General features: G+C 73.1%; 45 protein-coding genes and 1 tRNA gene (1 of these 46 running past the window's edge). 19 read left to right on the plus strand and 27 right to left on the minus strand.

All coding sequences use genetic code 11. From position 1 onward, the window contains the following. Nucleotides 1-50 carry the final stretch of a GNAT family N-acetyltransferase gene (locus tag ACFRAV_RS03490; RefSeq protein ID WP_382551262.1) on the plus strand. It extends 445 nt beyond the left edge of the window, so 50 of the gene's 495 nt are visible here — the last part of the coding sequence; its start codon lies beyond the left edge, outside the window; its stop codon occupies nucleotides 48-50. Here ACFRAV_RS03490 and ACFRAV_RS03495 read toward each other — a convergent pair. The 4 genes from ACFRAV_RS03495 to ACFRAV_RS03510 all read right to left on the minus strand — a co-directional run bounded on the left by ACFRAV_RS03495 (nucleotide 47) and on the right by ACFRAV_RS03510 (nucleotide 4,022). Further along, entirely contained in the window at nucleotides 47-1,219 is a 1,173-nt protein-coding gene (locus ACFRAV_RS03495; protein WP_382551408.1) for a serine hydrolase domain-containing protein, read from the minus strand. The two genes, ACFRAV_RS03490 and ACFRAV_RS03495, sit on opposite strands and share 4 nt — an antisense overlap. A 168-nt stretch (nucleotides 1,220-1,387) precedes the next feature. Further along, nucleotides 1,388-2,161: an energy-coupling factor ABC transporter ATP-binding protein gene (locus ACFRAV_RS03500; protein WP_382551264.1), complete on the minus strand. Its 774-nt coding sequence runs from the start codon at nucleotides 2,159-2,161 to the stop codon at nucleotides 1,388-1,390. Continuing rightward, nucleotides 2,149-2,910 (minus strand): cobalt ECF transporter T component CbiQ, encoded by a 762-nt coding sequence (cbiQ, locus tag ACFRAV_RS03505; RefSeq protein WP_382551266.1) that lies wholly within the window; start codon nucleotides 2,908-2,910, stop codon nucleotides 2,149-2,151. Before cbiQ ends, ACFRAV_RS03500 begins: the two co-directional genes overlap by 13 nt. A gap of 5 nt (nucleotides 2,911-2,915) precedes the next feature. Further along, nucleotides 2,916-4,022, minus strand: coding sequence for an energy-coupling factor ABC transporter permease (locus ACFRAV_RS03510; RefSeq protein ID WP_382551268.1), 1,107 nt, complete (start codon nucleotides 4,020-4,022; stop codon nucleotides 2,916-2,918). A gap of 90 nt (nucleotides 4,023-4,112) precedes the next feature. Between ACFRAV_RS03510 and ACFRAV_RS03515 the strand changes: the two genes are divergently transcribed. Next, nucleotides 4,113-4,880, plus strand: coding sequence for an SsgA family sporulation/cell division regulator (locus ACFRAV_RS03515; protein WP_382551270.1), 768 nt, complete (start codon nucleotides 4,113-4,115; stop codon nucleotides 4,878-4,880). Between the two features lie 44 nt (nucleotides 4,881-4,924). Here the strand turns inward: ACFRAV_RS03515 and ACFRAV_RS03520 are convergent, their stop codons facing one another. The 4 genes from ACFRAV_RS03520 to ACFRAV_RS03535 all read right to left on the minus strand — a co-directional run bounded on the left by ACFRAV_RS03520 (nucleotide 4,925) and on the right by ACFRAV_RS03535 (nucleotide 9,923). Beyond that, a complete protein-coding gene (locus tag ACFRAV_RS03520) occupies nucleotides 4,925-6,652 on the minus strand; it encodes a penicillin-binding transpeptidase domain-containing protein (RefSeq protein WP_382551272.1) in 1,728 nt (575 codons plus the stop codon). 293 nt (nucleotides 6,653-6,945) lie between these two features. Then, nucleotides 6,946-8,568 (minus strand): penicillin-binding transpeptidase domain-containing protein, encoded by a 1,623-nt coding sequence (locus ACFRAV_RS03525; RefSeq protein WP_382551274.1) that lies wholly within the window; start codon nucleotides 8,566-8,568, stop codon nucleotides 6,946-6,948. A gap of 136 nt (nucleotides 8,569-8,704) precedes the next feature. Further along, entirely contained in the window at nucleotides 8,705-9,583 is an 879-nt protein-coding gene (locus tag ACFRAV_RS03530) for a TatD family hydrolase (protein ID WP_382551276.1), read from the minus strand. 31 nt (nucleotides 9,584-9,614) lie between these two features. Continuing rightward, nucleotides 9,615-9,923 (minus strand): hypothetical protein, encoded by a 309-nt coding sequence (locus ACFRAV_RS03535; protein WP_382551278.1) that lies wholly within the window; start codon nucleotides 9,921-9,923, stop codon nucleotides 9,615-9,617. A 151-nt stretch (nucleotides 9,924-10,074) separates the two neighbouring features. Here ACFRAV_RS03535 and ACFRAV_RS03540 point away from each other — a divergent pair, with 151 nt between their 5' ends. Next, nucleotides 10,075-10,683, plus strand: coding sequence for a Uma2 family endonuclease (locus ACFRAV_RS03540; protein ID WP_382551279.1), 609 nt, complete (start codon nucleotides 10,075-10,077; stop codon nucleotides 10,681-10,683). A gap of 4 nt (nucleotides 10,684-10,687) precedes the next feature. On the opposite strand, the gene ACFRAV_RS03545 is transcribed toward ACFRAV_RS03540, so the two are convergent. The 3 genes from ACFRAV_RS03545 to ACFRAV_RS03555 form a co-directional block, all read right to left on the minus strand. Next, entirely contained in the window at nucleotides 10,688-11,596 is a 909-nt protein-coding gene (locus ACFRAV_RS03545; RefSeq protein WP_382551280.1) for a 4-(cytidine 5'-diphospho)-2-C-methyl-D-erythritol kinase, read from the minus strand. Next, the gene (gene rsmA, locus ACFRAV_RS03550; protein WP_382551282.1) at nucleotides 11,593-12,498 is read right to left on the minus strand and encodes a 16S rRNA (adenine(1518)-N(6)/adenine(1519)-N(6))-dimethyltransferase RsmA; all 906 of its coding nucleotides are present in this window, start codon (nucleotides 12,496-12,498) and stop codon (nucleotides 11,593-11,595) included. The genes ACFRAV_RS03545 and rsmA overlap by 4 nt, the downstream gene beginning before the upstream one ends. Before the next feature lie 85 nt (nucleotides 12,499-12,583). Beyond that, nucleotides 12,584-14,287, minus strand: coding sequence for a dolichyl-phosphate-mannose--protein mannosyltransferase (locus ACFRAV_RS03555; RefSeq protein WP_382551284.1), 1,704 nt, complete (start codon nucleotides 14,285-14,287; stop codon nucleotides 12,584-12,586). A gap of 81 nt (nucleotides 14,288-14,368) precedes the next feature. Between ACFRAV_RS03555 and rsmI the strand changes: the two genes are divergently transcribed. The 5 genes from rsmI to ACFRAV_RS03580 all read left to right on the plus strand — a co-directional run bounded on the left by rsmI (nucleotide 14,369) and on the right by ACFRAV_RS03580 (nucleotide 22,379). After that, nucleotides 14,369-15,271: a 16S rRNA (cytidine(1402)-2'-O)-methyltransferase gene (rsmI, locus tag ACFRAV_RS03560; RefSeq protein ID WP_382551410.1), complete on the plus strand. Its 903-nt coding sequence runs from the start codon at nucleotides 14,369-14,371 to the stop codon at nucleotides 15,269-15,271. Nucleotides 15,272-15,753: 482 nt separating this feature from the next. After that, nucleotides 15,754-17,559: an ABC-F family ATP-binding cassette domain-containing protein gene (locus ACFRAV_RS03565; protein ID WP_382551286.1), complete on the plus strand. Its 1,806-nt coding sequence runs from the start codon at nucleotides 15,754-15,756 to the stop codon at nucleotides 17,557-17,559. 228 nt (nucleotides 17,560-17,787) lie between these two features. Next, a complete protein-coding gene (locus ACFRAV_RS03570; protein WP_382551287.1) occupies nucleotides 17,788-19,671 on the plus strand; it encodes a PQQ-binding-like beta-propeller repeat protein in 1,884 nt (627 codons plus the stop codon). A gap of 129 nt (nucleotides 19,672-19,800) precedes the next feature. After that, on the plus strand, nucleotides 19,801-21,534 hold the full coding sequence (locus tag ACFRAV_RS03575) for a PQQ-binding-like beta-propeller repeat protein (RefSeq protein ID WP_382551289.1): 1,734 nt from the start codon (nucleotides 19,801-19,803) through the stop codon (nucleotides 21,532-21,534). A 179-nt stretch (nucleotides 21,535-21,713) separates the two neighbouring features. Further along, nucleotides 21,714-22,379, plus strand: a complete 666-nt coding sequence (locus ACFRAV_RS03580; RefSeq protein ID WP_351113409.1) for a response regulator transcription factor — start codon at nucleotides 21,714-21,716, stop codon at nucleotides 22,377-22,379. Nucleotides 22,380-22,471: 92 nt separating this feature from the next. On the opposite strand, the gene ACFRAV_RS03585 is transcribed toward ACFRAV_RS03580, so the two are convergent. Both ACFRAV_RS03585 and ACFRAV_RS03590 read right to left on the minus strand, forming a co-directional pair. Further along, entirely contained in the window at nucleotides 22,472-22,789 is a 318-nt protein-coding gene (locus tag ACFRAV_RS03585) for a hypothetical protein (protein ID WP_382551291.1), read from the minus strand. Between the two features lie 27 nt (nucleotides 22,790-22,816). After that, the gene (locus ACFRAV_RS03590; RefSeq protein ID WP_382551293.1) at nucleotides 22,817-24,493 is read right to left on the minus strand and encodes a sodium:solute symporter family protein; all 1,677 of its coding nucleotides are present in this window, start codon (nucleotides 24,491-24,493) and stop codon (nucleotides 22,817-22,819) included. Between the two features lie 218 nt (nucleotides 24,494-24,711). On the opposite strand from ACFRAV_RS03590, the gene galT reads away from it, so the two are divergent. From galT to galK, 3 genes are all read left to right on the plus strand, one after another. Then, nucleotides 24,712-25,773 carry a galactose-1-phosphate uridylyltransferase gene (gene galT, locus ACFRAV_RS03595; RefSeq protein ID WP_382551295.1) on the plus strand — a complete coding sequence of 354 codons (1,062 nt, stop codon included), beginning with the start codon at nucleotides 24,712-24,714 and terminating at the stop codon, nucleotides 25,771-25,773. Between the two features lie 8 nt (nucleotides 25,774-25,781). Further along, a complete protein-coding gene (galE, locus tag ACFRAV_RS03600; protein WP_382551412.1) occupies nucleotides 25,782-26,792 on the plus strand; it encodes a UDP-glucose 4-epimerase GalE in 1,011 nt (336 codons plus the stop codon). Nucleotides 26,793-26,871: 79 nt separating this feature from the next. After that, nucleotides 26,872-28,065, plus strand: a complete 1,194-nt coding sequence (galK, locus tag ACFRAV_RS03605; protein WP_382551297.1) for a galactokinase — start codon at nucleotides 26,872-26,874, stop codon at nucleotides 28,063-28,065. Between the two features lie 106 nt (nucleotides 28,066-28,171). Here the strand turns inward: galK and ACFRAV_RS03610 are convergent, their stop codons facing one another. Then, entirely contained in the window at nucleotides 28,172-28,822 is a 651-nt protein-coding gene (locus tag ACFRAV_RS03610) for a TetR/AcrR family transcriptional regulator C-terminal domain-containing protein (RefSeq protein ID WP_382551298.1), read from the minus strand. Nucleotides 28,823-28,896: 74 nt separating this feature from the next. Here ACFRAV_RS03610 and ACFRAV_RS03615 point away from each other — a divergent pair, with 74 nt between their 5' ends. Next, entirely contained in the window at nucleotides 28,897-30,306 is a 1,410-nt protein-coding gene (locus ACFRAV_RS03615; RefSeq protein ID WP_382551300.1) for an FAD-dependent oxidoreductase, read from the plus strand. A gap of 190 nt (nucleotides 30,307-30,496) precedes the next feature. Here ACFRAV_RS03615 and ppc read toward each other — a convergent pair whose 3' ends face one another. Beyond that, nucleotides 30,497-33,229 (minus strand): phosphoenolpyruvate carboxylase, encoded by a 2,733-nt coding sequence (gene ppc / locus ACFRAV_RS03620; RefSeq protein ID WP_382551302.1) that lies wholly within the window; start codon nucleotides 33,227-33,229, stop codon nucleotides 30,497-30,499. A gap of 308 nt (nucleotides 33,230-33,537) precedes the next feature. Between ppc and ACFRAV_RS03625 the strand changes: the two genes are divergently transcribed. Continuing rightward, complete coding sequence (locus ACFRAV_RS03625; RefSeq protein ID WP_382551304.1) at nucleotides 33,538-34,554, plus strand: acyl-CoA desaturase; 1,017 nt, start codon at nucleotides 33,538-33,540, stop codon at nucleotides 34,552-34,554. A 7-nt stretch (nucleotides 34,555-34,561) separates the two neighbouring features. Next, nucleotides 34,562-35,257: a TetR family transcriptional regulator gene (locus ACFRAV_RS03630; protein ID WP_382551305.1), complete on the plus strand. Its 696-nt coding sequence runs from the start codon at nucleotides 34,562-34,564 to the stop codon at nucleotides 35,255-35,257. 70 nt (nucleotides 35,258-35,327) lie between these two features. Here the strand turns inward: ACFRAV_RS03630 and ACFRAV_RS03635 are convergent, their stop codons facing one another. Further along, nucleotides 35,328-36,131, minus strand: a complete 804-nt coding sequence (locus ACFRAV_RS03635; RefSeq protein ID WP_382551306.1) for a trans-aconitate 2-methyltransferase — start codon at nucleotides 36,129-36,131, stop codon at nucleotides 35,328-35,330. Between the two features lie 101 nt (nucleotides 36,132-36,232). Between ACFRAV_RS03635 and ACFRAV_RS03640 the strand changes: the two genes are divergently transcribed. Next, nucleotides 36,233-36,730, plus strand: coding sequence for a MarR family winged helix-turn-helix transcriptional regulator (locus tag ACFRAV_RS03640; RefSeq protein WP_382551308.1), 498 nt, complete (start codon nucleotides 36,233-36,235; stop codon nucleotides 36,728-36,730). Here ACFRAV_RS03640 and ACFRAV_RS03645 read toward each other — a convergent pair. From ACFRAV_RS03645 to ACFRAV_RS03675, 7 genes are all read right to left on the minus strand, one after another. Further along, nucleotides 36,689-37,546 (minus strand): LuxR C-terminal-related transcriptional regulator, encoded by an 858-nt coding sequence (locus ACFRAV_RS03645; protein WP_382551310.1) that lies wholly within the window; start codon nucleotides 37,544-37,546, stop codon nucleotides 36,689-36,691. The genes ACFRAV_RS03640 and ACFRAV_RS03645 overlap by 42 nt on opposite strands. 400 nt (nucleotides 37,547-37,946) lie before the next feature. Next, nucleotides 37,947-38,543, minus strand: a complete 597-nt coding sequence (gene pth / locus ACFRAV_RS03650; RefSeq protein ID WP_382551311.1) for an aminoacyl-tRNA hydrolase — start codon at nucleotides 38,541-38,543, stop codon at nucleotides 37,947-37,949. 147 nt (nucleotides 38,544-38,690) lie between these two features. Beyond that, the gene (locus tag ACFRAV_RS03655; RefSeq protein ID WP_382551312.1) at nucleotides 38,691-39,305 is read right to left on the minus strand and encodes a 50S ribosomal protein L25/general stress protein Ctc; all 615 of its coding nucleotides are present in this window, start codon (nucleotides 39,303-39,305) and stop codon (nucleotides 38,691-38,693) included. 223 nt (nucleotides 39,306-39,528) lie between these two features. Then, on the minus strand, nucleotides 39,529-40,503 hold the full coding sequence (locus ACFRAV_RS03660) for a ribose-phosphate diphosphokinase (RefSeq protein ID WP_108951652.1): 975 nt from the start codon (nucleotides 40,501-40,503) through the stop codon (nucleotides 39,529-39,531). Between the two features lie 139 nt (nucleotides 40,504-40,642). Beyond that, on the minus strand, nucleotides 40,643-42,085 hold the full coding sequence (gene glmU / locus ACFRAV_RS03665; protein ID WP_382551314.1) for a bifunctional UDP-N-acetylglucosamine diphosphorylase/glucosamine-1-phosphate N-acetyltransferase GlmU: 1,443 nt from the start codon (nucleotides 42,083-42,085) through the stop codon (nucleotides 40,643-40,645). A 130-nt stretch (nucleotides 42,086-42,215) separates the two neighbouring features. Next, nucleotides 42,216-42,288: transfer RNA gene (locus ACFRAV_RS03670), tRNA-Gln, on the minus strand. Between the two features lie 14 nt (nucleotides 42,289-42,302). Next, a complete protein-coding gene (locus ACFRAV_RS03675; protein WP_382551316.1) occupies nucleotides 42,303-43,148 on the minus strand; it encodes a helix-turn-helix domain-containing protein in 846 nt (281 codons plus the stop codon). Between the two features lie 156 nt (nucleotides 43,149-43,304). Between ACFRAV_RS03675 and ACFRAV_RS03680 the strand changes: the two genes are divergently transcribed. After that, the gene (locus ACFRAV_RS03680; RefSeq protein WP_382551318.1) at nucleotides 43,305-44,678 is read left to right on the plus strand and encodes a sensor histidine kinase; all 1,374 of its coding nucleotides are present in this window, start codon (nucleotides 43,305-43,307) and stop codon (nucleotides 44,676-44,678) included. A gap of 423 nt (nucleotides 44,679-45,101) precedes the next feature. Here the strand turns inward: ACFRAV_RS03680 and ACFRAV_RS03685 are convergent, their stop codons facing one another. Then, a complete protein-coding gene (locus ACFRAV_RS03685; protein ID WP_382551320.1) occupies nucleotides 45,102-47,690 on the minus strand; it encodes an ABC transporter permease in 2,589 nt (862 codons plus the stop codon). Next, nucleotides 47,687-48,475 carry an ABC transporter ATP-binding protein gene (locus ACFRAV_RS03690; RefSeq protein ID WP_351113431.1) on the minus strand — a complete coding sequence of 263 codons (789 nt, stop codon included), beginning with the start codon at nucleotides 48,473-48,475 and terminating at the stop codon, nucleotides 47,687-47,689. Before ACFRAV_RS03690 ends, ACFRAV_RS03685 begins: the two co-directional genes overlap by 4 nt. 416 nt (nucleotides 48,476-48,891) lie before the next feature. Here ACFRAV_RS03690 and ACFRAV_RS03695 point away from each other — a divergent pair, with 416 nt between their 5' ends. The 3 genes from ACFRAV_RS03695 (at nucleotide 48,892) to ACFRAV_RS03705 (ending at nucleotide 53,173) form a co-directional block, all read left to right on the plus strand. Then, the gene (locus tag ACFRAV_RS03695; RefSeq protein WP_382551323.1) at nucleotides 48,892-50,475 is read left to right on the plus strand and encodes an MFS transporter; all 1,584 of its coding nucleotides are present in this window, start codon (nucleotides 48,892-48,894) and stop codon (nucleotides 50,473-50,475) included. Between the two features lie 143 nt (nucleotides 50,476-50,618). Beyond that, nucleotides 50,619-51,581, plus strand: coding sequence for a DUF485 domain-containing protein (locus tag ACFRAV_RS03700; RefSeq protein ID WP_382551325.1), 963 nt, complete (start codon nucleotides 50,619-50,621; stop codon nucleotides 51,579-51,581). 20 nt (nucleotides 51,582-51,601) lie between these two features. Beyond that, nucleotides 51,602-53,173, plus strand: coding sequence for a cation acetate symporter (locus tag ACFRAV_RS03705; protein WP_382551414.1), 1,572 nt, complete (start codon nucleotides 51,602-51,604; stop codon nucleotides 53,171-53,173). Nucleotides 53,174-53,392: 219 nt separating this feature from the next. On the opposite strand, the gene ACFRAV_RS03710 is transcribed toward ACFRAV_RS03705, so the two are convergent. Then, the gene (locus tag ACFRAV_RS03710; protein ID WP_382551327.1) at nucleotides 53,393-55,849 is read right to left on the minus strand and encodes an SUKH-4 family immunity protein; all 2,457 of its coding nucleotides are present in this window, start codon (nucleotides 55,847-55,849) and stop codon (nucleotides 53,393-53,395) included. Nucleotides 55,850-55,856: 7 nt separating this feature from the next. Then, nucleotides 55,857-56,879, minus strand: a complete 1,023-nt coding sequence (locus ACFRAV_RS03715; protein WP_382551329.1) for an SMI1/KNR4 family protein — start codon at nucleotides 56,877-56,879, stop codon at nucleotides 55,857-55,859. Between the last annotated feature and the right edge of the window lie 195 nt (nucleotides 56,880-57,074).

The raw sequence follows: 57,074 nt of genomic DNA on the forward strand, positions 1-57,074 counted from the left end.
ACCCCGTGCACGGCCTGGTCGGCGTGCACGTGATGCACCTGGCTCTCTAGGCGGCAGCCAGCGACTCCCGGACCGCGCGCACCAGCGCCTGGGCGCGCGGGTCGGCGGTGACCGACTTCAGGAAGCCGTTGGTGACGTAGCCGAAGGCGATCCCGCTCTCCGGGTCGGCGAACCCGAGGGCACCGCCCCGGCCGGGGTGGCCGAAGGAGCCGGGGGCGAGCAGCGGCGAGGCCGGGCTGTGCAGCATGTACCCCGCGCCGAAGCGGGTGTTGACGATCAGCACCTTGTCGGCGCCCACCGAGTGCTCGGTGCGGGCGAGTTCGAGGGTCTGCGGGGTGAACAGCGGCGCGCGTCCGTCGAGTTCGCCGGACAGCGCGGCGTAGAAGCGGGACAGCCCCTCCGCGGTGGCGACGCCGCCCGACGCGGGGGACTCGCCGGCCCGGTACGCCGGGTCGTTCTCGTCCACCGAGGGGGAGACCGCGCCGAACGCCCGCCGGGTGAGCGACCGCGGGTCCGCGTACGCCTGGGACACCTCCCGCTTGGGCCGGGCCTTGATCCCGGCCCCGCCGCCCGTCTCCGGCGCCGGGAGCGGCCCGCAGCGTCCGGCCCGGGGCGCCTCGGCCTCCGGGAGGCCGATCCACAGGTCGGCGCCCGAGGGCCCGGTGACCTCCGCGGCCAGCCAGGCGCCCAGCGACACCCCGGTCACCTGCCGCACCAGCCCGCCGAGCAGCCATCCGTAGGTCTGCGCGTGGTAGCCGTGCGCGGTTCCCGGCTCCCAGGCGGGGGCCTGCGCGGCGATCGCCGCCGCGGTGCGGTCCGGGTCCAGGGACTCGGCGGGGGTCAGCGGGCGGTCCACGGCCGGCACCCCGGCCCGGTGGGCCAGCAGGTGCCGGACGGTCACCCGCTCCTTGCCCGCCGCCTTGAACGCGGGCCAGTACGAGGCCACCGGCTCGTCCAGGCCGAGCAGTCCGCGCTGGTGGAGCAGCAGCACGACGGACGCGGCCACGCCCTTCGTGGCGGACCGCACGATCTGTGCCGTTCCCTGTTCCCAGCCGGCGCCCCCGTCGACGTCCCGGGTGCCGCCCCACAGGTCCACGACCTTGCGGCCGTGCAGGTGGACGGCGACCGCCGCGCCGCGCTCGCCGCGGTGGGTGAAGTTCCGCTCGAACGCTTCGCGGACCGGGGCGAACCGGTCGCTCACCGTGCCGTCGACGTCCACCTGGTCCACCGTTCCCTCACTTTTCCGCGACGCCCCTGCAGGCCCTGTACACCTCAGGTGCCCGCACTTTTGTGGCGCGCTGCGCCCACGGGCGCAACAAGCGTGCCACGGCCCCGATTCCGCGCCGCCGCGTGGCGGCGGTCACAGCGGGTGCGCCGGCCGCCCGCCTCAGCGGGGCGAAGGTGAGAACCCGTACGGCAGCTCCAGCCGGTTCGCCCGCAGCAGCGCCTCGTCGGCCAGCAGCTTCGGCGTCGGCCCGTCCGCCACGATCGTGCCGCCGGACAGGACCAGCGAGCGCGGGCAGAGCTCCATCGCGTACGGCAGGTCGTGGGTGACCATCAGGACGGTGACGTCCAGCGAGGTCAGGATCTCGGCGAGCTCGCGCCGGGAGGCGGGGTCGAGGTTGGAGGACGGCTCGTCGAGGACGAGGATCTCCGGCTCCATCGCCAGCACCGTGGCCACCGCGACCCGCCGCCGCTGCCCGAACGACAGGTGGTGCGGGGGCCGGCCGGCGTGCTCGGCCATGCCGACCCGCTCCAGCGCCCGGGTCACCCGGGCCTCCAGCTCCGCGCCGCGCAGCCCGGCGTTGGCCGGGCCGAAGGCGACGTCCTCGCGGACGGTGGGCATGAAGAGCTGGTCGTCGGGGTCCTGGAAGACGATGCCGACCCGCTGCCGGATCTCCGCCATGTGGGCCCGGTCCACCGGCAGACCGGCCACCCGCACACTGCCCGCCCCGGCCGTGAGGATGCCGTTGAGGTGCAGCACCAGGGTGGTCTTCCCGGCGCCGTTGGGGCCCAGCAGCGCGACGCGCTCGCCGCGCTCCAGCGCGAAGTCGACGCCGAACAGGGCCTGGTGGCCGTCCGGGTAGGCGAAGGCGAGGCCGGAGACCTCCAGGGAGTACGTCACGTCGTCCGTCGTCACAGGGTCTGTCACAGGGTCCATCCCAGCAGACACATGGCGAGCGCCGTCACCGGGAGGGTCAGTGCGGACGACCACTGGACCCGGGTCGCCGCAGACCCGTCGAGCACCGGCATCGCTCCGGTGTAGCCGCGGCTCATCATGGCGAGGTGGACCCGCTCGCCGCGCTCGTAGGTGCGGATGAACAGCGCGCCCGCCGTCCGTGCCAGCACGCCCCAGGCACGCGGCCCGCGCGCCTGGAAGCCGCGGGACTCGCGGGCGATCCGCATCCGCGCCAGCTCGTCGGCGATGACGTCGCCGTAGCGGAGCATGAACGAGGCGATCTGCACCAGCAGAGGCGGCATCCGCAGCCGTTGCAGTCCGAGCAGCAGGTCGCGCAGCTCGGTGGTGGCGGCCAGCAGGACGGAGGCGGCGACGCCCAGCGTCCCCTTGGCCAGGATGTTCCACGCGCCCCACAGCCCCGAGACGCTGAGCTGCACGCCCAGCACCTCGGTCTGCTCGCCCCGCGCCACGAACGGCAGGAGCAGGGCGAACGCCACGAACGGGACCTCCACGGCCATCCGCCGCAGCGCGAAGCCGGCCGGCACACGCGCGGCCCGGGCCACCGCCGCGAGCAGCAGCGCGTACCCGGCGAACGCCCACACCGCCTCGCGGGGCGTGGAGACCACGACCACCACGAAGGCGAGGACGGCGACCAGCTTGGTGTGCGCGGGCAGCCGGTGCACCGGCGAGGCGCCGGGCAGGTGCAGCCGGTGCGAGTGTCCGGAGCCCACGCCGGTCAGACCTTCTCGTGGTCGCGGTCGGCGGCGTCCTCGCGGCCGGAGTTCTCGCGGCGGCGCACCACCACGAAGACGCCGGTGCCCGCGGCCGCGGTCACGCCCACGCCGATGACGCCGGCCAGGCCGCCGGACAGCCGGGCGTCGTCCACGCCGCTGACGCCGTAGTCGGCCAGCGGTCCGTCGGCGACGGCGTGCTCCTCGGCCCCCTTGTCGATGCCCTTGTCGGCGGCGACCTTCTCCAGGCCGTCGGGGGAGGCGGAGGCGTAGAAGCTGACGAACCCGGCCAGCACCAGCGAGGCCGCCAGGCCGCCGAGCCACACCGCGCGCGAGGAGCGCGGCGCGGACGCCGGCACGGTGGTCGCGGCGGGGGCGGGCGCGTCGACCAGCTCGCCGTTCACCATGAGCTTCAGCGGGCGGTGCAGCCCGCGCGCGCCGTGCACCAGGTCGGGGCGGACGGCGATCACGGCGCCGACGGTCAGGGCGGTGATGACGCCCTCGCCGATGCCGATGAGCACGTGCACCCCGCCCATCGCGGCGGCGACGGAGCCGATCGGCACGTCGGTGGTGCCGCCGATCGCGTACAGCAGGGTGAAGAACAGCGCGGCCGCCGGCACCGACACCAGCGCGGCCGCGAAGGCCGAGGCGGTGACGGTGGAACGCCCGGCGGGCAGCACCCGCAGCAGGGTGCGGAAGACCAGGTGGGCCACGACCACGGTGATCAGGGCCATGCAGGTGATGTTCGTGCCCAGCGCGGTGAGACCGCCGTCGGCGAAGAGGATGGCCTGGAGCAGCAGCACCACGGAGACGCACAGGACGCCGGTGAACGGGCCCACCAGGATCGCGGCGAGCGCACCGCCCAGCAGGTGCCCACTGGTCCCGGCGGCGACCGGGAAGTTCAGCATCTGCACCGCGAAGATGAACGCGGCGGTCAGGCCGGCGAGCGGCGCGGTGCGCTCCGCTCCCATGGCGGCCGGGCCCGCGGGACCGGTCACGGAGCCCGCGAGTTCGCGGCGGGCGCCGCGCAGCGACACGGCGACGGCCGCGGCGGCTATCGCGCCGGTGGCGACGGAGGTGGGGGCGTCGAGGAATCCATCAGGAACATGCACTGTTCGATGGTGCCGCTAGTTGCAACTTCTTCGCAAGAAGGGGACCGGCCCCGAAGGGTGAGAAAGTGGAAAAACTGGGACATTGTGTGAGTGTCCGCGATCGAACAGTACACACGAGCGCACGTCCTGACCGCGACGCAGGAGGACGTGGGCGGCCGGGTCCCCGCGATGCTGCGGCATGAGCCCGGGGCGTCCGAGGTGACGATCCGCCTGGCGGCCCCCACGCCGCGGGAGTGGCGAGTGGACCGCGCGTTGCTGGAACGGGGCGTGTGCAGCCCGGCCCGCGGCGCGGAGGCGGAAGGGGGCAGGGTGTGGCCCTGCGGCCGCGCCGCCACGGTGGTGGAACTTCCGGGTGAGCAGGGCGTGGTGGTGGCCCAGTTCGACACCACGGCGCTGCTGCGCTTCCTCGGCCGCATCCACGCCGCGGCCACCGGCGCGCCGACCCCCGCCCCGACGGGAGCCACGTTCCCCGCCTCCACCGGGCCGACGCCGCTCGCACCGGCCGCGGCGGCCGCGCCGGCCGCCGCGATTGCCTCCGCCGCCCCAGCTACCGCCGCTCCGGCATCCACGGCCGCCCCGGCTCGCGCTGCCGGGGCTTCCACGGCCGCTCCGGCTCCCGCCGCGCAGGCTTCCACGGCCGCCCAAGCCTCGCCGGCCTGCGCCGCCGCCTCCGCGACGGCGCCGCGTGCGACCGCACCCCCCGCGACCGCACCGCCCGCCGCGGGAGCGCGGGCCGCCCGGAAGGGGGCGCGTGTCACCCGGTCGGGCGGGCCGGCCAAGGCCACGCCGGTGACCACCCCGCCCCCGTCGGGTGTGACGGTGCGGGGTGCGGGTGCGGCGCCCACCCGGCCGAGCTGACCGGAGGGGAGGGGCCGCCCGACGTGCGGTGCCCGGCGCGGGCGTCAGCCCGTGGCGCCGAGGAGGGCGGCGACGATCGGTCCCGCGTTCTCACCGCCGTGGCCGCTCTCACGCACCACCGCGGCCGCCGCGTAGTCACCCCGGTACGCGGTGAACCACCCGTTCGGCTTGTCCTGGCCGTCGACCTCCGCCGTGCCGGTCTTGGCGCCGTAGGAGGGGCCGAGCCCGGCCATCGCCTCCGCCGCCGTGCCCGCCTGCGCGGTGTACCGCATCAGCTCCCGGAGCTGGCCCAGCGCCGCGGAGCTCATGCTCCGCGAGGCCTTGGCCAGGGCGCGGTCGTCCACCGTGGGCGGCACCAGGTACGGCTGGTGGAACGAGCCGGCCGACACGGTCGCCGAGACCGAGGCCATGTTGAGCGGGTTCATCCGCACGCCGCCCTGGCCTATCAGCGACGCGGCCTTGGGCGCGGCGGACTGCACCGGGACCCCGCCGTCGAAGGTGGAGACGCCCACCGACCAGTTGTTCAGCCCCAGGCCGAAGACCTGCTGGGCCTCCCGCGTCAGCGCGTCGTCGGACAGCTCCTTCGCCTGGCTGATGAAGGCGGTGTTGCAGGAGCGCGCGAAGCTCGCCTTGAAGGTGGCGTTCTTCATCGCGAACTTGTCGTCGTTCTGGAACTTCCATCCGCCGTACGAGGAGTACTTGGGGCAGGGATGCTCCCGGTCGTTGGACGCCAGGCCCTTCTCCAGCAGCAGCGCCGAGGAGATCACCTTCATGGTGGAGCCGGGGGCCAGCGAGCCCTGGAAGGCCGTGTTGAGGCCCGGTTCGGCGTTGGCGGCGGCGAGTATCTCGCCGGTGGAGGCGCGCAGCAGCACCACCGAGGACAGCGGCTTGGCGGCGACCTTCTCCTCCGCCAGCTTCTGCAGCCCCGGGTGGAGGGTGGTCCGCACCTCGCCCGGCGTGGCCTCGGCCAGCCGCAGCAGCTCCCGGCCCTCGGCCTTCTTCGCGTCCTTCCCGCTCTTGGCGTCCTTCTTCCCGCCCGGCGGGGTGTCGCCGTTCTTCCCGGCGGCCTCCGCCACCTCCGCCGGCACGGCGCGCAGGGCGATCGCACCGGTGCCGCCGGACTTCTTGCCGTACTTCTCCGCGAGGCTCTTCAGCATCGGCGCGACCGACGGGTAGGCGTCGGCGGTCAGTTCTCCGCCGTCGCGGTCGAGCGCCTTGACCGGCGCGGTGCCCGCCTCCCCGGTGAGCAGCCGCTCGTCGTCCTTGAGGTCCGGGTGGAGGACGGAGGGGCGCCACCGGACGACCGGCTCGCCGTCCGCCGCGCGGCGGACCACCGTGAGGGTGCTGTCGTAGGCCAGCGGCTTGCTCAGCTTCTCGTGGACGACGGTGGCCTTCACCGCGAAGGTGAGGCCCTCGCCCTTGGGCCGGCCGGCGGTGAAGGCGGCTTCGGTGATCCGGGCCTGTTCCGTCCATCCGGCCAGGTGGACGCGGGCGGCCGCCGGGTCGGAGGTGGCCTCGGCGGCCCGGGCGACGTCGCCCTGCTGCCAGGCGGCCAGGAACGTCTCCGCCGCGGCCGAGACGTCGGCGGCGGTCAGCGGCTCCTTGCGCCGGTCCTCCGCGGTCTGCACCGAACCCGCGGCGGAGGCGCCGTCGCCGAACATGACGTAACCGCCGGTGCCCAGGCCCGCCAAGGCCGCGGCGACCACCAGGCCGGTCAGGGCGGGCCGGCGGCCGAGGCCCCGGCGCTCGGGGACGCGCCTTCTCTTGCCCACGGTCTTCTCCTCCGGAGATGGATTCCTGTCCTGGCCGGAGGAGCCGGCCGGAGCGGTTCTGGAGCGGTTGCGGTGCGCGGAACGTGCGGCGTGCGGTGCCCATGCTCTCAGCGAGGACGGACATCGCGGGAGTGGGGCGGCGAATTGCCCTCCCGCGTGACCTCGCCCTCCTCCGGGCGGGCCCGTCGAGCGCAGGTCAGGACGTGTCCACAGGGGAGCGGGGTGACGGTGGTCACCCCGCTGCCTCCCCCGGTCACACCGCTGCGTCCCGGTCACCCCGCCGCGCCCGGTGGTCACCCCGCCGCGCGCAGCACCGCCGCCACGACCGGGCCCGCCGCCTCGCCGCCGCGCCCGCCCTGCTGCGCCACGGCCGCCGCGGCGACGTCGCCCCGGTACCCGGTGAACCAGCTGTTGGGGAGCTCCTGTCCGTCGACCTCCGCCGAACCGGTCTTCGCGCCGATGTCGCCTCCCAGACCGGCCATGGCCGCGCGCCCCGAGCCCTGGGTGGCGGTCAGGTACATCATCTGCCGCAGCTGCGCGGAGACCGCCGGGGCCAGCCCGCGGGCGGTGGCGAACTTCCGTCCGTCGGCCTTGGCCGGGACGAGGAAGGGCTGCTTGAACACGCCGGTCTTCGCGGTGGCGGTGATCGAGGCGACGTTCAGCGGGCTGAGCTGCACCTGGCCCTGGCCGATCGCGTTGGCCGCCCGGTCGGGGCCGCCGGAGGGCGGGACGCTGCCGTCGAAGGAGACGATGCCGGTCTTCCAGTCGTCGCGGCCGAGGCCGAACCGCTCCTGGGCGACGCCGGTGAGGGACTCGTCGTCCACCTCGTCGATCAGCTTGACGAAGGCGGTGTTGCAGGACCGGGCGAAGCTGTCGGCCAGGTTCGCGCCCTCGTTCTCGGTCACCCCGGGGGCGTTGTGGAAGGTCTGGCTCTGCCAGGTCGCCCCGGGCGGGCAGGGCGCGGGGCGGTTCATGGCGGTGACGCCCTTCTCGATCAGCATCGCCGCGGTGACGATCTTCATCGTGGAGCCCGGCGCCAGCCGGCCCTGGAACGCGGCGTTGAAGCCGTCCGAGCGGTGGTTGGCCACCGCCAGCACCTCGCCGGTGCTGGGCTTCAGCGCGACCACGGAGGATTCGGGGTACTTCCCCACCGCCTTCTCCGCCGCCGCCTGGACGTCGGCCGACAGGGTGGTGCGGATCGTGCCGGCCTTGCCCTTCGCCAAGGTCACCAGCGTGGTGTCGGGGGTGTCCGGTTCCGTGTGCCGGATCACCAGCTCCAGCGAGGGGCTGCCGCCCGCCGCCTCGCCGTAACGTTCCCGCAGCTCGTCCAGGACCGGGCCGAGCGAGGGGTGCTTCTCGGCGTCGAGCACCTTGCCGTCGCGGTCCACGAGTTCCACCGCCGGGACGTCGGACGGCCCGGCCACCAGGGTGTCGCCGGCCTTCAGCTGCGGGTGGACGACCGTCGGCTCCCAGTCGACCAGCGGCTTGGCCGTGGTGCGCCCGCGTACCACGGTCAGCTCGCTGTCCCAGGCGAGCGGCTCGCTCTTCCCGTCCACGCTCACGGTCGCCTTCACCGAGAACGGCACGGTCGTGCCCCGCGCCTTCCCGGGCGTGATCCGGACCTTGCCCACCCCGCCCTCCTCGGCCATGCCGGTCAGCAGGGCGCCCGCCGACGCCTCGTCGTCGGTGACGGCGGCCGCGGCGCTTCCGTCGCCCTTCTCCCAGGCGGCGAAGAACGCGGACGAGGCCTCCTCGACGTCCTCCGCCTCCAGCGGGTCGTCCGGGCTCGCCGCCATCACGCCGATCCCGTCGCCGCCGCCGAAGGCGGACAGGATGTTGTACGCCCCGTATCCGGCCCCGCCCAGCAGCACGGCGCACGCCGTGCCCACCACGGCGACCTTCGCTCCCCTGCGCATTCGCGTCCCCTCCCCAGGTGCCCACGCGATCGTTGGCATGTACATAGACGTCTGGGGTTGGTGGGACGGTTGCCCTCCGAGGCCGAGAATTTGAGCAGTCGCTCAGTTTCCGGCTGCTCCCGGCCCGGTGTGGGCCTCAGTAGCCGAAGGCGCGTGCGGTGTTGGCGGCGATCGCCTCGCAGAGCGCGTCCTCGGGCATGTCCCGCACCTGCGCCATCGCCCGGACGGTGACCGGGATCAGGTAGGGCGCGTTGGGCCGGCCCCGCCACGGCGCCGGGGTCAGGAACGGCGCGTCGGTCTCGACCAGCAGCAGCTCCACGGGGGCGACGGCGACCGCCTCCCGCAGGTTCTGCGCGTTCTTGAAGGTGACGTTGCCGGCGAAGGACATGTAGTAGCCCTCGCGGGCACAGATCTCCGCCATCTCCGCGTCGCCCGAATAGCAGTGGAAGACGGTCCGCTCGGGGGCGCCCTCCTCCTTCAGTACCCGCAGCACGTCCTCGTGGGCGTCCCGGTCGTGGATGACCAGCGCCTTGCCGTGCCGCTTCGCGATCTCGATGTGGGCGCGGAACGACCGCTCCTGCGCCGCGCGGCCCTCGTCGCCGGTGCGGAAGTAGTCCAGACCGGTCTCACCGACGCCCTTGACCTGCTCCAGCGCGGCCAGCGCGTCGATCTCGGCGAGCTGCTCGTCCAGCGCGGCCTCCCCGCCGGGCACCCGGGCGCCCTGCCGGGACCAGCCGTCCGGGTCGCCCAGGACGATTCGGGGAGCCTCGTTGGGGTGCAGGGCGACGGCCGCGTGGATGTCCGCGTGGGCGGCGGCGGTCTCGGCGGCCCATCGCGAGCCCTTCAGGTCGCACCCGACCTGCACCAGCGTGCTCACCCCGACGGCGGCCGCGGCGGCCAGCGCCTCCTCGACGGTGCCGGACTGCATGTCCAGGTGGGTGTGCGAGTCGGCGACCGGAACCCGCAGCGGCTCGGGCGACGGCGGGGCTTCGGCGGCGTTGTTCTTCGAAGGCATGCGTCCGATCCTACGAACGCCCGGGGCGCGTCTACGCGGTCGCCCGCTGCCACCAGTGCCGGTGGTGCCCGGGTGCCTGGTGCGACCCCTGGAGCAGCTCGTCGAACTCGTGCACCGCGCCGGGCCGCATGATCCGCACGACATGGCTGCCGCAGTGCAGGCACGTCGGCCGGGACAACGGCGACGGCACCGTCTGCCCGCCGGTCCGGTAGGTCACGTACGTGCCCCCGTCGGGGCGGACGTAGTGCTCGATCTCGTAGTCCTGTTCCCACCCGTGGCCGCAGCGCATACAGGCGAAGGCATACGCCTCGTGGACCTGGTCGGGGCTGTGCGTCGTCATGGCGAACTCCTTCCGACGCCTTCCCTCACCAGGTTAGGACTGCCGGACGGTTCTCACACGGCGTCACACGGACCGGAGCGTCGTCACTCGTTGTGATGACGCGATCGTGATCCGGCGGCTACCGTGGAGGTCAGGTAGCAGCATCCCGTCCATGGGAGGAATCATGACCGCCGCCAAGCCCGTGGAGCAGTCGGCCCCGTGGCCGGTGCCGCCGCAGAACGGCTACACCGTGGACGACCTGTTCACGCTGCCGGATCTCCCGCCGCGCACCGAGCTGATCGACGGGAGTCTGGTCTTCGTGAGTCCGCAACGACGATTCCACGGAAACGTGGTCGACCTGTTGGTCCAGGGACTGCGCAGCACGCTGCCTGAGGAACTTCGGGTGAGTCGGGAAATGACGATCGTCCTGGACAGGCGCAACGGACCGGAGCCGGACGTGAGTGTCATCCGCGCCACCGCGATCACAGGGCCCGACCAGACCCACTACGAGGCCGCCGACGTGCTGCTGGCCGTCGAGGTCGTCTCCCCGGACTCCGAGTCCCGTGACCGGACGACCAAGCCGCAGAAGTACGCCGCCGCGGGCATCCCGCACTTCTGGCGGGTCGAACGCAACGGGGACACCGCCCACCCCGTGGTGCACACCTACGTCCTCGACCCGCTCACCAAGGCGTACGTGCACACCGGCATGCACCGTGACCAGCTCAAGGTGACGGAGCCGTACGACATCACCGTCGACCTGACGGCGGCCGACCGGCTCTGAGCCGTCAGAGGACCGTCGCTCCCGGCGCGGGAGCCGTCGCCACGCGGACGGTGCGGCAGGTGCCGGAGGCGGCGAGGGCGTCGGCGATCCGGGCGGCCGAGGCGGCGTCGCGGGCCAGGTAGGCGGTGGTGGGGCCGGAGCCGGACACCAGGGCGGCGGCCGCACCGGCCTCGCGCCCCGCCTGAAGGGTGCGGGCCAGCTCCGGGAAGAGGGACAGCGCGGCCGGCTGAAGGTCGTTGACGACCGCCCCGGCCAGCGCGTCCACGTCGCCCTTGGCGAGGGCCGCCAGCAGGGGCTCGCTCGCCACCGGCTCGGGGACGGCGACGCTCTCGGTGAGGCCGTCGAACTCGCGGAACACGGCCGGCGTCGACAGACCCCGGGTCGCCATCGCGAACACCCAGTGGAAGTCGCCGCCCACCTCCAGCGGCGTCAGCAGCTCACCGCGGCCGACACCCAGCGCGGCCCCGCCCACCAGGGAGAACGGCACGTCGCTGCCGAGCTCCGCGCAGATCTCCAGCAGCTCCTCGCGGGAGGCTCCGGCCTCCCACAGCGCGTCGCAGGCCAGCAGCGCGCCCGCGCCGTCCGCGCTGCCGCCGGCCATGCCGCCGGCCACCGGGATGTCCTTGTCGATGTGGACGTGCACCGCCGCGTCCCGGCCGGTGCGCCCGCGGCGCGCGGCCAGCGCGGCGGCCGCGCGGGCCGCCAGGTTGGTGGCGTCCAGCGGCACCTGGTCCGCGTCGGGCCCCGAGCAGGTGACGCGGAGCTCGTCGGCGGGGGTGACCGTCACCCGGTCGTACAGGCCGACGGCGAGGAAGACGTTGGCCAGCGGGTGGAACCCGTCCGGCCGTGCCGCGCCCACCGCGAGCTGGACGTTGACCTTGGCGGGCACGCGGACGGTGACGCTCCTGCTCATGCCTGAGGGCCCCTCTGCCCGGCGGTGTCACCGGCCGCGGCGCCGCGGTTCTCGGCGATGCGCGCGAACTCGTGCACGGTGAGGGCCTCGCCGCGGGCCTGCGGCGACACCCCGGCGGCGACCAGCGCGGCCTCCGCCGCGGCGGCCGAGCCGGCCCATCCGGCCAGCGCCGCCCGCAGCGTCTTGCGGCGCTGCGCGAACGCGGCGTCGACGACCGCGAACACCTCCTGACGGGTCGCGGAGGTGGCGATCGGCTCGGTGCGGCGGACCAGCGAGACCAGGCCGCTGTCCACGTTGGGGGCGGGCCAGAACACGTTCCGCCCGATCGAACCGGCGCGCTTCACCTCCGCGTACCAGTTGGCCTTCACCGACGGCACGCCGTAGACCTTGTTGCCCGGGCCCGCGGCCAGCCGGTCGGCGACCTCGGCCTGCACCATCACCAGCGTGCGCTCGATGCTCGGGAACGTCTCCAGCATGTGCAGCAGCACCGGCACCGCCACGTTGTACGGCAGGTTCGCCACCAGCGCCGTCGGCGCCGGACCGGGCAGCTCGCCCACCTGCATCGCGTCGCGGTGCACCAGCGCGAACCGCTCGGCGCGCTCCGGCATCCGCGCGGAGATCGTCGCGGGCAGCGCGGAGGCCAGCACGTCGTCGATCTCCACGGCGGTGACCCGGTCGGCCACCTCCAGCAGGGCCAGCGTCAGCGAGCCCAGGCCGGGGCCGACCTCCACCACGGTGTCCTCGGGGCGGACCTCGGCGGTGCGGACGATACGGCGCACGGTGTTGGCGTCGATCACGAAGTTCTGGCCGCGCTGCTTGGTGGGGCGGACCCCGAGGGCGGCGGCGAGTTCGCGTACGTCGGCGGGACCGAGAAGGGCGTCGGCGGGAGTGGGGCTGGTCACGGCAACCAGCGTACGTTGCCCCGGCCGCCCCTCCCGCCGCAGCCGCCCTGGACGGGCGCCCCCGGACGGGGCGCCGTCACACCCGTCACACCCAGGTGTCCAGCCACATCCGGGTCTGCCACTCCTCCAGCGGGATCGCCTCGCCGGTGAGGATCGGCAGGAAGTGCACGAAGTTCCACAGCACCAGCAGCACCAGCAGCCCCAGCGCGGAGATGCCCGCCACCCGCCGCGTCTCCCCGGCGTCCGGCCGCCCCAGCAGCGCCCCCGCCGTCATCGCCAGCGCCAGGCACAGGAACGGCACGAAGACCACCGCGTAGAACAGGAAGATCGTGCGCTCCTGGTACATGAACCACGGCAGGTAGCCCGCCGCGACGCCGCACAGGATGCCGCCGGCCCGCCAGTCGCGGCGCAGCGCCCAGCGCCACAGCACGTACAGCAGTGCCAGGCAGCCCGCCCACCACAGCATCGGCGTGCCGATGGCCAGCACCTCGCGGGAGCACTTGTCCACCACGTCGACCGGGCAGCCGTCCTGGCCGGGGCCGGGCGACTCGTAGAAGTAGGAGACCGGGCGGCCCATCACCAGCCACGACCACGGGTTGGACTCGTAGGTGTGCGGCGAGGTCAGCTCCACGTGGAACTTCCACACCTGCGTCTCGTAGTGCCACAGGCTCGGCACCCAGTCCAGGAAGCCCCAGGTGCCGCCCTTGCCCTCGGTCAGCGCCCAGTTCCGGTAGTAGCCGCCGGTGCCGTCGTTGGGGGAGAGGATCCAGCCCGTCCACGACGCCAGGTAGGTGACGACCGCGACCGGCACCGTCGTGAGGAACGCCGGGAGCACGTCCCGCTGGAGCACCGCCAGGTGCGGGTGCCGGGCCCCGGCCGTGCGGCGCGCGCCCACGTCCCACAGCACGGTCAGCAGACCGAACGCCGCGAGCACCGGCAGACCGCTCCACTTGGTGCCGATCGCCAGGCCCATCATCAGACCGGCCGCCCACCGCCAGGGCCGCGCCCCGAGCCGCAGCGTCCGCGCGATCTCCGCGTCGGGGCGCACCCAGCCGTTCGGGTCGGCCGGCAGCGCCGCCGCCAGCCGGGCCCGCGCCCGGTCCCGGTCGACCACCAGGCAGCCGAACGCGGCCACCACGAAGAACATCAGCACGCCGTCCAGCAGCGCGGTCCGGCTCATCACGAAGTGCAGGCCGTCCACCGCCAGCAGCAGACCGGCCAGGCACCCCAGGAACGTCGAGCGGAACATCCGGCGGCCGATCCGGCACACCAGCAGCACCGACAGGGTGCCGAGCACCGCCGTCATGAACCGCCAGCCGAACGGGTTCAGCCCCCACATCAGCTCGCCCAGCCCGATGACGTACTTGCCGACCGGTGGATGCACCACGTACGCCGCGTCGGTGGGCAGCGGCACGTCCCCGAACCGCTCGATGATCTGCTTGTCGACGTCCTTGGGCCAGCTCAGCTCGAAGCCCCGGTGGACCAGCGCCCACGCGTCCTTCGCGTAGTACGTCTCGTCGAACATCACCGCCCGGGGGCTGCCGAGGTCCCGGAAGCGCAGCAGGCCGGCGACCAGGGTCACCAGCAGCGGCCCCACCCACCCGTTCCAGCGGGCCAGGACGTCGCCCAGGGCGGGCGGGATCCGCAGCGTCTCCCACAGGCGCGGGCCGGGCGACATGAACGGGGGCACCAGCCGGCTGCGGACGTCGTCCGGAGGCGGCGCCGCCGCCTCCTTCTCGAGCAGCGGCGGGGCCGGCCGGGGATCCGTGTCGGTCGGGGTACTGGTCACCGCGCCATCGTAGGGAACAGGGCGGTGCGTGGGGCAGTGTTGGACGGCTGCGACGATGGAATGGTGACCGATACGTCTTCCGTGCCGCCTTCCTCCGCCGCCTCCGACGCCCCGCGCGCCGCGTCCCCCGCCCCCGGGAGCGGTGTGCTCGTGCTCGCCGGGACGCCCATCGGGGACGTGGCGGACGCCCCGCCGCGCCTCGCCCAGGAGCTCGCCACGGCGGACGTCGTCGCCGCCGAGGACACCCGCCGGCTGCGCCGCCTCACCCAGGCGCTCGGGGTGCGCACCGAGGGGCGGGTCGTCTCCTACTTCGAGGGCAACGAGAGTGCCCGCACGCCCGAACTGGTGGAGGCGCTGCGGGGCGGGGCGCGGGTGCTGCTGGTGACCGACGCGGGCATGCCGTCGGTCTCCGACCCCGGGTACCGGCTGGTCGCCGCGGCCGTCGAGCACGACATCAAGGTCACCGCGGTGCCGGGACCGTCGGCGGTGCTGACCGCGCTGGCGCTGTCCGGGCTGCCGGTGGACCGGTTCTGCTTCGAGGGGTTCCTGCCGCGCAAGGCGGGCGAGCGGCTGGGGCGGCTGCGGGAGGTCGCCGGGGAGCGGCGCACCCTCGTCTACTTCGAGGCGCCGCACCGGCTGGACGACACGCTGGAGGCGATGGCCGAGGTGTTCGGCGCGGACCGGCGGGCCGCGGTCTGCCGGGAGCTCACCAAGACGTACGAGGAGGTCCGGCGCGGCGGGCTCGGGGAGCTGGCGGCCTGGGCGAAGGAGGGCGTGCGGGGCGAGATCACCGTGGTCGTCGAGGGCGCTCCCGAGCCGGCGCCGGGGGACGTCGACGCCGAGGAGCTGGTCCGGCGGGTGCGGGTGCGGGAGGAGGCGGGGGAGCGGCGCAAGGAGGCGATCGCGGCGGTCGCGGCGGAGGCGGGTCTCCCGAAGCGGGACGTCTTCGACGCGGTCGTCGCCGCGAAGCACTCCTCCCAGTGACCCGGTGAGGCTCCGCGCACGGGACCTGAGCCGCGCCGCCCTCCGGGCCCGCTGTGCACGTGAGCCCCACTTTCGCGGGGCGCGGGCCGAGGTGACGAGGGCGAACCGTCCCGTGCGTACGGCACCGCCGCTCGGGCCAGGTGGGGCGAACCGCTCGCCGGCGGATGCGCCGCCCCTGCGCCCGCCCTCCCCCAAGCTCTCGGCTTCGCTCGAGCAGGGGGTACCCCCATCGCCCCCTGGGCGGCCCAGCCGCCCGCAGGGGTGCGGGCAGGCCCGTTCACCCTGCGGGCAATCGTGCCGCTGGGGCGGCACGGGTGGGCGCAGGGCGGTGCCGTGCGCCCGGGGCGGTGCGTCCATGTGACGTCGGACCCCCGCGCCCTCGCGCGTACGCACGGCCCTGGCGGAACCCCCGAGGCGGCGGAGCGGGCCCCCCGCGCGGGCTAACCTGGGGCGCTGAGCTCGTTCCCCTCGGTTGGAGAGAAATGGCCGTCAACCTGGTCAATGTCGAGAACGTCCGCAAGGTGTACGGCACCCGTACCCTCCTGGACGGCATCTCCCTCGGCGTGTCCGAGGGCGACCGCATCGGCGTCGTCGGCCGCAACGGCGACGGCAAGACCACCCTGATCCGCATGCTCGCGCAGCTGGAGGAGACGGACTCCGGCCGCGTCACCCACGTCGGTGGCCTCCGCATGGGCGTCCTGACGCAGCACGACTCCCTCGACCCCACCGCGACCGTCCGCCACGAGGTGATCGGCGACCTCGCCGACCACGAGTGGGCGGGCAACGCGAAGATCCGTGACGTGCTCACCGGCCTCTTCGGCGGCCTGGACCTGCCCGGTTTCCCGCAGGGCCTGGACACCGTCATCGGCCCCCTCTCCGGCGGTGAGCGCCGCCGCATCGCGCTCGCCCAGCTGCTGATCGCCGAGCAGGACCTGATCGTGCTGGACGAGCCCACCAACCACCTCGACGTCGAGGGCATCGCCTGGCTCGCCGCCCACCTGGCCGCCCGCCGCTCCGCCCTCGTCTGCGTCACCCACGACCGCTGGTTCCTCGACCAGGTCTGCACCCGCATGTGGGACGTGCAGCGCGGCGACGTCCACGAGTACGAGGGCGGCTACTCCGACTACGTGTTCGCCCGTGCCGAGCGTGAGCGGATCGCGCAGACCGAGGAGGTCAAGCGGCAGAACCTGGTCCGCAAGGAGCTCGCCTGGCTGCGCCGCGGCGCCCCCGCCCGCACCTCCAAGCCCCGCTTCCGCGTCGAGGCCGCCAACGAGCTGATCGCCGACGTCCCGCCGCCCCGCGACACCAGCGAGCTGATGAAGTTCGCCTCCTCGCGCCTGGGCAAGACGGTCTTCGACCTTGAGGACGTCACCGTCCAGGCGGGTCCCAAGACGCTGCTGGAGCACGTGACCTGGCAGCTCGGCCCCGGCGACCGGATCGGCCTGGTCGGCGTCAACGGCGCCGGCAAGACCTCGCTGCTGCGCGCCATGGCCGAGGCCGCCCGTACCGAGGGCGACGCGCAGCCCGCCGCCGGCCGGATCAAGGTCGGCAGGACGGTCAAGCTCGCCTACCTCTCCCAGGAGGTCGCCGAGCTCGACCCGAACTGGCGGGTCCTGGAGGCCGTGCAGAAGGTGCGCGAGCGCGTCGACCTCGGCAAGGGCCGCGAGATGACCGCGGGCCAGCTCTGCGAGACCTTCGGTTTCACCAAGGAGAAGCAGTGGACGCCGGTCGGCGACCTCTCCGGCGGTGAGCGCCGCCGGCTCCAGCTGCTGCGGCTGCTGATGGACGAGCCCAACGTCCTCTTCCTCGACGAGCCCACCAACGACCTCGACATCGAGACCCTCACCCAGCTCGAGGACGTCCTCGACGGGTGGCCCGGCTCGATGATCGTGATCTCCCACGACCGGTTCTTCGTCGAGCGCACCACCGACCGGGTGTTCGCGCTGCTCGGCGACCGGACGCTGCGGATGCTGCCGCGCGGCATCGACGAGTACCTGGAGCGCCGCCGCCGGATGGAGGAGGCCGCGGCCGCCTCCGCCCCCGCACCGGCGGCCAGGCCGGCCGCCGAGAAGAGCGCGGCCGACCAGCGCGCCGCCAAGAAGGAACTCCAGCGGATCGAGCGGCGGATCGACAAGATCTCCGAGCAGGAGAGCAAGCTGCACGCACAGATCGCCGACAACGCCACGGACTTCGCGAAGGTGGCCGAACTCGACGCGCAGCTGCGCGCGCTGGCCGGCGAGCGGGACGAGCTGGAGATGGCGTGGCTGGAACTCGCCGAGGACGCCTGACGGTTGCCCCCGCGGCTGCCTGACATCCGCACGTCGCTGACGGCGCGTCACCGATAACGACGGCGTCACGGGCCGGTTCTCCCTTGGGAACAGGGGAGGAACCGGCCCGTCGCGTTCCGGCGTGGGTGATAGAAAAGCCACCGGTATGACAACTGGTCCTTGAGTACCGCTGAGGGGCCCGGAAGCGGACAGGCGCGGCGCGTCGGTCAGTGAAGAGGGGGAGCCGCTGTGACACAGCCGCCCGAGGAACAGCCGCCCACGCCGTCCGGCGACCCGCTGCGCAAGTCCCCGGAGCCGCAGGACGCCCCGCCGCCCGGCCACCCGGCCCCGCAGCAGCCGCCCGCGCCCCCCGCCGCTCCTCCCGCGCCGCCCGCGGGCGGGTTCGGCGCCCCGCAGCCGCCGCAGGGGCAGCCCGCGGCGGGCTTCGGCGCCGCGCCCTCCGGCTACGGCGCCCCCCAGCCCCAGCCGGGCCAGCCCGCGCAGCCGGGTCAGCCCCAGCCGGGACCGTACGGGCAGCCCGGCCCCTACGCCGCCGGACCGTACGGCCAGCCGGGCGCGCCGCAGGCCGGGCCCTACGCGCCGCAGCCGGGATACGGCTACCCCCAGGGCGCTCCGCAGGGTGCTCAGCAGGGCGGTGCCTGGCCCCCGGCCGGCCCGCCGCAGCCGCCGTCCGGTGGGGGCAACCCCTTCAAGAACCGTCCCGCGCTGGTGGTCGCCGCCGCCGTGGTCGTGGCCGCGCTGATCGGCGGCGGCGCGTGGGCGCTCGTCGGCAACAACGCCGACGAGCCCGCGCGGAAGAAGGCGGCGCCCACGCCCACGCAGGAGGCCCCCGAGCCCACCGCCACCGTCGACCAGGGCGACGGCAACGGCGGAGGCGGCGAAGAACTCGACATCAACAAGGACCGCGCGCCCGGCGAGGCCCGCCTCGCCTGGTACAAGGGCGCCCCCGACGCCCCGGGCGACGGCGCCAAGGCCCCCGGCATGTGGGTGGTCGGCGACGTGGCCGTGAAGGCCGCGTACAAGCAGGTCTTCGGCTGGAAGGCCGCCGACGGCGGCGAGGCGTGGAAGCCGGTCGACTTCCCCCAGGAGATATGCGCCGTCACCCGGCGGGTGTCCGCGGACGGGCGGATAGCCGTCGCCTACAAGAGCGGCAGCAGCGACCGCGCCAAGTGCAACCAGGTCCAGGAGCTCGACCTGCGCACCGGCGAGAAGGGCTGGGAGGCCGAGATCGACGAGGGCGGCCTCTTCGACGGCACCAGCGACATCTCGCTCAGCCTGGCCGGGGACACCCTGGTCGTCGGCCGCGGCCAGTCCGCCGTGGCCCTCGCCATGAAGACCGGCAAGAAGCGCTACGACATCAAGAAGTACGGGGCGTCCTGCTTCCCCGGCGGCTTCGCCGGCGACGAACGCAAGCTGATCGTCGCCGCGTCCTGCGGGGCCGGCGGCGACAACCAGCACGACGAGCTGCGCGAACTCGACCCGGCCACCGGCAAGGTCCGCTGGACCCGGGCGCTCGGCAAGGGCTGGGAGGTCGAGAAGGCCTACAGCGTCAGCCCGCTGGTGGTCTACAGCGCCAACCGCGACAAGAAGACGGGCAACATCTCCGTCTTCACGAGCGACGGCCGGATCGGCCCGCACGTCCAGCTCGACGGCAAGACCGAGCTCGACGTCCGCTGCTCCGGGTTCTCGATCTTCAACAAGGCGCTGGAGTCCTGCGACTTCGTCGCCGACGACACGAACATGTACCTGGCCACCAAGAGCATCGGCAAGGCCAACGAGATCCTCGCGATCGGCCTGGACACCGGCAAGGTGAAGTGGCGGGTGAAGTCCCCGGCCGAGTCGTCGATGCTCCCGGTGACGCTGGAGAACGGCCGGCTGGTCGCCTACGTCGAGCCCACCTACGACAAGGGCGGCCAGGTGGTCGCCGTGCCGACGGCAGGTTCGCACACGCCGCAGAAGCTGCTGCAGAACCCGGCGGCCGGGGCCCAGCTGGAGAGCTCCTTCCTCAACCCCGCCATCGCCTGGGCCGACGGCCGGCTCTTCCTCTCCGTCGACCGGCTGACCGGCAGCGACGAGCTGGAGGAGAAGCTGATGACGGTCTACGCCAAGTAGCGCCCGCCCCGGCCCCGCACGCGGGGCCCGCCCCGCCGGCCCCGCACCCCGGGGCCGGCCCCACACCCAGGACCCTCGTACGCCCCGGCCGGGCCGACGCCCGCCCGCACGACCCTCCCGAGGAATGTGATGACCCAGCCGCCCGAGCCCGGCCGGCCCCCGCAGGGGGACGGCGGCGCCCACGAGCCCGCCGACCGCAACCCCTACGGCGCCACCCCGCCGCCGCAGCAGCCGCCGGCCCCGCCCGCGGCGGGCTACGGGTACCCGCAGACGCCGCCCAACCCGTACCTCCAGCAGCCGGGACAGCACCCTGGGCAGCACCCCGGACAGCACCCGGGGCAGCAGGCGTCCCCGCAGACGCCGCAGTACGGCTACCCCGCCCAGCAGCCGCCGACGGTCCCGGCGCCCGCCGCCGCGCCGCAGCGCAGCGAGGCCGAGCGCAAGGCGCTGCGCGCCCAGATCGCCATCGTGGTCTCCGCCGTGGTGGCGATCGCCCTGATCATCGGCGGCGGCGTCTGGTACTCCGGCAGCAAGGACGGCGGCACGAAGACCGTCGCCGGCGGCACCGAGGGCGGCAAGGGCAAGGACGGCGGGGAAGCGGGCGGCACCGAGAAGGTCCCCTCGGACCCCGGCGCGGAGCTGCTCTTCGACGTGCCGATGCCGAAGGTCGAGAAGGACCTGCAGATCACCGTCAAGGGCTCCTGGGCGACCGAGGACGTCTACGCCAAGAGCGGCGCGGACGGCATCACCGCCTACGACCCGCAGACCGGCGAGCAGAAGTGGAAGCTCCCGCTGCCCGGCCCGGTCTGCTTCTCCTCCCGGCACACCACCGAGGACGGGAAGACCGCGATCGTCCACGAGCCGACCAGGCCGACCGCGAAGGCGCCCACCGCGGGCTGCAGCGAGGTCACCGCGATCGACCTGACCACCGGCAAGAAGCTCTGGACGAAGAACGCCAAGAGCGGCGACCGGCCCGTCCGGTTCGACAACGTCACCCTCAGCGGCACCACCGTCGCCGCCGGCTCCAGCTCCGGCGGCGCCGCCTGGAACCTGACGAGCGGCGCCTCGCTGTGGCAGCCCAAGCCGGGCGACACCTGCTACGACGCCGGTTACGGCGGCGGCAAGGCCCTGGTCGCGCTGCGCAAGTGCGGCGAGTACAACAACTACCAGCTGCTCCTGCAGACCCTGGACGCCAAGAAGGGCACCGTGCTCTCGGAGTACAAGCTGCCCGTGGGCGTCGACTACGCGTCGATCGTCTCCACCGTCCCGCTGGTGGCCGCCGCCGACGTCGGCGACACCGCCGGTGACGGCAGCGGCATCTCCGACTTCTTCTCCGTCGACGCCGCGACCGGCAAGCTCCGCGCCAAGATCTCCGCGCCGGGCGAGACCTACGCCGCCGACTGCGACGGCGTCACCGCCGTCGAGAGCTGCGGGAACCTGGCCGTCGGCCAGGACACGCTCTACCTGCCGACCGAGGAGCACGACGCCGGCGGCGACACCGGCCGGACCAACGAGGTCGTCGCCATCGACCTCGCCACCGGCAAGACGGGCCGCAAGGCCGACGCGGGCGACGGCCACAACCTGCTCCCGCTGCGCATGGACGGCGACGGGGTGCTCGCCTACAAGAGCGGCCCCTACGACAAGGGCGGCCAGGTGGTCCGTCTGGACGGTGACACGCTGAAGGAGACGCTGCTCCTGCAGCTGCCGAACGACCAGGCCAGCCGCGAGCTGGAGATCTCGTTCTCGCCGGACTACCAGGAGTACCTCTTCTTCGGCGGCCGGCTGTTCATGAGCGAGGTCTACGCCCGCGGCGACGACAAGGAGGACGAGCCGCTCGCGGTCGCCTTCGGCCCCAAGGCCTGACGGCCCGCACGCACACCGACGCCCCCATGGGCCGGCCGTGCTCCCCCGGCGGATTCGCCGATACGGGGCACATGTCGGCCGATGGGGGCGCGCCGCGTCGAACAAGCGTGTACCTTCGCGGTCCATACAGGCCACGAGCGCCGGGGGGCCTCGGGCCGGGGGGCAAGGTGGGGGGTTCGATGGGAGTGCGGCTCATGGTGGTCGACGACCACCGACTGCACGCGGAGGCGCTCGCCTCCGCTCTGAAACTGCGCGGGCACCGGGTGCTGGCCGCGGCCGCGCCGGCGGCCGGAGCGGCCGAGCTGGTGATCGGCCGGGCGCCCGAGGTGTGCCTGCTGGGCACCGCGGAACCGGCCCGGCCCGGGGCGTTCGACCCGGTGGAGCGGATCCGGCGGGAGCGCCCGCAGGTGGCGGTGGTGGTGCTCGGCCCGGTGCCCAGCCCGCGCGGCATCGCGGCGGCCTTCGCGGCCGGGGCGTCGGGCTACGTCCGCCACGACGAGCGGATCGAGGGGGTCGAGCGGGCCATCGTGAAGGCACGGGCCGGTGAGGCGGCGATCTCCCCGGCCCTGCTGCAGGGCGCCTTCCACGAGCTGCTCCATCCGGTGGCGGAGCCCGACGACGAGGGGCGGCGCCTGCTGTCCGCCCTCACCCCGCGCGAGACGGAGGTACTGGTGCGGGTCGCCGAGGGGGAGGACACCCGGCTGATCGCGGAGGGCATGGGCATAGCGCCCAGCACCGCGCGCACCCACGTCCAGCGGGTGCTGATGAAGCTGGGCGTGGGATCGCGCCTGGAGGCCGCCGCGCTCGCCGCCCGCACCGGGCTGCTGGACCGCCCGCCCGCCTGACCGGCACGCGGAAGGGCCGGGGCGCCCCGGCCCCGGACGCGCCGAGGGCCGGGCCCCGTGCGGGAGCCCGGCCCTCGGACGGCCGAGTCGGGTCAGTGACCCAGAGGGTTCTCCTCCTCCATGCCCGTGGGGGGCGGCGGAGGCGCGGCCGGCCGCAGCTTGAGCCAGGCCAGGAAGAACAGGCCGAGAGCCAGCATGGCCAGCCCGGTCCACAGGTTGATGTTGACGTTCTCCGACTTGTCGAGGGAGCTGTCGGACGGCGCGATCCCGCACAGTGTCACGATGACGCCGTAGACGACGAACAGCAGGCCGATGATGCGGCGGACGTCGAAGAGACGGGCGGCACTGGCGGACTTGGTCTCCAGATCAGTGACCGACCGCTGGACGTCCTTCTCGGAAAATTCGGACATGGTCTCTCCATTCTCCCGCGTTCGTGGCTAGAACGAGAACGGGATGTAGCAGGCGGCGGCCAGGATGATCGCGCTCCAGCCCAGCAGGGCGGGCTTGCGGTACCAGGCGTCGTCGCCCTCGGCGGGCGGCTCGGACATGCCCGGCGACTTGGTGCCGTAGACCAGACCCTGCAGTTCCTCCATCGGCTTGGGCTTGGTGAAGAGCGAGACCGCGACCATGACCACCGCACCGGCCACGAAGCCGACGATCGCCGAGACGAAGTTCGCGCCCTGGTCGGAGGGGATGTCGATGACGCCCTGCTTGTAGATCACGAAGTAGTTGACCATCGCGGAGACCGTGCCGGCGAGCAGACCCCAGAAGCCGGAGACCTTCGACGCCCGCTTCCAGAACATGCCGATGATGAACACCACGAACATCGGCACGTTGAAGAAGGAGAACAGCGTCTGCAGGTAGGCCATGATGTTCGAGAAGGTCGACGCGAGGAACGCCGTGCCCATCGAGGCCAGCACGCCCAGGACGGTGATCATCCGGCCGAAGCGCAGGTAGTAGGAGTCCTCCTGGCCGCGCTTGACGTACTTGGCCCAGATGTCCGTGGTGAAGACGGTGTTGAAGGACGACACGTTGGCCGCCATACCGGCCATGAACGCCGCCACCAGACCGGTGATCGCGATGCCGAGCACACCGTTGGGCAGCAGCTGGCCCATCAGGTAGGGGATCGCGTCGTTGTACTCCAGGCCCGAGGAGGCGCTGCCGATCTTCGGGACCAGCACCGCGGCGACCAGGCCGGGGATCATCACCAGGAAGACGATGAAGATCTTCGGGAACGCCGCGATCAGCGGGGTGCGCTGGGCGGCGGAGAGGTTCTTGGCGGACAGCGCGCGCTGGACCTCGGCGAAGTTGGTCGTCCAGTAGCCGAAGGAGAGCACGAAGCCCAGGCCCAGGACGATGGTCAGCCAGTTCGCGCCCAGCGGGTTGTCGCTGCCGATGCCCGTGCCGCCCCAGGCGGTGACGAAGTCGCCGCCCTTCTGGGCGGTCAGCGAGTCGGTCAGGCCGTCCCAGCCGCCGACCCGCTTCAGACCGAGGACCGTGATCGGGATGAGCGCCGCCAGGATCACGAAGAACTGCAGCACCTCGTTGTAGATCGCCGAGGAGAGACCACCGATGGTGATGTACGCGAGGACGAAGAAGCCCGCCACCACGATGGCCACCCACTCCGGCCAGCCCAGCAGCGCCTCGACCACGATCGCCAGCGAGTACAGGTTGACGCCCGCGATCAGGATGGCCGCGAAGGCGAACAGCACCGAGGACAGCAGGTGCGCCGACTTGTCGAAGCGCAGCAGCAGGAACTCGGGCACCGAGCGGACCTTGGAGCCGTAGTAGAACGGCATCATCACCAGGCCGAGGAAGACCATGGCCGGGATGGCGCCGATCCAGTACCAGTGCACCGTGTACACGCCGTACTGGGCGCTGTTGGCGGCCATGCCGAGGACCTCGGTGGCGCCCAGGTTGGCGGAGATGAAGGCGAGACCCGTGACCCACGCGGGCAGCGAGCGCCCGGACAGGAAGAAGTCGAGGCTCGTCTTGACCGACTTGCGCGCCAGGAAGCCGACGCCCAGCACGAAGAGGAAGTAGATGGCCAGCAGGCAGTAGTCCAGCCAGTTGGCGGGGAGTCGCAGCTCAGCTGCCAGAAGTGTGGGGGGCATAGGAACTCGCTTCGTCGCGCGTTACGGGGATCACGGCGGATGTCTTACCGGCACTGTCGGAGATTGAACACTCCTGTTGCTTCTCGTCGTCTGATTGTGACATCGGCGATTGGGTTGCGTTTTGTTGTGGTCTGTTATGTTGACTTCTGTTCGAGGCATCGCGCATCCGGACGGGACATCCGAGGGAGCCGGGCGGTGCGGCGGGAAGGCGATCGACGGTGAGGAAGACTTCGACCCGGCTTGCCGACGGGCGGGAGCTCATCTACTACGACCTGCGGGACGGCGCTCCGCGCGGCGCCGTCGACCGGCGGCCCCTGGACGCCACCGTGACCACCTCCGAGGTGCGTCACGACGACCTGCTCGGCGACGACATCGCGGTCGCCTCGCACCGCCAGGGCCGCACGTACCACCCGCCGGCCGATCAGTGCCCGCTGTGCCCCACCCGCGGCGAGCGGCTCAGCGAGATCCCGGACAGCAGCTACGACGTGGCCGTCTTCGAGAACCGCTTCCCCTCGCTGGCCGGCGACTCCGGCCGCTGCGAGGTCGTCTGCTTCACCGAGGAGCACGACGCGTCGTTCGCGCAGCTGTCCGAGGAACAGGCCCGGCTGGTGCTGGACGCCTGGACCGACCGGACCGCCGAGCTCTCGCATCTTCCCTCCGTCGTCCAGGTCTTTCCCTTCGAGAACCGGGGCCATGAGATCGGGGTGACGCTCGGTCACCCCCATGGGCAGATCTACGCCTACCCCTTCGTCACCCCGCGTACCGCGCGGATGTTCCAGTCGCTGGCGGCCCGCCGGGCCGAGGCGGACACCGCCAATCTCTTCGACGAGATCGTGGCGCGCGAGTCGGCGGGGGAACGACTGGTCCTCGCGGGTGAGCACTGGGTCGCCTTCGTCCCGTACGCCGCCCACTGGCCCTACGAGGTGCACCTCTACCCGCGCCGCCGGGTCCCCGACCTGACCGCGCTCGACGAGGACCAGCGCGCCGAGTTCCCCCGCGTGTACCTCGAACTGCTGCGCCGCTTCGACCGGATCTTCGGCCCGGACGAGCCGCCCACCCCGTACATCGCCGCCTGGCACCAGGCGCCGTTCAGCGGTCTGGACGCGTACGAAGGGGTGACGCGGGACGACTTCGCCCTCCATCTGGAGCTGTTCACCATCCGCCGGACCTCCGGCAAGCTGAAGTTCCTCGCGGGCTCGGAGTCGGGCATGGGAGTGTTCATCAACGACGTGCCGCCGGAGGCGGCCGCGGCACGACTGCGGGAGGTGGCGAGCGCGTGAGCGAGGGCATGGACGCGGGGCCGGGCGAGAAGACGGGCCAGGGCGCGGGTCAGGGCGAGGGCGCGGGTACCTACCTGGTGACCGGCGGGGCCGGCTACATCGGCGGCGTGGTCGCCCAGCACCTGCTGGAGGCCGGGCACCGGGTGGTCGTCCTGGACGACCTGTCCACCGGCGTACGCGAAGGCGTCCCCGAGGGCGCCGATTTCGTCGAGGCCGGACTGCACGAGGCCGGGCGGATCCTCGACCCCTCCTTCGACGCGGTCCTGCACTTCGCCGCCTCCTCGCAGGTCGGCGAGTCGGTGGTGAAGCCGGAGAAGTACTGGCGCAACAACGTCGGCGGCTCCATGGCCCTGCTGGGCGCCATGCGCGAGGCGGGCGTGCGCCGGCTGGTGTTCTCCTCCACCGCCGCCACCTACGGCGAGCCCGCCGAGGTCCCCATCCCGGAGAGCGCCCCCACCGCGCCCACCAACCCCTACGGCGCCAGCAAGCTGGCCGTCGACCACATGATCACCGGCGAGGCGAACGCCCACGGCCTCGCCGCGGTCAGCCTGCGCTACTTCAACGTGGCCGGGGCCTACGGCGACCACGGCGAGCGGCACGACCCCGAGTCGCACCTGATCCCGCTGATCCTCCAGGTCGCCCTCGGCCGCCGGGACCACATCTCCGTCTACGGCGACGACTACCCGACCCCGGACGGCACCTGCGTGCGCGACTACATCCACGTCGCCGACCTCGCCGAGGCACACCTGCTGGCCCTGAAGGCCGCCACGCCGGGCGAGCACCTGATCTGCAACCTGGGCAACGGCAACGGCTTCTCCGTCCGCCAGGTCGTCGACACCGTCCGCCGGGTGACCGGCCATCCGATCCCCGAGGAGGTGGCCGCGCGCCGCAGCGGCGACCCCGCCGTGCTGGTCGCCTCCGCCGCCACCGCCCGCGACCGGCTCGGCTGGCGCCCGCGCCGTGCCGATCTCACCACCATCGTCTCCGACGCCTGGGCGTTCGCGCGCGCCCACGCGTGAGCCCTCCCGGCCTGTCAGCTCCTGCCGCGCCGCGCCCGCACGCGCGGTCGGCCCCTCCGCACGGAAGGCCCTTCCGCACATGAGCGAGTCGGTCCAGAACCCCGCCGACGTCACGGCTGCCGCCGAGGCCGTCGCCCGGCGGTTCACCGAGCTGTACGGCGCCGAGCCGGCCGGCGTCTGGGCGGCCCCCGGCCGGGTCAACCTGATCGGCGAGCACACCGACTACAACGGCGGCTTCGTCATGCCCTTCGCGCTGCCGCAGGTCGCCGTCGCCGCGGTGTCGCCCCGCGAGGACGGCCTGCTGCGGCTGTCCTCCGCGGACGTCCCCGGCGGCGTGGTGGAGCGCCGGGTGGACGAGCTGCTGCCCGGCTCCGACAAGCGCTGGACCGCCTACCCGGCGGGCGTCGTCTGGGCCATGCTGGAGGGCGGCCACGCGGTCACCGGCGCCGACGTCCACCTCGCCTCCACCGTGCCCAGCGGGGCCGGCCTGTCCTCCTCCGCGGCGCTGGAGGTGGTCGTCGCCCTCGCCCTGGACGACCTCTTCGGCCTCGGCCTCGACCGGGCGCTGCTCGCCCGGATCTGCCAGCGCGCGGAGAACGAGTATGTGGGCGCGCCCACCGGGATCATGGACCAGACCGCCTCCGCCTGCTGCGAGGCCGGACACGCGCTCTTCCTCGACACCCGCGACGGCACCCGGCGGCAGATCCCCTTCGACCTCGCCGCCGAGGGGATGCGGCTGCTGGTCGTCGACACCCAGGTCAAGCACGCGCACAGCGGTGGCGAGTACGGCAAGCGCCGGGCCGGCTGCGAGCGCGCCGCCGAACTCCTCGGCGTACCCGTCCTGCGGGACATCCCGTACGCGGAGCTCGACGAGGCCCTGGCCCGGCTGGACGACGAGGAACTCCGCCGCCTGGTCCGCCACGTCGTCACCGAGGACCAGCGCGTCGAGCGGGTCGTGCGGCTGCTGAACGACGGCGACACCCGGGGCATCGGCCCGGTCCTGACCGAGGGCCACGCCTCCCTGCGCGACGACTTCCGGGTCTCCGCGCCCGAGCTCGACACGGTGGTCGACGCCGCGCTGGACGCGGGGGCGCTCGGGGCCCGGATGACCGGCGGCGGGTTCGGCGGCTCGGCCGTCGTCCTGGTCGACGACGACCGGGCCGACGCCGTGGTCTCGGCGGTCGGGTCGGCCTTCGCCCGGGCCGGTCACAAGCCGCCCCGCGTGTTCCCGGCCGTGCCCTCCCGCGGGGCCCGGCGCATCCGCCCGGCGTAACCGTTCGCCTGCCGCCTGCCGCCTGCCGCCTGCCGCCTGCCGCCTGCCGCCTGCCGCCCGCCGCCTGCCGCTGTCCGCCGCCGCCGGATACGGCTCCGGGGGGCGGTCAGGCGGTCCGGTGGCGTGCCGCGATGCCCTCGACGATGATCTCCAGGCCCTCCGCGAAGTGCCGGTCGTAGTCGGCGAAGATCTCCGCGCCCGCGGCGGCCGACAGCGGGAAGGCGGCCATCTTCCGGGCGCGTTCCTCGATGTCGAGGCCCCCGGGCGGGTCGTTCGGCAGCGGCACCATGCCCTGCTCCTCGGCGACGAAGCCGAGGGTGTACAGGTAGGTCGTGGTGATCGCGCGGACCGCCCGCGGCAGGGTGAAGCCGGCGGCGGTGAACAGCCGCAGGCTGTCCTCCATCTGCTCGGCGTGCTCGATGCCGGTGAAGCGTGAGCCGGTGAACACCTTCGCGCCGTCGCGGTAGCGGCAGAGCGCCGCCCGCAGCCCGTGGTTGGACTTGCGCAGCCGCTCCTGCCAGCTGTCGGCGGGGTCGAGCCCCCCGTCGGCGACCATCCGGCGGTACATCTCGGTGGCCATCTCGTCGAGCAGCGCCTGCTTGTCCTTGAAGTGCCAGTACAGCGCGGGGGCCTTGACGCCCAGCTCCCGCCCGATGGCGCTGAGGGTCAGGCCCTCCAGCCCCACCTCGTTCAGCAGGTCCAGGGCGGCGTCCGCGACCCGTTTCCGGTCGAGGGGCGTGCGGCGGTTCGTGGTCACGCTTGACAGTTTAACGGCGTTAAGCGCATGGTGGTGGCCAATGGAACTTAACGACGTTAAGGAGCGGGGGACGTATGGCTGCGCACGTGGACGTACTGGTGGTGGGAGCGGGCCCGAGCGGGCTGACGCTCGGCGTGGACCTGGCCCGGCGCGGGGTGCGGGCCCTGGTCGTCGAGCGGGCCGAGGGGCTCTTCCCCGGCTCGCGCGGCAAGGGGATCCAGCCGCGCACGATGGAGGTCTTCGACGACCTCGGGATCCTCGGCGCGATCCGCGCGGCCGGGGGCGGCTACCCGGTCGGGATGCTGTGGCGGGACGGGCGACGGCTCGGCGAGCACCGGATGTTCGACCCGGTGGAGCCCACCGAGGAGGCACCCTACGACGAGCCGTGGATGGTGGCGCAGTGGCGCACCCAGGAGATCCTGCGGGAGCGGCTGGAGGAGCTGGGCGGGCGGATCGCCTTCGGCCGGGAGGTGGCCGGCCTCACCCAGGACGCGGACGGGGTCACCGTGCGGTTCGCCGACGGCTCCGGCCTGCGGGCACGGTACGTGGTCGCCGCCGACGGCGGCCGCTCGGCGGTCCGCCGGGCGCTGGGCATCGGCATGACCGGCGAGACGCTCGACCCGAACCCCACCCTGGTGGCCGACGTCCGCCTCACCGGCCTGGACCGCGACAACTGGCACATGTTCCCGCCGTCCGGCGAGGGCGAGGACTTCCTGGCGCTCTGCCCGCTGGCCGGCACCGACGACTTCCAGCTCGTGGCCCGCTTCCCCGAGGGCGCCACCGTCGACCCGTCCCCGGAAGGCGTCCGCGCGCTCGTCGCGGCCCGCACCCACCTCACCGCCGAGGACGTCACCGAGGTGCGCTGGGCCTCGGACTTCCGCCCGCGCACCGCACTCGCCGACCGCTTCCGCGACGGCCGCGTCTTCCTCGTGGGCGACGCGGCGCACCTGCACTCCCCGGCCGGCGGCCAGGGCCTCAACACCAGCGTGCAGGACGCGTACAACCTCGGCTGGAAGCTCGACGCGGTGCTGCGGGGCGCCGCGCCCGCCTCCCTCCTGGACACCTACGAGGAGGAACGCCGCCCGGTCGCCGCCGACGTGCTCGGCCTGTCCACCAGCATCCACCGCGGCGAGACCCGCCGCGGCGACGCCACCCGCCAGCTCTCCCTCGGCTACCGGACCTCCACCCTCGCCGAGGAGACCCGGCAGGCCCCCGGCCCGCTGCGGGCCGGGGACCGCGCCCCCGACGGGCGGCTGGGGGAGACCCGCCTCTTCGACGCCTTCCGCGGCCCGCACTGGACCCTGCTCACCGTGGACGCCGCCGCCTCCCTCGCGGCGTACGGCGAGGGCGTCTTCCTCGTCCGCCCCGACGGCTACGTCGGCTGGGCCGGCGACACCACCGAGGGCCTCGCGGCCTACGCCCGGCGGGTGGGCGCGGAGGGCGCGTACCGGACGGTGGAGGCGGCCGGAGCGGCGCGTTCCTGACGCGGTGCTCGCCGTCACCTGCGTGCCGCGCTCGCCGTCACCCGCGTGCCACGCCCGCCGTCCCTCGTTCGGGTCGTCCGTCGGGTCGCGTGACGCCGCCCCGCGCGCGGTGACGTGTCCGTCGCCGCACACGAGGGCGCCCCCTCCCCGCAGTCGCGGGGAGGGGGCGCCGTGGCGTCCGCGGGGCGGGTCAGCCGGTGTTGCGCAGGCCCGCGGCCACACCGTTGACGGTCAGCAGCAGCGCCCGCGACAGCAGCGGGTCGACCTCCTGGCCGGCCGCCGCCTCGTCGCGCTGCCGCTTCAGCAGCATCACCTGGAGGTAGGAGATCGGGTCCAGGTAGGCGTCGCGGATCGCGAAGGTCTGCTTCAGCACCGGGTTCGCGTCCAGCAGCTCCGTCTCACCGGTGACCTTCAGGACCTCCGCGACCGTGAGCTCGTGCTCCGCCTTGATCGCGTCGAAGACGTGCTTCAGCTCGTCGGGCACCAGGTTGTCGACGTACAGCGACGCGATCCGCAGGTCCGTCTTCGCCAGCGTCATCTCGACGTTGGAGATGAAGTTCCGGAAGAAGTGCCACTCCTGGTGCATCTCCGCCAGGACCGGGTCCAGCCCCGCCTCGCGCAGCGCCTTCAGACCGGAACCCACGCCGAACCAGCCCGGCACGATCTGCCGGGACTGCGTCCAGCCGAACACCCACGGGATCGCCCGCAGCGAGTCCAGGCCGCCGCCCGCGTCCGGCCGGCGCGAGGGCCGCGATCCCAGGTGCAGGTCGGCCAGCTGGTCCACCGGGGTGGAGGCGAAGAAGTACGCCGGCAGGTCCGGGTCCTCCACCAGCTCGCGGTACGCCACATGGGCGGCGTCGGAGACGACCTCCATCGCCGCGTCCCAGCGGGCCAGCGCCTCCACCGACTGCCGCGGCGCGGTGTGCAGCGCCGAGGCCTGCAGCGTCGCCGCCACCGTCAGCTCGAGGTTCTCGCGCGCCAGCGACGGCACCAGGTACTTGTCGGAGATGACCTCGCCCTGCTCGGTCACCTTGATCTCGCCCTCCAGCGTGCCCCACGGCTGCGCCAGCACCGCGTCGTGCGACGGGCCGCCGCCACGGCCGACCGTGCCGCCCCGGCCGTGGAACAGCCGCAGCCGCACCCCGTGCCGGTGCGCCACGTCACGCAGCCGCCGCTGGGCGCGGTGGATCTCCCACTGGCTGGTGGTGATGCCGCCGAACTTCGAGGAGTCCGAGTAGCCGAGCATGACCTCCTGCACGTCGCCCCGCAGCGCCACCAGGCGCCGGTAGGACGGGTCGGAGAGCATGTCGTCGAGGATGGTGTCCGCGGCCTTGAGCTCGTCCGTCGTCTCCAGCAGCGGCACGATGCCGATCTTCGCCCAGCCGGCGTGCAGGTCGAGCAGTCCCGCCTCACGGGCCAGCACCGCCGCAGCGAAGACGTCGTCCGCGCCCTGGCACATCGAGATGATGTACGACTCGATGACCTCGGGCCCGAAGACGTCGAGCGCGCGCTTGATCGTGTCGAAGGTGCCCAGCGTCTTCGTGCCCGCCTTGTCCAGCGGGGCCGGGCTCGGCGCCAGCGGGCGGCGCGAGCGCAGCTCCTTGGCCAGCAGCCGCGTCCGGTAGTCCCGCGGCATGTCCGCGTACCGCCAGGACTCCTCGCCCAGACGGTCGAACAGCTGGCCCAGCGCGTGGTGGTGGGCGTCGGCGTGCTCCCGCACGTCCATGGTGGCCAGCTGGAGACCGAACGCCGACAGCGTGCGGATCGTGCGGTCCATCCGGCCGTCCGCGAACAGCCCGGCCCGGTGCTCGCGCAGCGACGTCTGGATCAGCACCAGGTCCGCCAGCAGCTGCGCGGTGCCGAGGTAGTCGCGGCCCGGCCGGTGCGCCGTGCCCTTCGCCAGCCGCTCCTTGGTGTTGAGCAGCTTCTGCCGGATGCAGGTCGCCTTCAGCCGGTACGGCTCCTCGGCATTCAGCCGCTTGTAGCGCGGGCTGATCTCGTGCAGGACCTCCAGGTCCTGCCCCAGCGACTCCAGCAGCTCCTCGGTGGCGCCGGTGTAGCGGATCGAGTTGGAGAGGAACCCGCGGAGCTCGTCGATCATCTCCAGCGCGTCGTTGATGCCGTGCTCGTGCTGCAGGATCAGCACGTCCCACGTCACCTGAGGGGTGACGTTCGGGTTGCCGTCCCGGTCGCCGCCGATCCAGGTGCCGAAGGTCAGCGGCCGCGTCTCGTCCGGCAGCTCGACGCCGATCCGCTCCAGCTCGGCGGTCAGGTCCTCCAGCACGTCGCCGACCGCGCCGGCGTGCAGCTCGTCCAGGTAGTAGATCGCGTTGCGGGCCTCGTCGGCCGGCTCCGGACGCACCACCCGCAGCTCGTCCGTCTGCCACACCAGGTCGATGTTCTCGGCCAGCCGGGTGTCGTGACGACGGCGGTCCGCCTCGATCACCGGCGTCTCCAGCAGGTGAGCGATGCGCCGCAGCTTGTTCAGCACGGAGCGGCGCGCGGCCTCCGTCGGGTGCGCCGTGAACACCGGGCGGATGTTCAGGTTGCGCACGGTCTCCCGCAGGTGTGCGGGGTCCGCGTCCTTCAGCCGGTCCGCCGTACGGGCCAGCTGGCTGCCTTCCGCCGCGCGCCGCGCCCTCAGTTCGCGCCCCCGGTGCACCTGCTCGGTGACGTTCGCGAGATGAAAGTAGGTGGAGAAGGCGCGTACCAGCTTGGCGGCCGTCTTCAGCTCGGTGCCCCGGAGCAGCTCGGCCGCGGCCTCGCCGTCCTCCCGGGTCAGTCTGCGGACCTTCTCCACGAGATCCAGCAGCTCAGGACCTTCCTGCCGGACCAGGGTCTGACCCAGAAGGTCGCCCAGACGGCGGATGTCGCTCCGAAGTTCGCTGCTCGTGGTGGTGGTCCGGTCGTCGACACTGCTCACAGGTGCGGCTCCTTGCAACGGTGAAGCTCTGTCTGGCAGGGCACCCGGACGCACCACCCGTGCGGCCGTTCACGGCTTTCGGGCTCGGTTCGTCCGGGAAGAGACTGAATAGAGGAGCGGACCGCGCTGTCCGACCGGTTCCAAGGATAGGCAGCCACGGCCACACGCGGGTGAACGGCTCTTGCTGTGAGACACGGCGCTGCCATACTTACGATGCCGTAGGTTACGGAACCGTAGGAAGTGGGACACCCGCGGAACTCCGTCACCCCGCCCCTTGCCTGCCCTTCTCCACCACTCGAGGGATGCCGATGACGACCAGCTCCGACGTGCTCGACGAAGACTCGCGGGACGTAGACGCCGCCGGAAAGCCTCTGCCCAGCGCCACCCTCGGTGGCGAGCAGAAGCGCTCGATCGAACAGATCGCCCTGCTCCTCTTCATCATCGTGCCGTTCGCGGCCCTGCTGGCGGCCGTGCCGCTGGCCTGGGGCTGGGGGGTGAGCTGGCTCGACCTGGGCCTGATGGTCTTCTTCTACTACTGGGGCTGCCACGGTGTGACCATCGGATACCACCGTCACTTCACGCACGGCTCGTTCAAGGCCAAGCGCCCGCTGAAGCTCTTCCTCGCCATCATGGGCTCCATGGCCGTCGAGGGCCCGCTGGTCCGCTGGGTGGCCGACCACCGCCGCCACCACAAGTTCTCCGACGCCGAGGGCGACCCGCACTCGCCGTGGCGCTACGGCGAGAGCGTCCCCGCCCTGATCAAGGGCCTCTGGTGGGCCCACATCGGCTGGATGTTCGACGAGGAGCGCACCCCGCAGGACAAGTACGCGCCCGACCTGATCAAGGACCCGGCGCTGCGCGCCATCTCCCGCCAGTTCATCGGCTGGACCATCCTGTCCCTGGCCATCCCGCCGATCGTCGGCGGCCTGGTCACCATGTCCTGGTGGGGCGCCTTCACCGCGTTCTTCTGGGGCTCCCTCGTCCGGGTCGCCCTGCTCCACCACGTGACCTGGTCCATCAACTCCATCTGCCACGCCACCGGCAAGCGCCCCTTCAAGTCCCGGGACCGCTCCGGCAACGTGTGGTGGCTGGCCGTCCTGTCCTGCGGCGAGTCCTGGCACAACCTGCACCACGCCGACCCCACCTCCGCCCGCCACGGCGTGTTCAAGGGGCAGATCGACTCCTCGGCGCGGTTCATCCGCTGGTTCGAGCAGCTCGGCTGGGCCTACGACGTCCGCTGGCCCTCCGAGGAGCGGCTCGCCGCGCGGCGTGATCCCGACGCCCGCCGGTCCCGCCGGGAGCGCGCCACGGCCGACGCGGCATGATTGTCATGTGGTGACCGACTCCAGCAGCTCCAGCGACGACGACCGGACCCGCGACGAGACGCGCGACGGCAAACCGCCGAGGCGCACGCGCCGCACCCGGATGACGGGAGCGGAGCGACGCCAGCAGCTGCTGGAGATCGGACGCACCCTCTTCGCCGCGAAGGGCTTCGAGGGGACCTCCGTGGAGGAGATCGCGGCCAAGGCCGGGGTCTCCAAGCCGGTGGTCTACGAGCACTTCGGCGGCAAGGAAGGGCTCTACGCGGTGGTCGTCGACCGTGAGATGCGGCGGCTGCTCGACATGGTGACCAGCTCACTGACGGCCGGTCACCCGCGGGAGCTGTGCGAACAGGCGGCGTTCGCCCTCCTCGACTACATCGAGGAGTGCACCGACGGCTTCCGCATCCTGGTGCGGGACTCACCGATCCCGCAGTCCACCGGGACCTTCGCCTCGCTGATCTCCGACATCGCGACGCAGGTCGAGGACATCCTCGGGCGGGAGTTCAAGAGCCGGGGGTTCGACCCGAAGCTGGCGCCGCTGTACGCGCAGGCGCTGGTGGGCATGGTCGCCCTCACCGGGCAGTGGTGGCTCGACGTCCGCCGCCCCAAGAAGGCGGAGGTCGCCGCGCACCTCGTCAACCTCGCCTGGCACGGCCTCGACGGCCTCGAGCAGAAGCCGAAGCTGATCGGCCACCGCAAGTCCTGACCCGGGCCCTTCCGGGCCCGTGCCCTCCGCCCGGAAGGGCTGCCGCCGCTCGAGCGCTCAGGTCCCGTGGCTAGGCCGGGGCCACCGCCACGCAGAACAGGCGGCGGAAAGGCAGGACCGTGCCGTACGGGCGGCGCGGGTAGGCATCCCGCAGCCGCGCCCCGTACTCGGCGACGAACGCGTCCCGCGCCTCGGGGTCGCCGGACAGCGCCGCCAGCGCGGGCCGCAGCCCCGTGCCCGACACCCAGTCCAGCACCGCGTCCTCGCCGGGCAGCACGTGCAGGTACGTCGTCTCCCAGACGTCCACCGCGAACCCGAGCCGCGCGAAGAGGTCCAGGTAGACGGCGGGATCGGCGACCGAGTCCGTGCCCCGCAGCACCCCCGCCAGCCGCTCCGCCCATCGCGGGCCCCGCGCCGTCTCCCGCATCAGCGCGTGCGCCGGCGCGTCCAGGTTGTACGGCACCTGGAACGCCAGCACCCCGCCCGGCGGCAACGCGCCCGCCCACCCCGGCAGCGCCTCCACGTGCCCCGGCACCCAGTGCAGCGCCGCGTTGGAGACGATCAGGTCCCACGACCCGCCGGGCTCCCACTCCGTGAGGTCCGCGTGGGCGAACTCCAGCGAGCCCCCGCCCTCCGTCGGACCGGCCAGCGCGGCCGCCCGCTCCAGCATCGCGGGCGAGTTGTCGTACCCGGTGATCCGCGCCCCGGGCCACCTCCCCGCGAGCAGCGCCGCCGTCGTGTTGCCCGGCCCGCAGCCCAGGTCCGCGATCCGCGGCGTGGACCCGGGCAGCCCGGGCACCCGGGCCAGCAGATCGACGAACGGCCGTGCGCGGTCGCCCGCATGACGCAAGTACTGCTCGGCATCCCAGTTCATGACCCCAGTGCACCAGGCGGTTATCTTGACGTCAAGAGAATCGATATCAAGACACTGGACGTCAAGAGACTTCACGTCGACACAACCACTACACTGATCGCATGGAGGACGAGGTCGATCGGCTGGTCGCAGCATGGCGCCGGGAGCGCCCGGACCTCGACGTGGAACCACTCGAAGTGCTCAGCCGGGTCAGCCGGCTCGCCCGCCACCTCGACCGCGCCCGCCGGCTCGCCTTCTCCGAGCACCACCTCGAACCCTGGGAGTTCGACGTGCTCACCGCGCTGCGCCGCGCCGGAGCCCCCTACCAGCTCTCCCCGGGCCAGCTCCTCACCCAGACCCTGGTCACCTCCGGCACGATGACCAACCGCATCGACCGGCTCACCAAGAAGAGCCTCGTCGAACGCCTCCCCGACCCCAGCGACCGCCGCGGCGTCCTCGTCCGCCTCACCGACGAGGGCAAGAACCGCGCCGACCTGGCCCTCGCCGGCCTCCTCGACCAGGAACGCGCCCTGCTGTCCGAGCTCTCCCGCGGCGAACGCGGCGAACTCGCCACCCTGCTACGCCGGCTGACCGCCCCGTTCGACAACATCCCCGGCTAGGTCCACCGGCCCCACCCCGGCCCGGCGCGCCAGCGCCACCGCCGCCAGCGTCGAGTGCACGCCCAGCTTCCCCAGCACGTTCTGCATGTGCGTGCGCACCGTGTGCGGCGACAGGAACAGCCGCTCCGCCACCGCCTTGCGGCCCAGCCCCGCCACCATGCAGCGCAGCACCTCACGCTCACGCGGCGTCAGCGACTCCACCAGCCGCTCGCTCTCCGTCCGGTGCCGCCGCGCCGCGGTCATCTCCCGCAGCACTCCCGTCAGCAGGGCCGGCGGCAGATGCGTCTCGTCCCGCAGCACCCCCCGCACCACCGTCAGCAGCCGCGACAGCGAACAGTCCTTCGCCACCCAGCCCGACGCCCCCGCCTGCAACGCCTGCGCGGCCCGCCGCGGATCGTCCTTCTCCGCCAGCACCACCGTCCGCACGCCCGGATGCGCCGACCGCACCGTCGCCACCAGCGCGATCCCGTCACCCGCCACCAGGCCCGCACCCGCCACCAGGCCCGCACCCTCCGCACCGGCGGCCGCCGGCCCCCCGGAAGCCTGCGACGGCAACGCCAACCGGGCCCCCGCCGAAGAGCCCGAACCCGCACCCGCGGCACCGGACACCCCCGGATGCCCGCCGCCCAGATCCGCGTCGACCAGCAGCACGTCGAAACGCCGCCCCTCCGACCCGGCCCGCTCCAGACATCTCAGCGCCGCCACCGTGCTCCCCGCCGCGGACACGTCCACGTCGGGCTCGGCCGCCAGGGCGGCGGCCAGCGACTCGGCGAAGATGCGGTGGTCGTCGACGACCAGCACCCGAACGCGGACCATACGACCCACCCCGTCCCGTCTGCCTAGTGTGCGGGGGCACGCGCCGCGGCGCCGGCGCCCCGGAACGCGTCCCGGCGCCGGCGCCCATCGGCGATGCCGGCACGACGCCCGGACCGAAACCCAGGCCGCCGGGTCCCGGCGACAGCGAGCCGCACCGGACGACAACGGGCCGGCCGCCGCCGAGCCCCTCGTCCGCACGCCTCTCCGCCCACCGGGTCCGGACGCCGTACCCGGCCGACTCGCCCCCTGAACGGCACCGGCCCCCACCGGTGCTGCTCATCAGAGTACGGGCGGGGACCGGGACGGGAAGCGGATTCGCCGAACCTGGGGGAGCGGGCACGGCACACCGGGGCGCACACCCGCCAGCCGCACCCCCGCAGGAGCGGAAACAGCCGGCCGATCAGGAGTTGTACGCGCTCTGCGCCCGCTCGAGACCCTCCAGGACCAGCGACTCGACCGCGTCGGCCGCCCGGTCCACGAAGAAGTCCAGCTCCTTGCGCTCCACCGACGAGAAGTCCTTCAGCACGAAGTCCGCCACCGGCATCCGCCCCGGCGGCCGTCCGATCCCGAACCGCACCCGGTGATAGTCAGGACCCATCGCCTTCGTCATCGACTTCAGACCGTTGTGCCCGTTGTCACCGCCGCCCAGCTTCAGCCGCAGCGTCCCGTGGTCGATGTCCAGCTCGTCGTGCACCGCCACCACATGCGCCAGCGGCACCTTGTAGAAGTCCCGCAGCGCGTTCACCGGACCACCGGACAGGTTCATGAAGGACATCGGCTTCACCAGCACCACCCGGCGTCCCATCGGCCCCGGAGGCCCCACCCGGCCCTCCACCACCTGGGCCTGCGCCTTGCCGGCCCGCTTGAACCGGCCACCCATCCGCCCGGCCAGCAGATCCGCCACCATGAAGCCGACGTTGTGCCGGTTCATCGCGTACTCCGGCCCCGGATTGCCGAGCCCCACCACCAGCCACGGGGCATTCGCGTCGGTCGACACCACGTCACTCTCCCTGGAAACAGACCCTGGAAACGGGCCCCGGAAACAGACCCTCGAAACGGGCCCCCGAAACAGGCCCTGGAACGGAAACGACACCGGCCGCCGCCCCCGAAGGAGCGGCGGCCGGTGACACGACTACGCGAGAACTCAGCCCTCGTCGACGACGTCGCCCTCGGGAGCGGCGGCCTCCTCGCCGGCCTCCTCCTCGGCCGACTCCTCCGCCTGCGGCGCGACCACGGACAGCACGACGGCCTCCGCGTCACCCGCGAGCGACGAGCCCTTGGGCAGCTCGACGTCCTTCGCCAGGACGCTCGCACCCGCCTCGAGGCCCTCGATGGAGACCACGACGGACTCGGGGATGTGGGTGGCCTCGGCCTCGACCGTCAGCGACGCCTGGACCAGCTCGACCAGACCGGCACCCGGGGCGAGCTCGCCCTCGGTGACGACCGGGATCTCGACGGAGACCTTCTCGCCCCGCTTGACCAGCAGCAGGTCGACGTGCTCCAGGAAGCCACGCAGCGGGTCACGCTGCACCGACTTCGGGATCGCCAGCTCGGTGGCCTTGCCGTCGATCGACAGGGAAATCAGGACGTTCGGCGTACGCAGCGCCAGCAGCAGCTCGTGACCCGGCAGGGACAGGTGCTTCGGCTCGGTGCCGTGGCCGTACAGAACGACCGGAACCTGGTTCGCGCGGCGGATGCGACGGGCCGCACCCTTGCCGAACTCGGTGCGGGTCTCGGCGGAAAGCTTCACCTCGGACATGGCTCACACTCCTCGTAGTGGAACGGGCCGCCGTACACGAGTACGGCGATCGGGATCGGTCACCCGGCCAAAACATCGGCCTGCTACGAAGAGCGCGTCGATAACGGACCGCCGTACACAGAAGTACGGCCTCCCTCGCCGAGCAACTCCCAGAGTCTACTCGGCCAAGGAGGCCGCACAAAAACGATCTAGCGGAGCCCGCTCACGCGGCCCGCCGCTCGCCTCACTGCTCGTCGAACAGGCTCGTCACCGAACCGTCCTGGAACACCTCACGCACCGCGGACGCGATCGTCGGAGCGATCGACAGCACCGTGATCTTGTCCAGCTCCAGCTCACCCGGCGTCGGCAGCGTGTTCGTCAGCACGAACTCGCTCACCCGCGAATTCTTCAGACGGTCCGCCGCCGGACCCGACAGCACACCGTGCGTCGCCGTCACGATCACGTCCGCCGCACCGTGGGCGAACAGCGCGTCCGCCGCGGCGCAGATCGTGCCCGCCGTGTCGATCATGTCGTCGACCAGCACGCACACCCGGTCCTTGACCTCGCCCACGACCTCGTGGACCGTCACCTGGTTCGCCACGTCCTTGTCACGCCGCTTGTGCACGATCGCCAGCGGAGCACCCAGACGGTCGCACCAGCGGTCCGCCACCCGCACCCGGCCGGCGTCCGGCGAGACCACCGTCAGCTTGTCCCGGTCCACCTTCGCGCCCACGTAGTCCGCCAGCAGCGGCAGAGCGAACAGGTGGTCCACCGGACCGTCGAAGAAGCCCTGGATCTGGTCCGTGTGCAGGTCGACCGTCAGGATCCGGTCCGCACCCGCCGTCTTCATCAGGTCCGCGATCAGACGCGCCGAGATCGGCTCACGCCCACGGTGCTTCTTGTCCTGACGGGCATAGCCGTAGAACGGGACGATCACCGTGATCGACCGCGCCGACGCACGCTTCAGCGCGTCGATCATGATCAGCTGCTCCATGACCCACTTGTTGATGGGGGCCGTGTGGCTCTGCATCAGGAAGCAGTCCGCGCCACGCGCCGACTCCTGGTAACGGACGTAGATCTCACCGTTCGCGAAGTCGAACGCCTTGGTCGGGACGACCTCGACGCCCAGCTGGTGCGCCACCTCCTCGGCAAGCTCGGGGTGGGCGCGGCCGGAGAAGAACATCATCTTCTTCTGGCCGGTCGTCTTGATCCCGGTCACAGCACTGTCTCCTCAGAGGTGTGGTCTCGCAGCGGGCGGAGCAGGGGAGAGTGCCGGACGGCGCCTGCCCGCCCGGCTGGGGGGTGGTGCGGTTTCTGCACTTATCACGGTACGCCCGATCAGACGGGCCTGAACACGCTCAGCCTTCGCCGTCCGCCTGCCGGGACGCCTCCTCGGCCGCCTTCGCCGCCGCGCTCCCGGGACGCTTCCGGACCACCCAACCCTCGATATTCCGCTGCTGGGCACGGGCCACGCCCAGCGCACCGGGCGGCACCGGCGTGGTCACCACCGACCCCGCCGCGGTGTACGCGCCGTCCCCGACAGTGACAGGAGCCACAAACATGTTGTCCGCACCGGTACGGCAGTGCGACCCGATCGTTGTGTGGTGCTTCTCCTGGCCGTCGTAGTTCACGAACACACTGGCCGCGCCGATGTTCGTGTGATCACCGATCGTGGCGTCACCGACGTAGGTCAGGTGCGGAACCTTCGTCCCCTCACCGATCTCCGCCTTCTTCGTCTCCACGTACGTACCGATCTTCGACCGCAGACCGAGCCGCGTCCCGGGCCGCAGGTACGCGAACGGACCCACCGAGGCCTCCGGCCCCACGATCGCCCCGTCCGCCACCGTGTTGTCCAGCCGCGCGCCCGGACCCACCTCGGTGTCGTTCAGCCGGCTGTTCGGACCCACCTCGGCGCCCTCGCCGACATGCGTCGAACCCGTCAGCTGCGTGTTCGGGTGCACCAGCGCGTCCTGACCGAACGTCACCGTCACGTCCAGGTACGTCGACGCCGGATCCACCACCGTCACGCCGGACAGCATCGCCTGCTCCAGCAGCCGCTCGTTCAGGATCCGCCGCGCCTCGGAGAGCTGCACCCGGTTGTTGATGCCCGCGATCTCCCGGTGGTCCGCCGCCACACTCGCCCCGACCCGGTGACCGTCCGCGCGCAGGATGCCGAGGACGTCCGTCAGGTACTCCTCGCCCTGGCTGTTGTCCGTGCGCAGCCGGCCCAGCGCGTCCGCGAGCAGCCGGCCGTCGAACGCGAACACGCCCGAGTTGATCTCCCGGATCGCCCGCTGGGCCTGGGAGGCGTCCTTGTGTTCCACGATGCCCGTCACCGCGCCCTGCTCGTCACGGACGATCCGGCCGTAACCCGTCGCGTCCGGGACCTCCGCGGTCAGCACCGTCACCGCGTTGCCGTCGGCGGCGTGCGTCTGCGCCAGCGCGCGCAGCGTCTCGCCGCGCAGCAGCGGGGTGTCGCCGCAGACCACCACCACGGTGCCGTTCTGCTCGCCCAGCTCCGCCAGCGCGATGCGGACGGCGTGACCGGTGCCGTTCTGCTCCTCCTGCACGGCGGTGCGCACGGCGGCGTCGATCTCACCGAGGTGCGCCGTCACCTGCTCGCGGGCGTGGCCGACGACCGCCACCAGGTTCTCCGGCTCCAGCTCCCGGGAGGCCGCGAGCACGTGGCCCACCAGCGACCGGCCGCAGAGGGTGTGCAGAACCTTGGGTGTGGCGGACCGCATGCGGGTGCCCTCACCCGCTGCGAGTACGACGACGGCGGCCGGGCGGATGGCGCTCACGGTGGTGCCCTTCGGCTGTATTACGAGTGGGACCCTCGCAGGATACCGGGGGGTCGGTGACCAGCACATGCGAACGGGCCCCGACCGCGAGCGCGGTCAGGACCCGAAACAAGGTGCTCATGTTCTGCGGCTCCCCCGCAAGGATTCGAACCTTGAACTGCTGGCACCAAAAGCCAGTGTGTTGCCAGTTACACCACGGGGGACAGTCGCCCAGAGCTTACCTGAGAGTGCTCCGCGCCTGCTGCACGATTCCGCTCCATGCGCCCTCGATGCGCCGGTACAGCTCGGCGCCCTGGCGGACGTAGAGGACGAGGCAACCCCGGTAGCTGCTGCCGGTGTTCAGCCGCACCGTCCTGGGGTTGTGCTTCTTGAGCGTCGTCTTGCCGAAGAGTCCGCGGTCGACGCCCACCTGGTCCGCCCAGTACTCCTCGGCGGCACGTACGTCCGCGGTCTCGTGGATCATGACGTGGAACCGCAGGCGCTCCTGCTCCACGCCCAGCAGCCGCAGCCAGGCCAGGAATACGTGCATCACGCCGGGATCGCTGTTGACGAACAGCACGGACTCGCGGCGCGCGTACGGCTTGTCCTTCGCCCCCTCGGCCCAGTAGAGGGCCACCCCGATGAGGAAGAGCTCGCGGTCCGAGAGGGCGCCGATGCTCTCGCGCGCCTCCTGCTTCGTTCTCCGGCGTTCCTCCTCCCGTGCGCGGAGCCGCGGCTCCCAACCGCGTCGGCCGATCTCGGACGCCTCTTCCCGGGTGCGTGTCCGCTCCGGCCTCGGCAGGTCCCTGACCCACAGGGACACGGAGCTCTTGGAGCAGCCGAGCTCGGCCTTGATCTGGTTGTAGGTCCAGCCCTGGGCGCGGAGCTCGCGGGCGCGTGCTCGGAGGTCGTCCTTGGCGCGGGGGCGCTTGGTCCACTCCGGGGGCGGCTCGCCCGCGAGGAGAGGGCGGAGGTCCCAGTTGTTGATGCCTAGTTCCTCGCGGATCTGGCGGGTGCTGAGGCCTCGCCGGCGGAGGGCGACGGCTTGGTTCGGGAGGTCGGGTGGGGGTTCGTGCTGTTCCATGGGTTCACTCTCCGCCTGTCCGGGCGGGTTCGGAACGGTTTCCTGATCGATTCACCAGTTCGAGCGTTTTTTACCTTGAGTTCGATGGCCATGTATCGATATGTCCACTCGCAAACCCGCAGGAACGTCACTGGACTCCTTCCGTAGGCTGGGCGCATGACCACGACGGGGGAAGAGCGAAGGACGGCGGTGGAGCGGGCCGGGCCGGCGGCGGAGGCCGTGGGCGGCCCCGCGGTCGGGGCCGCGGGCGGCTGGTGGCACCGCTGGCGCGCGGTGGTGCTGGACGCCTCGCTGGCGCTGGCGTCGTCCGTGGAGTGCGCGGTCGAGGGCGTGGGCTTCGCCCGGGACGCCGGACTGCCGATGGGCGTGGGCGTGGTGTTCGGCCTGCTGGTGGGCGCGGTGCTCGGGTTCCGCCGCCGGTGGCCGGTGGCGGTGGTGCTGGTCGGCCTCGCGGTCACGCCCGCGCTGATGGGCTTCCTGCTGGCGGTGGTCGGCCTGTACACGGTGGCCTCCTCCGACCTGCCGCGCCGCCTGACGGGTGCGCTGGCCGGGATGTCGCTGACCGGGGTGCTGGTGGTGACGCTGGTGCGCACGAGCCCTGAGGTGGACGGGTGGTTCCAGCTGTTCGCCGCGGTCACCACCGCGCTGGGGCACACCGCGCCGCCCGTGCTGCTGGGCCTGTACGTGGGCGCGCGGCGGCGGCTGATGGAGTCGTTGCGGGAGCGTGCGGACAGTCTGGAGCGGGAGCTGCAGCTGCTGGCCGAGCGGGCCGAGGAGCGGGCGGAGTGGGCGCGGAACGAGGAGCGCCGGCGGATCGCCCGGGAGATGCACGACGTGGTGGCGCACCGGGTGTCGCTGATGGTGGTGCACGCGGCGGCGTTGCAGGCGGTGGCGTTGAAGGACCCGGAGAAGGCGGTGCGGAACGCGGCGCTGGTGGGGGACATGGGCCGGCAGGCGCTGACGGAGCTGCGGGAGATGCTGGGGGTGCTGCGGAGCACGCCGGCGGCGGGCGCGGCGCCGGTGTCGGCCTCGCGGGAGGCGGCGGTGGCGCCGCGGATACCGGAGCAGCGGGGCGGCGTCGGGGACGAGGCGGAGGCCGGGGGTCCCGCGCGGTTGTCGGCGCTGGGTGAGCTGGTGGGGCAGTCGCGGGCGGCGGGGGTGGTCGTGGAGTTCCTGGAGGAGGGGGAGTCGCCGGGGTATCCGCCGGTGGTGGAGCGGACGGCGTTCCGGGTGGTCCAGGAGGCGTTGACCAACGTCCACAAGCACGCGGCGGGGGCGCGGACGCGGGTGCGGGTGGCCCACCGGGAGGGGGAGGTGGCGATGCAGGTGGAGAACGAGCCGGCGGGCGGCGGTCCGGCCGGGGCGGAGCCGGGGCTCCCGTCGGGCGGGAACGGTCTGGTGGGGATGCGGGAGCGGGTGACGTCGCTGGGTGGTGCGTTCGTGGCGGGGCCGACGGACCCGGGCGGGTTCCGGGTCTCCGCGGTGATCCCGGTGCCTCCGGTGGCGGACGCGGCGGCCCTGTCGGAGTGACCCCCGCTTCGCGGGACCGCCGGTGATCCCTGGTGCGGGTGCCCTCGGCGCGGAGCTTCGTCTTGCGGGGCCGAGCGTCGCGCGGGACGACGATACCGGGCGGCTGGTGGCCTGTGGCCGGCTCCAAGGCGTCGGCCATGGCCCCGGCTCCGGCGTCGGAATCCTGGACCGGGACTCTGACCACGGCCCTCGAATCAGGCCCCGGACCCGGACCCGGGACCGGGATCCGGACCCGGACCGGGGCCCCGACCACGGCTCCCGGACCCTGGCGCGCTGCCCTCCGGACCGGGAGCCCTCGGGGCGGCGGGAGCGGCCGAGGGCCGGGTCCGCTGAAGCGGCCGGGCCGTGCCCCCGGACAGCCCGAGGCCCCGCCCGGGGGGTGGGCGGGGCCTCGGGGTCGAGGGGCCGGGAGGCCCGGGAGGGTTACTCGGTGGCGATGGCGTCGAGGACGTTCATGCGGCCCGCCCGGAACGCGGGGATGAGGGCGGCGAGGAGGCCGACCACCGCGGAGCCGGCGAAGACGCCGAGGATGGTGGGCCAGGGGATCTCGAGGACGGTGAGGCCCTCGAGGGCGAGGAGCTGCTGCGCGGAGGCGCCCCAGCCCATGCCGAGCCCGAGTCCGAGCAGCGCGCCGAAGAGGGCGATGACCACCGACTCCAGCCGGATCATCCGTCGCAGCTGGCGGCGGGAGAGGCCGATGGCCCGCATGAGCCCGATCTCGCGGGTGCGCTCGATGACCGACAGGGCCAGGGTGTTGACGACGCCGAGGACGGCGACGATGACCGCGAGGGCGAGCAGCGCGTACACGATGTTGAGCAGCTGCCCGACCTGGTCCTTGAGGATCTCCTTGTAGTCGGTCTGGTCCATGACCTGGTACTGCGGGTAGCCGTCGAGGGCGGTCTTGAGCGCGGTGTAGGCGGCGTCCTCCTTGCCGTCCTCGGCCGTGGCGAAGACCAGGGAGTCGAGCGGCATCTTGTCGGCCGGGATGTGGGCGGCCGCGGTGCCGATGGAGAGGTAGAGGGCGCCCTTGTCGACGGTGACCTCGTCGGTGGTGATGGCGCGGACGGTGAGGGTGGCGGTCTCGCCGCCGGGGAAGTCGACCTTGACCTCGGAGCCGACGGTGAGGTCGTACTTCTCGGCGAAGTCGCCGAAGACGGACATGGAGTCGGGCTTGTAGGCGTCGGCGAGGTCGCCGGCCTCGGTCTCGACGCGGAGGTCCTCGGCGTAGGTGGGGTCGGCGGCGTTGAGCCATTCCTTGGGTGCGACGCGGCCGTCGGGCATGGTGAGTGTGGCGTCGGGGAGCAGCTTGTACTCGGTGACGCGGTCGATGCCTTCGGTGTCGCGGACGGCGTCGACGGCCTGCGGAGTGATCAGCTGGCCGCTGGGCGACTGGATGATGAAGTCGGTGCCGACGGTCTTGTCGAGCTGGTCGGTGGCGGAGGCCACCATGGAGGAGCCGACGACCGAGAGGCAGGCGACGAGCGCGAGCCCGATCATCAGGGCGGCTCCGGTGGCGCCGGTGCGGCGCGGGTTGCGCAGGGCGTTGCGTTCGGCCATGCGGCCGACCGGGCCGAAGAAGCGCAGGATCACGGCGCCCAGCACCCGGACGACTCCGGAGGCGAGGACGGGTCCGACGACGATGAAGCCGACGAGGGTGGTGACGATGCCGAGGCCGAGCCACTGGGAGCCGGTGCCCGCGGAGTCGGCCTGGGTGGTGACGTAGAGGGCGGCTGCTCCGGCGAGGGTGAGGACGGTGCCGAGGACCAGGCGGACGCGGCCGGCGCGGGCGTCGGCGGGCATGCCGGGGTCGCGCAGGGCGGCCATCGGGGACACCTTGGAGGCGCGCCGGGCGGGCAGGTAGGCGGCGACGACGGTGACGACGACGCCGAGGACGACGCCGGCGGCGGGGGTGGTCCAGGCGATGGTGAGGTCGTCGGTGGAGAGGTTCATGCCCATGGCGCCCATGGCTTCCATGAGGAGGACGGCGAGGCCGATGCCGGCTCCGACGCCGAGCGCTGATCCGACGACGCCGAGGATCAGGGCTTCGGCGAGCACGGTGCGGTTCACCTGCTTCCTGGAGGAGCCGATGGCGCGCATCAGGCCGATCTCCCGGGTGCGCTGGGTGACGAGCATGGAGAAGGTGTTGAAGATCAGGAAGACGCCGACCATGGCCGCCAGCAGGGCGAAGCCGAGCATGGCGTACTTCATGACGTCGAGGACTCCGGCGAAGTCGGCGGAGGCGTCGTCGGCCGCTTCGGCGGCGGTGCGGATCTTGTAGTCGCCGCCGGCGGTGCCGGCGAGGGCGGTGCCGAGGGCCTTCTTGACCTGTGTGTCGGTGTGGCCGGCGGCGGTGGTGACGTAGATGTCGGTGAAGACGTCCTTCTCGCCGACGAGGGTCCGCTGGGCGGTGGGGGTGTCGAGGTAGAAGGTGGCGGCGCCGGGGTTGGTGACGAGGAAGGCGGCGATGCCGCTGATCTTCGCGGTGTGGGTGCCGGTGACGTTGATGACGGAGATGCTGTCGCCGAGGGCGAGGCCGTGCTTGTCGGCGGTGTCGGCGTCGACCATGATCTGGTCGGGGCCGCGGGGCGGCGTGCCGTCGGTGATCTTCATGGTGCGGGCGTCGTTGGCGGTCCAGTTGCCGACGATGGTGGGCGCTCCGCCGGTGGGCGAGAGGCTGTCCTTCTCGGCGTCGACGACCGTGACGCCGGTGGACCACACGGCGCCTTCGGCGGTGGCGACGCCGTCTGCCTTCTTGACGTCCTGGAGGACGGCGGCGGGCAGGACGGGTGGTTTGCCGTTGGTGGAGGCGTTCTCGGCGCTGGAGTCGCCGGGGCTGACGGTGACGTCGGCGGAGGTGGTGGCGAAGAGCTTGTCGAAGGTGGTGTTCATGGTGTCGGTGAACACCAGGGTTCCGCAGACGAAGGCCACGGAGAGCAGGACGGCGACGGCGGAGAGGGCCATGCGTCCCTTGTGGGCGAGGAAGCCGCGGAAGGCGTCGCGTGTGGTGCTCATGAGGTGCGCCCCCGGGTGTCGAATGCCTTCATGCGGTCGAGGACGGCTTCGGCGGTGGGGGTGCGCATCTCGTCGACGATGCGGCCGTCGGCGAGGTAGATGACGCGGTCGGCGTAGGACGCGGCGACCGGGTCGTGGGTGACCATGACGATGGTCTGGCCGAAGTCGTCGACGGAGCGGCGCAGGAAGCCGAGGATCTCGGCGCCGGCGCGGGAGTCGAGGTTTCCGGTGGGTTCGTCGCCGAAGATGATCTGTGGCCGGGAGGCGAGGGCGCGGGCGACGGCGACGCGCTGCTGCTGGCCGCCGGAGAGCTGGGTGGGGCGGTGCTTGAGGCGTCCGGCGAGGCCGACGGTGGTGACGACGGTGTCGAGCCACTCCTTGTCGGGCCTGCGGCCGGCGATGTCGAGGGGGAGGGTGATGTTCTCCAGGGCGTTGAGGGTGGGCACGAGGTTGAACGCCTGGAAGACGAAGCCGACCTGGTCGCGGCGGAGCTGGGTGAGCTTCTTGTCCTTGAGGCCGGTGATCTCGGTGTCGTCGAGGAAGATCTGGCCGGAGGTGACGGTGTCGAGTCCGGCGAGGCAGTGCATCAGGGTCGACTTGCCGGAGCCGGAGGGGCCCATGATGGCGGTGAACTCGCCGCGCATCAGGTCGACGTCGATGGTGTCGAGGGCGACGACGCGGGTCTCTCCGGTGCCGTAGGCCTTGACGACCTGCCGCGCCCGCGCGGCGACGGCCGATGTCCTCCCGTTGCCCCCGGACTTGGGGATGGTCACAGCCGAAGTCACGGTGTTTCTCCTTGGGTTGTCTGTGCCGGTGTGTGCCGGTGTCAGGAAATGTCGGGCCCCTCGCGGTGTGCGGCGGGCCGGTGGTGCGTGGTGCGGGTGTCCTGTGCGGCGTCGCCTCGCGGGTCCGGGTGGGTCGTTCGGTCGCCGGGCGCGGTGTCCTGCCGTCGTGTCGAGTCTTCTCGCCGGGCGGGGCGGGCGCGATGGTGCCCGGTGCAGTTCGGGTGGGGGGTAAACCCCACCGCTGCTGGTGCCGTCCGCCTCCCCCTGTGGCGTGTGACCAGGCTAGGGATCGGGGGCCCCGGGGGGCGTCGTCCGGCGGGTGGAGGCGTCCCCGACCGCGCGTACACCCTTCCCCCTAGGGGGTGTTGGTCCCAGGGACGAGCCGTCTCGGGGTTCGGTGCACCTTGGCGTGGGGGATGGGGCCGGTGCGAAGCTGTCCCCGGGCATTTAGATGCATAGGGAAAGGAATCCCGGTGGCCAGGACGGAGACTTCCGCGAAGGAGGCCGGGCAGGCGGCCGTCGCGACGCGGCGCGGCCCGGTGATGGTGGCGCTGATGCTGTCGATGGCGCTGGTGGCTCTGGACTCGACGGTGGTGGCCACGGCGGTGCCGCAGATCGTGGGGGACCTGGGCGGGTTCGCGTACTTCTCGTGGCTGTTCTCGGGCTACCTGCTGGCGGTGACGGTGACCCTGCCGGTGTACGGGAAGCTGTCGGACACCTTCGGCCGCAAGCCGGTGCTGGTGTTCGGGGCGGCGCTGTTCCTGCTGGGCTCGCTGCTGAGCGGGGTGGCCTGGAACATGGGCGCGCTGATCGCCTTCCGGGTGGTGCAGGGGCTGGGCGGCGGCGCGTTGCAGGGCACCGTGCAGACGCTGGCGGCGGACCTCTTCCCGCTGGCGGAGCGGCCGAAGATCCAGGCGCGGCTGTCGACGGTGTGGGCGGTGTCGGCGGTGGCGGGGCCGGGAGTGGGCGGTCTGCTGGCGGCGTACGCGGGGTGGCGGTGGATCTTCCTCGTCAACCTGCCGGTGGGTGCGGTGGCGCTGTGGATGGTGGTGCGGCATCTGCGGGAGTCGCCGCGGGAGCCGGGCGGCGCGGCGGCGCGGGCGCGGATCGACTGGGCGGGCGCCCTGGCGGTCTTCGTGTGCGCGGGCGCCTTGCTGACGGCGCTGGTGCAGGGCGGGGTGGCCTGGCCGTGGCTGTCCGCGCCGTCGCTGGGGCTGTTCGGCGCGGGGCTGGTGCTGGCAGTGGTGGTGGTGCTGGTCGAGCGGCGGGCCGAGGACCCGGTGATCCCGGGCTGGGTGTGGCGGCGGCGGACGATCGCGGCGGTCAACGTGGCGTTCGGCGCGGTGGGGCTGCTGATGGTGGCGCCGACGGTGTTCCTGCCGACGTACGCGCAGGGCGTGCTGGGGCTGGAGCCGGTCGCGGCGGGCTTCGTGCTGTCGGTGTGGACGCTGACCTGGCCGGCGTCGGCGGCGCTGAGCCAGCACGTGTACCGCAGGATCGGTTTCCGCGACACGGCGCTGCTGGGGGTCGGAGTGACCTCGCTGGCGCTGGCGGCGTTCCAGTGGCTGCCGTATCCGGGGGCGGTGTGGCAGCCGGTGCTGCTGATGGCGGTGGTGGGGGCCGGGCTCGGTCTGTTCTCGGCGCCCTTGATGGTGGGGGTCCAGTCGACGGTGGGCTGGTCCGAGCGGGGGACGGTGACGGCCTCGGTGCTGTTCTGCCGGCAGACCGGCCAGACGCTGGGGGCCTCGCTGTTCGGCGCGCTGGCGAACGCGGTGCTGGTGGCCCGGCTCGGCGGCGTGGGCGACCTGGACGCGGTGACGCGGGCGGTGGACTCCGGGGCGCGGGTGCCGGAGGCGACGGGACGGGCCGTGGCGGCGGCGACGCAGGCGGTGTACCTGGGCGCGGCGGTGGCCGCGGGGGTGGCGTTCGTGGCGCTGCTGGTGCTCGCTCCGCGGCGTTTCCCTGTGCGGGCGACCAGCGCGGAGGCCGCCGGGGAGTGAGCCCGCACCGATCCGCGTCCTCACCGGACCTTCACCGCGCGGAACCGCAGCGGGTGCGGCGGGTGGGTCGGTAGCTTGCGTGGGCTTGTCCAACTCCCCTCCCTGCGGCCCTTTTTGGGCCCGAGCCTCGCAAGGAGCACGGGATGTCCTACGACCCGTACCCGTCGTACCAAGCTCCGCCCCCGCCTCCGTCCCCTTCCCCTGCTTCGCACCGGCCGTCCACCGGCCCCTTCTCGCCGTTCGGGCAGCAGTCCCCGGCCCACGGCACACCGCACCGGCCCGCCTCGGACGCCCGGCGGCACGCCGCCCGCGACGGCGAGCAGTACGCCGTCCGTGACGGCGGGCAGTACCCCGTTCGTGAGGGCGAGCAGTACGCCGTCCGTGACGGTGAGCAGCACTCGGTCCGAGAGGGCGGGCAGTACCCCGCTCGTGAGGGCGAGCAGTACCCGGCCCGCGCATCGGGGCAGTACTCCGACCGCGACGCCGGCCAGTACCACGCCCCTGAGGGCGGTCAGTACCCCGGCCGCGGTGCCGAGCCGTACCCTGCCCGGGACGGCGAGCCGTACCCGGCCCGGGACGCGGGGCCGTACCGCTCCGAGGAGAAGCCCCGGTACTCCGGCCGTGGTGCGCAGCGGTATCCGGCTCACGACGAACGCTTCCCCGCGTACGGCGAGCCGCTCTCCGCGGGCGGCCGTCCGGCCGCGGGCGATGCTGTCCCCGTCTACGACGACGTGTTCCCGGCCACCGACACCGCCACCGGCCCCGCCCCGGAAGCCGCGTCGCCGGTCCTCGGTCCCTTCGCCGGGCAGCCGCGTGCCGCCCGGCAGGCCGGGGAAATCGCCCCGCTGCGGGCCGCCTACGCCTGGCAGCGGTGGGTCGCCGGCGCCACCGTCCTCGGCTTCTTCGCGCTGTACGTCCTGCTGACGGTGTACGTCCCGTCGGCGACGGGCGCCGGGCTGGGCAGTGGCCTGAACCTCGGCATCGTGCTGGGCCTGCTGCAGCTCCCGGTGACGGTGGTCGCGCTGATCGTCTACGAGCGCGCGGCGCTCCGGCGGATCGACCCGCTGGTGGACCAGGCGCGGGCGCGGCGGGAGGAGGGCCGGTGAACGACTTCTCCGCACAGTCGATGTCGCTGGTCGCCTTCTGCGCGGTCGCCTCCATCACCCTGCTGCTCTGCGTGATGACAGGACCGGACCGCGACGACCTCCAGGAGTTCTACACCGGCTACGGCACCCTGACGCCGTTCCGCAACGGCATGGCGATCGCCGGCGACTACGTCTCGGCAGCGACCGCGCTGGGCACCTGCGGCCTGGTCGCGTTCTTCGGCTACGACGGGATGCTGCTCGCGCTGAGCACCGCGCTGTCGATGATGCTGCTGATGCTCCTGCTGGCCGAACCGCTGCGCAACACCGGCAGGTTCACCATGGGCGACGTGCTGGCCGGGCGCACCGCGTCACGGGCGGTGCGGATCACGGCGTGCGTGGTGACGATCCTGTCGCTGATGCCGATGATGCTGGTGCAGCTGGCCGGTGCCGGGCAGCTGATGTCGTTCATCCTCGGCTTCGACAGCGACGCGCTGGAGACCGGCATGGTGGTCGGCCTCGGCGTGCTGATGATCAGCTACGCGGTGATCGGCGGGATGAAGGGCACCGCGTTCATCCAGCTGCTCAAGATCTTCGTGCTGCTGGGCTCCGGGGTCATGGTCTCCCTGGTGATCCTGGCGCGGTACGGCTGGGACCCGGGCGCGCTGTTCGACGCGGCGGCGGCCCGCAGCGGCATCGGCGACGCCTACCTGCGCACCGGCGTCGAGTTCGCGGGGCACCCGTTCCCGAAGCTCGACATGATCGCCATCCATGTGTCGGTCGTGCTGGGCGCGGCGGTGCTGCCGCACATCACCATGCGCATGTTCACCGCGTCCGACGCGCGGCAGGTGCGCAGGGCGATGTCCTGGGCGGTGTCCTCGGTGACGCTGTTCTCGCTGGTGATCGTGGTCGTGGCGTTCGGCGCGGTGGCCATGGTCGGCCGGGGCGTGATCGCCGCCGCCGACCCGCAGGGCAACACCACCTTCCTGCTGGGCTCCAAGGCCGCGTTGAGCGCCGACGAGTCGTACCTGGCGGCGCTGCTGTTCACCACGGTGACGACGGCGGTCTTCCTGACCCTGCTGTCCTCGGTGGCCGGCATGATCCTGGCCTGCGCCAACTCGCTGGCGCACGACGTGATCGCCGGCCGGGGGACGGCGAGCGCGCGCCGGGAGGTGACGGTGGCGCGGGTCGCCGCGCTGGCGGTGGGCGTGGCGGCGGTCGCGTTGGCGACGCTGGTGCAGCACCGGAACCTGCAGCCGCTGGTGACGCTGTCGCTCAGCCTGGGGGCCTCGGCGATCGCGCCGGCGCTGGTCTACAGCCTGTTCTGGCGGCGGTACACCCGGCGCGGGGTGCTGTGGACGCTGATCGGCGGTTCGTCGTCGGTGCTCCTGCTGACGCCGTTCACCAACCTGGTCTCCGGTTACCCCAACTCGGCGCTGCCGGAGGCCCACTTCAACTGGTTCCCGTTCACCACGACGGGCCTGGTCACGATCCCGCTGGGCTTCGCCCTCGGCTGGCTGGGCACGGTGACGTCCGGTTCCCGCAAGGTGCGGGAGCAGGAGGGGCGCTACCAGGACCTGGAACCCCGCCTCCTCGCGGGCCTCACCTCCCGCTGACCCCCCGAGGGGCGGGGACGCCGACACCTTTCCCCCGCCCCCGGGGCACCACCATGGCGCTCCGCACGAGGCGGGCGGAGGCCGCCCCATGAGAGGGCACAGGACCGCACCGCCGCGAGTGCGCACGGACCCGCCGCAGTGTGACCCCCGTGAACGCGGAACCCCCGCGCGGGGCGGGCCACCGGCACCGTCCCGCGCGGGGGAGGGAACGTCAGAACCTCAGAGCAGCCCGTCCCAGAACTGCTCCAGCAGTACGGACCACCAGCTCTCCGGCGACCCCAGCGCCGCCGGGTCCAGCGCCGCCAGCTGCGCCTGGAAGTCCACGGTCCAGCGAGCGGCCTGCTCCTGGTTGAGCCCGAACCGCAGGGGCCACATCCGCCCCAGCAGCGCCAGGCACCGCGCGAACTCCGGCAGCCCCGTGTTGACGAACTGCGGGGGCACCGGCGCACCCCCGGGTCCCGCCTCCACCGGCACGGCGACGATGTGCGCCGTGCCGTACTGCACGCAGATCGCCTTGCCGAAGTCCGTGCCCATCACCAGGTACGACCCGGCGTCGGAGGCAGCCGGCACCCCACGTTCCTGCGCCAGTTCGGCCAGCGTCGGCACCGGCCGCCCCGGCTGGGCCTGCGCCCAGAAGAACGGGCCCAGGTCGAACGGCAGCCCCGCCACCACCAGGGTGTGGGCGACCACCGGCGGCACGCCCTGCCGGGACACCGCCGCCTGGTCGAAGCGGAACACGCCCGGCCCGAAGACCGCCGCCAGCTCGTGCGCGACGCCCTCCGGCGGCACCGGCGGAGCGGGCTGCACCGGCGGCAGCGGCGCGCGCACCGGGCCGGGCCGGGCGGGCCCGTCCGCGACCTGGTGCAGCTCGCCCTGGTGCGCCAGGAGCTGCGTGATGCCCTGCTGCCGGCCCGCGTGGTCCTCGCCGTAGGGGGCGATGGAGGTGATCCGGGCCTGCGGCCACTGCTCGCGGATCATCCGCGCGCAGTACGCGCCGGGCAGGGAGCAGGACTCCAGCTCGGTGTGCAGCTCCAGCACCTGGTTCGGCGGCACGTTCATGGCGCGCAGCTCGTGGAAGATCTGCCACTCCGGGTGCGGGAGTCCCGGCGCGCTGCGGCGGATCAGCTGGTGCTCGGAGCCGTCCGGGGCGCGGTAGCGCAGCACGGCCTGGTAGCCGGGCCCCACCATCGGCTGCTGGGACTGCTGCGGGTACCCGTACGCGGCGGGAGCCCCGGGAACACCGGGAGTTCCGGGCGGCGGAGGCACGGGGCCGGGCGGCGGCACCGGCCCGGGCGCGGAGGGTGCCACCGGCGGACCCGACGGCGGCGCGAACATCGTCTCCGCGTGGTGCACGCCCCCCGGGGCGCCCGGCGGGGGCGGCGGCGGAGGCGGCGTGGCGCCGGACGGACCGGAGGGACCGGACGGTGCGAAGACGGTCTCCGCGTGGTGGGCCGCCTGGCCCGGAGCGGAGTGCGGCGCGGGCGGAGGCGTGTGCCCGCCGGGAGCGCCGGGGGCGCCGGGGGTCCCGGGAGGGCCGGGCGGCGGCGGAGGCGTGCCGCCGCCGGACGACGGGTCGGCCAGCATGGTGACCGCGTGGTGCATCCCGCCGTCCTGCGGACCGCCGGAGCCGCCCTGCGAACCACCGGGCACACCGGGAGCCCCGGGCGCACCGGGAGCCCCGGGCGCACCGGGAGCGCCCGGCCCCTGGGGGCCGAGCGAGGAGACCATCTGGGTGGGCACGTACCCGAGGGAGTCGCCCCCCGAGGACTGCGGCGCGGCGCCGGGCCCGCCCGGAACCGGCGGGGGCGGCGGCGGAGGCGGCGGAGTGGAACCGGTCGCCGGACGGCGCGGCGGCGCGGCCTTGGCGGTCGCGGCGTCCGCGATGTCCCCGGCGTTGGCCGGCAGCGGCCGCGCGGGGGCGGCCGGCCCGGCCTGCGGCACGGGCGGCTGGGGCGAGGACTGCGGCACGGGCGGCACCGAGGGCCCGGCGTCCGGCATGACCGGCGTGACCCGGGTGGGCGGCAGCTGGCTGCCGCCCTGGAGGAGCGCGGTCTGCGCGTCGGACGCGCCCGGGCCGCCCGCACCGGCCGGCCCGCCCGGCGGACCGTCGGCCACCGGCGGCGCGAACACCGTCTCCGGCAAGGGCACCGACCGGTCGTCGGCGGCCTGCGCGGTGGTGTCCGTCCCGTCCCACGGCGTTCCCCCCGCGGTGGCGGGCGACGGCGCGGAGGGTGTCGCCGGCGCGGACGGCGCCGACGGCGGAGGCGTGGCGTCGCGGCCGCGCGCGGCGTCCCGCTGGTCGGGGATGCCCATCCGGTCGGCCGCGTCCTGCAGCCACTGCGGAGGGCTGAGCAGGAACGACGTCTGGTTCAGGTCGACCCGCGCGGGCGCCGGCGGCGGCGCGGGAGCGGCGTCCTCACGGCCGTACAGCTCCTCGTAACGGCGGATCACCTCGCCCACCGGCAGCCCCGGCCACAGCGTGGCCTCGCCGCTGTCCCGGGCGATCACCAGCCGCTGCGCGCCGCCCTCGGAGCGCGGGCCGTCGGCCCGGTCCTCGGCCCACACCACGAAGCCCAGCTCGAACTCGCGTACCCGCACCTCACGGTGCTGGTACGCGGGCGCCTCGCCGTTGATCCATTCCTCGCCGCGCTCCTGCGCCTGCGCGTAGGTCACCATCGGCCGTTCACTCCCCTGTCGGGCCCGACACCGGCACCGCGCGCGCGAAACCGCCGTCCACCATCAGATTCGCCACCGTGTCCAGCTCGGGCGGGCTGCCCGCGAGCCGGCCGAGGAACGCGTCGAAGTCCTCGCCGCAGGGCAGCAGCAGGCGCTCCACCCGTTCGGCGGGGGTCCACGACGGGTCCACGTCGCGCACGTCGTCGTAGGCGCAGAACCACACCGATCCGCGCCGGTCGCCCTTGACCTTCACCGCGAGGATGCCGCCCTGCAGGAAGGCCACCCCCAGGTAGTCCTTGGTGAGGTGGTCACGCAGGCACTTGTTGACGTACACCAGGTCGTTGACCGCCGCCTCGTCCCGCACGGTGAGGAAGGGCTGGTCGACCAGCAGGCCCAGCTCCGCGTCGAGCGCGGTGCCCACCGGGGCGCAGCCGCCGGCGGCCTTCAGGAACGCGCGGTAGGGGCCGGGCAGCTGGTACCCGAGTTCCTCCTCGACGGCCTGCACCTGCTGCTCGTTCACGGCCACGGAGTTCTTCGGCAGCCGGAAGTGGGCGGGACGGGTGTCCTGCAGCGGGCGGGTGCCGCGCTTGTCGTGCTCCACCGCGGTGGTGGAGATGCCGCCGTGGTGCCTCAGCAGCGCCTTCACCTCGACGGGGACCAGTTCCAGGCGCCGCGTGCGCGGGACGTGGTGCCAGGTCCAGCCGTGCGGGGTGGCCACCGGCTCGACGGTGTCCCACAGGGGATGACCGCTCGCGGCGAGGGCGGCGTTGGCCGACACGTAGTCGGTCAGCCGCAGTTCGTCGACGCCGAATCCTTCCGGCGGCTCGGCGATCTCGGCGGCTGCGCGGGCATAAGGAGAGAAGTCCGGGTAGCCGTGGTCGTCGACCCGCACGCCTGCCGGATGCCGGGCGGCGCGGACCGGGTCGGGGAAGTGCACGACCTGTCCTGCGTACGCGGCGTTCGGCGGCGCGGGCCGTCCTCCGGTCCCGTGGCCGGGAGAGACCCCCAGCCCGAGCCCACCTGTCGTCATGGCGGTTGCCCCCTGCGGCGTTCCGGCGGCCGGTAAGGCCGCGCTCTCCCATAGTGTCGACCACCGCTTGGGTGGCGGTTCCCGACAGACTATGCGGTGCCGCTCGCGGCGGTCATCGTGCGTCCGGATGCGTCCACATGTGTGATGTCACGTCAACACTCCGTGGTCACAGCGCCCCGCCCCGGGCGTGTCACG

Source organism: Streptomyces sp. NPDC056600, assembly GCF_042792855.1.
Classification (GTDB): Bacteria; Actinomycetota; Actinomycetes; order Streptomycetales; family Streptomycetaceae; genus Streptomyces.

Bases quoted from the DNA above. Each gene is read 5' to 3' on its own strand.
- ACFRAV_RS03680 (WP_382551318.1), top strand. From the start codon at position 43,305: ATGACCACGACGGGGGAAGAGCGAAGGACGGCGGTGGAGCGGGCCGGG.
- ACFRAV_RS03615 (WP_382551300.1), top strand. From the start codon at position 28,897: ATGGCTGCGCACGTGGACGTACTGGTGGTGGGAGCGGGCCCGAGCGGG.
- ACFRAV_RS03590 (WP_382551293.1), bottom strand. From the start codon at position 24,493: ATGCCCCCCACACTTCTGGCAGCTGAGCTGCGACTCCCCGCCAACTGG.
- ACFRAV_RS03685 (WP_382551320.1), bottom strand. From the start codon at position 47,690: ATGAGCACCACACGCGACGCCTTCCGCGGCTTCCTCGCCCACAAGGGA.
- ACFRAV_RS03645 (WP_382551310.1), bottom strand. From the start codon at position 37,546: ATGGTCCGCGTTCGGGTGCTGGTCGTCGACGACCACCGCATCTTCGCC.
- ACFRAV_RS03710 (WP_382551327.1), bottom strand. From the start codon at position 55,849: ATGGTGACCTACGCGCAGGCGCAGGAGCGCGGCGAGGAATGGATCAAC.
- ACFRAV_RS03525 (WP_382551274.1), bottom strand. From the start codon at position 8,568: ATGCGCAGGGGAGCGAAGGTCGCCGTGGTGGGCACGGCGTGCGCCGTG.
- ACFRAV_RS03715 (WP_382551329.1), bottom strand. From the start codon at position 56,879: ATGACGACAGGTGGGCTCGGGCTGGGGGTCTCTCCCGGCCACGGGACC.
- ACFRAV_RS03575 (WP_382551289.1), top strand. From the start codon at position 19,801: ATGACCCAGCCGCCCGAGCCCGGCCGGCCCCCGCAGGGGGACGGCGGC.
- ACFRAV_RS03565 (WP_382551286.1), top strand. From the start codon at position 15,754: ATGGCCGTCAACCTGGTCAATGTCGAGAACGTCCGCAAGGTGTACGGC.
- ACFRAV_RS03585 (WP_382551291.1), bottom strand. From the start codon at position 22,789: ATGTCCGAATTTTCCGAGAAGGACGTCCAGCGGTCGGTCACTGATCTG.
- ACFRAV_RS03625 (WP_382551304.1), top strand. From the start codon at position 33,538: ATGACGACCAGCTCCGACGTGCTCGACGAAGACTCGCGGGACGTAGAC.
- ACFRAV_RS03545 (WP_382551280.1), bottom strand. From the start codon at position 11,596: ATGAGCAGGAGCGTCACCGTCCGCGTGCCCGCCAAGGTCAACGTCCAG.
- ACFRAV_RS03635 (WP_382551306.1), bottom strand. From the start codon at position 36,131: ATGAACTGGGATGCCGAGCAGTACTTGCGTCATGCGGGCGACCGCGCA.
- ACFRAV_RS03530 (WP_382551276.1), bottom strand. From the start codon at position 9,583: ATGCCTTCGAAGAACAACGCCGCCGAAGCCCCGCCGTCGCCCGAGCCG.
- ACFRAV_RS03700 (WP_382551325.1), top strand. From the start codon at position 50,619: ATGTCCTACGACCCGTACCCGTCGTACCAAGCTCCGCCCCCGCCTCCG.
- ACFRAV_RS03675 (WP_382551316.1), bottom strand. From the start codon at position 43,148: ATGGAACAGCACGAACCCCCACCCGACCTCCCGAACCAAGCCGTCGCC.
- ACFRAV_RS03540 (WP_382551279.1), top strand. From the start codon at position 10,075: ATGGGAGGAATCATGACCGCCGCCAAGCCCGTGGAGCAGTCGGCCCCG.
- ACFRAV_RS03655 (WP_382551312.1), bottom strand. From the start codon at position 39,305: ATGTCCGAGGTGAAGCTTTCCGCCGAGACCCGCACCGAGTTCGGCAAG.
- ACFRAV_RS03500 (WP_382551264.1), bottom strand. From the start codon at position 2,161: ATGGACCCTGTGACAGACCCTGTGACGACGGACGACGTGACGTACTCC.
- ACFRAV_RS03695 (WP_382551323.1), top strand. From the start codon at position 48,892: ATGGGGCCGGTGCGAAGCTGTCCCCGGGCATTTAGATGCATAGGGAAA.
- ACFRAV_RS03640 (WP_382551308.1), top strand. From the start codon at position 36,233: ATGGAGGACGAGGTCGATCGGCTGGTCGCAGCATGGCGCCGGGAGCGC.
- ACFRAV_RS03535 (WP_382551278.1), bottom strand. From the start codon at position 9,923: ATGACGACGCACAGCCCCGACCAGGTCCACGAGGCGTATGCCTTCGCC.
- ACFRAV_RS03580 (WP_351113409.1), top strand. From the start codon at position 21,714: ATGGGAGTGCGGCTCATGGTGGTCGACGACCACCGACTGCACGCGGAG.
- galE (WP_382551412.1), top strand. From the start codon at position 25,782: ATGGACGCGGGGCCGGGCGAGAAGACGGGCCAGGGCGCGGGTCAGGGC.
- galK (WP_382551297.1), top strand. From the start codon at position 26,872: ATGAGCGAGTCGGTCCAGAACCCCGCCGACGTCACGGCTGCCGCCGAG.
- ACFRAV_RS03705 (WP_382551414.1), top strand. From the start codon at position 51,602: ATGTCGCTGGTCGCCTTCTGCGCGGTCGCCTCCATCACCCTGCTGCTC.